The 57,671-nt window shown below is 36.0% G+C and carries 50 protein-coding genes and 3 pseudogenes (2 of these 53 only partly in view); 33 read left to right on the plus strand and 20 right to left on the minus strand.

Features of this window, described 5'->3' with window-relative positions:
- Both F6K27_RS05770 and F6K27_RS05775 read left to right on the plus strand, forming a co-directional pair.
- On the plus strand, positions 1-714 hold the 3' end of the coding sequence (locus tag F6K27_RS05770; protein ID WP_287284142.1) for a hypothetical protein. 1,101 nt of this gene lie to the left of the window's left edge; 714 of the gene's 1,815 nt are visible here — the last part of the coding sequence; its start codon lies off the left edge, out of view; the stop codon is at positions 712-714.
- Between the two features lie 1,009 nt (positions 715-1,723).
- Positions 1,724-3,835 carry a prolyl oligopeptidase family protein gene (locus F6K27_RS05775; RefSeq protein ID WP_287274783.1) on the plus strand — a complete coding sequence of 704 codons (2,112 nt, stop codon included), beginning with the start codon at positions 1,724-1,726 and terminating at the stop codon, positions 3,833-3,835.
- 535 nt (positions 3,836-4,370) lie between these two features.
- Here the strand turns inward: F6K27_RS05775 and F6K27_RS05780 are convergent.
- Complete coding sequence (locus F6K27_RS05780) at positions 4,371-4,814, minus strand: hypothetical protein (protein WP_287274781.1); 444 nt, start codon at positions 4,812-4,814, stop codon at positions 4,371-4,373.
- Positions 4,815-5,018: 204 nt separating this feature from the next.
- Between F6K27_RS05780 and egtD the strand changes: the two genes are divergently transcribed.
- The 8 genes from egtD (at position 5,019) to F6K27_RS05820 (ending at position 12,483) form a co-directional block, all read left to right on the plus strand.
- Complete coding sequence (egtD, locus tag F6K27_RS05785; RefSeq protein ID WP_287274779.1) at positions 5,019-6,017, plus strand: L-histidine N(alpha)-methyltransferase; 999 nt, start codon at positions 5,019-5,021, stop codon at positions 6,015-6,017.
- A gap of 367 nt (positions 6,018-6,384) precedes the next feature.
- The gene (ovoA, locus tag F6K27_RS05790; protein WP_287274776.1) at positions 6,385-7,728 is read left to right on the plus strand and encodes a 5-histidylcysteine sulfoxide synthase; all 1,344 of its coding nucleotides are present in this window, start codon (positions 6,385-6,387) and stop codon (positions 7,726-7,728) included.
- A gap of 92 nt (positions 7,729-7,820) precedes the next feature.
- The gene (locus F6K27_RS05795) at positions 7,821-8,060 is read left to right on the plus strand and encodes a hypothetical protein (protein WP_287240745.1); all 240 of its coding nucleotides are present in this window, start codon (positions 7,821-7,823) and stop codon (positions 8,058-8,060) included.
- A 98-nt stretch (positions 8,061-8,158) separates the two neighbouring features.
- A complete protein-coding gene (locus F6K27_RS05800) occupies positions 8,159-8,524 on the plus strand; it encodes a DUF427 domain-containing protein (protein WP_287240747.1) in 366 nt (121 codons plus the stop codon).
- Positions 8,525-8,652: 128 nt separating this feature from the next.
- The gene (locus F6K27_RS05805) at positions 8,653-9,495 is read left to right on the plus strand and encodes a bifunctional 2-polyprenyl-6-hydroxyphenol methylase/3-demethylubiquinol 3-O-methyltransferase UbiG (protein WP_287274774.1); all 843 of its coding nucleotides are present in this window, start codon (positions 8,653-8,655) and stop codon (positions 9,493-9,495) included.
- Positions 9,496-9,516: 21 nt separating this feature from the next.
- Positions 9,517-10,872, plus strand: coding sequence for a hypothetical protein (locus tag F6K27_RS05810; protein ID WP_287274773.1), 1,356 nt, complete (start codon positions 9,517-9,519; stop codon positions 10,870-10,872).
- Positions 10,873-11,062: 190 nt separating this feature from the next.
- Complete coding sequence (locus F6K27_RS05815) at positions 11,063-12,007, plus strand: class I SAM-dependent methyltransferase (protein WP_287274771.1); 945 nt, start codon at positions 11,063-11,065, stop codon at positions 12,005-12,007.
- Between the two features lie 245 nt (positions 12,008-12,252).
- Positions 12,253-12,483: a hypothetical protein gene (locus F6K27_RS05820; protein ID WP_287274769.1), complete on the plus strand. Its 231-nt coding sequence runs from the start codon at positions 12,253-12,255 to the stop codon at positions 12,481-12,483.
- A gap of 364 nt (positions 12,484-12,847) precedes the next feature.
- On the opposite strand, the gene F6K27_RS05825 is transcribed toward F6K27_RS05820, so the two are convergent.
- The 3 genes from F6K27_RS05825 to F6K27_RS05835 all read right to left on the minus strand — a co-directional run bounded on the left by F6K27_RS05825 (position 12,848) and on the right by F6K27_RS05835 (position 16,182).
- Positions 12,848-14,149, minus strand: a complete 1,302-nt coding sequence (locus F6K27_RS05825; protein ID WP_287274767.1) for an APC family permease — start codon at positions 14,147-14,149, stop codon at positions 12,848-12,850.
- Between the two features lie 367 nt (positions 14,150-14,516).
- Entirely contained in the window at positions 14,517-14,651 is a 135-nt protein-coding gene (locus F6K27_RS05830; protein WP_287274765.1) for a hypothetical protein, read from the minus strand.
- 97 nt (positions 14,652-14,748) lie between these two features.
- The gene (locus F6K27_RS05835; RefSeq protein ID WP_287274764.1) at positions 14,749-16,182 is read right to left on the minus strand and encodes a TldD/PmbA family protein; all 1,434 of its coding nucleotides are present in this window, start codon (positions 16,180-16,182) and stop codon (positions 14,749-14,751) included.
- Between the two features lie 1,091 nt (positions 16,183-17,273).
- Here F6K27_RS05835 and F6K27_RS05840 point away from each other — a divergent pair.
- From F6K27_RS05840 to F6K27_RS05870, 7 genes and pseudogenes are all read left to right on the plus strand, one after another.
- A complete protein-coding gene (locus tag F6K27_RS05840) occupies positions 17,274-18,968 on the plus strand; it encodes a sensor histidine kinase KdpD (protein ID WP_287274762.1) in 1,695 nt (564 codons plus the stop codon).
- Positions 18,969-19,795: 827 nt separating this feature from the next.
- Positions 19,796-21,355, plus strand: a complete 1,560-nt coding sequence (locus F6K27_RS05845; RefSeq protein WP_287274760.1) for an MFS transporter — start codon at positions 19,796-19,798, stop codon at positions 21,353-21,355.
- A gap of 175 nt (positions 21,356-21,530) precedes the next feature.
- Positions 21,531-21,845, plus strand: a complete 315-nt coding sequence (locus F6K27_RS05850) for a hypothetical protein (RefSeq protein WP_287274758.1) — start codon at positions 21,531-21,533, stop codon at positions 21,843-21,845.
- Between the two features lie 435 nt (positions 21,846-22,280).
- Positions 22,281-22,466, plus strand: a pseudogene (locus tag F6K27_RS05855) (helix-turn-helix domain-containing protein); the annotation flags it as partial.
- A gap of 65 nt (positions 22,467-22,531) precedes the next feature.
- Complete coding sequence (locus F6K27_RS05860) at positions 22,532-23,014, plus strand: transposase (protein ID WP_287274866.1); 483 nt, start codon at positions 22,532-22,534, stop codon at positions 23,012-23,014.
- Positions 22,995-23,174 (plus strand): transposase, encoded by a 180-nt coding sequence (locus tag F6K27_RS05865; protein ID WP_287274869.1) that lies wholly within the window; start codon positions 22,995-22,997, stop codon positions 23,172-23,174. Before F6K27_RS05860 ends, F6K27_RS05865 begins: the two co-directional genes overlap by 20 nt.
- Complete coding sequence (locus tag F6K27_RS05870; protein ID WP_205127631.1) at positions 23,093-23,629, plus strand: zinc ribbon domain-containing protein; 537 nt, start codon at positions 23,093-23,095, stop codon at positions 23,627-23,629. Before F6K27_RS05865 ends, F6K27_RS05870 begins: the two co-directional genes overlap by 82 nt.
- On the opposite strand, the gene F6K27_RS05875 is transcribed toward F6K27_RS05870, so the two are convergent.
- The 5 genes from F6K27_RS05875 to F6K27_RS05895 form a co-directional block, all read right to left on the minus strand.
- A complete protein-coding gene (locus F6K27_RS05875) occupies positions 23,585-24,154 on the minus strand; it encodes an ADP-ribosyltransferase (RefSeq protein ID WP_161564375.1) in 570 nt (189 codons plus the stop codon). The genes F6K27_RS05870 and F6K27_RS05875 overlap by 45 nt on opposite strands.
- Positions 24,155-25,163: 1,009 nt before the next feature.
- Entirely contained in the window at positions 25,164-25,322 is a 159-nt protein-coding gene (locus F6K27_RS05880) for a hypothetical protein (RefSeq protein ID WP_287274756.1), read from the minus strand.
- 1,270 nt (positions 25,323-26,592) lie between these two features.
- Entirely contained in the window at positions 26,593-26,997 is a 405-nt protein-coding gene (mutT, locus tag F6K27_RS05885) for an 8-oxo-dGTP diphosphatase MutT (RefSeq protein ID WP_287274454.1), read from the minus strand.
- 72 nt (positions 26,998-27,069) lie between these two features.
- On the minus strand, positions 27,070-27,411 hold the full coding sequence (locus tag F6K27_RS05890) for a DUF760 domain-containing protein (RefSeq protein ID WP_124144411.1): 342 nt from the start codon (positions 27,409-27,411) through the stop codon (positions 27,070-27,072).
- A 1,339-nt stretch (positions 27,412-28,750) separates the two neighbouring features.
- Positions 28,751-29,707 (minus strand): RNA polymerase sigma factor, RpoD/SigA family, encoded by a 957-nt coding sequence (locus tag F6K27_RS05895; protein ID WP_287274455.1) that lies wholly within the window; start codon positions 29,705-29,707, stop codon positions 28,751-28,753.
- Between the two features lie 764 nt (positions 29,708-30,471).
- On the opposite strand from F6K27_RS05895, the pseudogene F6K27_RS05900 reads away from it, so the two are divergent.
- From F6K27_RS05900 to purB, 3 genes and pseudogenes are all read left to right on the plus strand, one after another.
- A pseudogene (locus F6K27_RS05900) lies at positions 30,472-31,195 on the plus strand (peptidase).
- Positions 31,196-31,232: 37 nt separating this feature from the next.
- Positions 31,233-31,454 (plus strand): hypothetical protein, encoded by a 222-nt coding sequence (locus F6K27_RS05905; protein ID WP_287242890.1) that lies wholly within the window; start codon positions 31,233-31,235, stop codon positions 31,452-31,454.
- A gap of 475 nt (positions 31,455-31,929) precedes the next feature.
- Positions 31,930-33,225: an adenylosuccinate lyase gene (purB, locus tag F6K27_RS05910; protein ID WP_287274456.1), complete on the plus strand. Its 1,296-nt coding sequence runs from the start codon at positions 31,930-31,932 to the stop codon at positions 33,223-33,225.
- 357 nt (positions 33,226-33,582) lie between these two features.
- On the opposite strand, the gene F6K27_RS05915 is transcribed toward purB, so the two are convergent.
- Positions 33,583-33,759 (minus strand): hypothetical protein, encoded by a 177-nt coding sequence (locus F6K27_RS05915; RefSeq protein ID WP_287274458.1) that lies wholly within the window; start codon positions 33,757-33,759, stop codon positions 33,583-33,585.
- Here F6K27_RS05915 and F6K27_RS05920 point away from each other — a divergent pair.
- The 8 genes and pseudogenes from F6K27_RS05920 to F6K27_RS05955 form a co-directional block, all read left to right on the plus strand.
- A pseudogene (locus F6K27_RS05920) lies at positions 33,751-34,026 on the plus strand (M15 family metallopeptidase); the annotation flags it as partial. The gene F6K27_RS05915 and the pseudogene F6K27_RS05920 overlap by 9 nt on opposite strands.
- A gap of 28 nt (positions 34,027-34,054) precedes the next feature.
- On the plus strand, positions 34,055-34,285 hold the full coding sequence (locus F6K27_RS05925; protein ID WP_275670335.1) for a S8 family serine peptidase: 231 nt from the start codon (positions 34,055-34,057) through the stop codon (positions 34,283-34,285).
- 3 nt (positions 34,286-34,288) lie between these two features.
- Positions 34,289-34,489: a hypothetical protein gene (locus F6K27_RS05930; RefSeq protein ID WP_124144415.1), complete on the plus strand. Its 201-nt coding sequence runs from the start codon at positions 34,289-34,291 to the stop codon at positions 34,487-34,489.
- A gap of 707 nt (positions 34,490-35,196) precedes the next feature.
- On the plus strand, positions 35,197-36,297 hold the full coding sequence (locus F6K27_RS05935; RefSeq protein WP_287274460.1) for a chlorophyll a/b binding light-harvesting protein: 1,101 nt from the start codon (positions 35,197-35,199) through the stop codon (positions 36,295-36,297).
- A gap of 52 nt (positions 36,298-36,349) precedes the next feature.
- Positions 36,350-37,381: a chlorophyll a/b binding light-harvesting protein gene (locus tag F6K27_RS05940; RefSeq protein WP_287274461.1), complete on the plus strand. Its 1,032-nt coding sequence runs from the start codon at positions 36,350-36,352 to the stop codon at positions 37,379-37,381.
- 2 nt (positions 37,382-37,383) lie between these two features.
- A complete protein-coding gene (locus F6K27_RS05945; RefSeq protein WP_287274463.1) occupies positions 37,384-38,949 on the plus strand; it encodes a chlorophyll a/b binding light-harvesting protein in 1,566 nt (521 codons plus the stop codon).
- A gap of 922 nt (positions 38,950-39,871) precedes the next feature.
- The gene (locus F6K27_RS05950; RefSeq protein WP_287274464.1) at positions 39,872-40,585 is read left to right on the plus strand and encodes a phycobilisome rod-core linker polypeptide; all 714 of its coding nucleotides are present in this window, start codon (positions 39,872-39,874) and stop codon (positions 40,583-40,585) included.
- A 255-nt stretch (positions 40,586-40,840) separates the two neighbouring features.
- Complete coding sequence (locus tag F6K27_RS05955) at positions 40,841-41,035, plus strand: hypothetical protein (RefSeq protein ID WP_124144420.1); 195 nt, start codon at positions 40,841-40,843, stop codon at positions 41,033-41,035.
- 91 nt (positions 41,036-41,126) lie between these two features.
- Here the strand turns inward: F6K27_RS05955 and F6K27_RS05960 are convergent, their stop codons facing one another.
- Positions 41,127-42,800, minus strand: coding sequence for an iron uptake porin (locus tag F6K27_RS05960; RefSeq protein ID WP_287274466.1), 1,674 nt, complete (start codon positions 42,798-42,800; stop codon positions 41,127-41,129).
- A 237-nt stretch (positions 42,801-43,037) separates the two neighbouring features.
- A complete protein-coding gene (locus tag F6K27_RS05965; protein ID WP_287274468.1) occupies positions 43,038-43,202 on the minus strand; it encodes a hypothetical protein in 165 nt (54 codons plus the stop codon).
- Positions 43,203-43,385: 183 nt separating this feature from the next.
- Here F6K27_RS05965 and F6K27_RS05970 point away from each other — a divergent pair, with 183 nt between their 5' ends.
- Positions 43,386-44,057, plus strand: coding sequence for a chromate transporter (locus F6K27_RS05970; RefSeq protein WP_287274469.1), 672 nt, complete (start codon positions 43,386-43,388; stop codon positions 44,055-44,057).
- Between the two features lie 164 nt (positions 44,058-44,221).
- On the opposite strand, the gene F6K27_RS05975 is transcribed toward F6K27_RS05970, so the two are convergent.
- The 3 genes from F6K27_RS05975 to F6K27_RS05985 form a co-directional block, all read right to left on the minus strand.
- Entirely contained in the window at positions 44,222-44,425 is a 204-nt protein-coding gene (locus tag F6K27_RS05975) for a hypothetical protein (protein ID WP_287274471.1), read from the minus strand.
- On the minus strand, positions 44,406-45,203 hold the full coding sequence (locus F6K27_RS05980) for an ABC transporter permease (RefSeq protein WP_287274572.1): 798 nt from the start codon (positions 45,201-45,203) through the stop codon (positions 44,406-44,408). The genes F6K27_RS05975 and F6K27_RS05980 overlap by 20 nt, the downstream gene beginning before the upstream one ends.
- 439 nt (positions 45,204-45,642) lie before the next feature.
- Positions 45,643-47,130 (minus strand): TldD/PmbA family protein, encoded by a 1,488-nt coding sequence (locus F6K27_RS05985; RefSeq protein ID WP_287274485.1) that lies wholly within the window; start codon positions 47,128-47,130, stop codon positions 45,643-45,645.
- Positions 47,131-47,513: 383 nt separating this feature from the next.
- On the opposite strand from F6K27_RS05985, the gene F6K27_RS05990 reads away from it, so the two are divergent.
- The gene (locus F6K27_RS05990; protein ID WP_287274487.1) at positions 47,514-48,986 is read left to right on the plus strand and encodes an AMIN domain-containing protein; all 1,473 of its coding nucleotides are present in this window, start codon (positions 47,514-47,516) and stop codon (positions 48,984-48,986) included.
- Between the two features lie 47 nt (positions 48,987-49,033).
- On the opposite strand, the gene F6K27_RS05995 is transcribed toward F6K27_RS05990, so the two are convergent.
- Entirely contained in the window at positions 49,034-49,543 is a 510-nt protein-coding gene (locus F6K27_RS05995) for a DUF3172 domain-containing protein (protein ID WP_124144427.1), read from the minus strand.
- 512 nt (positions 49,544-50,055) lie between these two features.
- Between F6K27_RS05995 and clpS the strand changes: the two genes are divergently transcribed.
- Together clpS and F6K27_RS06005 are read left to right on the plus strand one after the other, a co-directional pair.
- A complete protein-coding gene (gene clpS / locus F6K27_RS06000; RefSeq protein WP_124144428.1) occupies positions 50,056-50,343 on the plus strand; it encodes an ATP-dependent Clp protease adapter ClpS in 288 nt (95 codons plus the stop codon).
- 70 nt (positions 50,344-50,413) lie between these two features.
- Positions 50,414-51,442 carry a CPBP family intramembrane glutamic endopeptidase gene (locus tag F6K27_RS06005; protein ID WP_287274489.1) on the plus strand — a complete coding sequence of 343 codons (1,029 nt, stop codon included), beginning with the start codon at positions 50,414-50,416 and terminating at the stop codon, positions 51,440-51,442.
- A gap of 229 nt (positions 51,443-51,671) precedes the next feature.
- Here the strand turns inward: F6K27_RS06005 and F6K27_RS06010 are convergent, their stop codons facing one another.
- Together F6K27_RS06010 and F6K27_RS06015 are read right to left on the minus strand one after the other, a co-directional pair.
- The gene (locus tag F6K27_RS06010) at positions 51,672-53,051 is read right to left on the minus strand and encodes a cytochrome P450 (protein ID WP_287274491.1); all 1,380 of its coding nucleotides are present in this window, start codon (positions 53,049-53,051) and stop codon (positions 51,672-51,674) included.
- A gap of 961 nt (positions 53,052-54,012) precedes the next feature.
- Entirely contained in the window at positions 54,013-54,957 is a 945-nt protein-coding gene (locus F6K27_RS06015) for a putative 2-dehydropantoate 2-reductase (protein WP_287274493.1), read from the minus strand.
- Positions 54,958-55,347: 390 nt separating this feature from the next.
- Between F6K27_RS06015 and F6K27_RS33555 the strand changes: the two genes are divergently transcribed.
- Positions 55,348-55,461, plus strand: a complete 114-nt coding sequence (locus tag F6K27_RS33555) for a KGK domain-containing protein (RefSeq protein ID WP_353735942.1) — start codon at positions 55,348-55,350, stop codon at positions 55,459-55,461.
- Between the two features lie 812 nt (positions 55,462-56,273).
- Here the strand turns inward: F6K27_RS33555 and F6K27_RS06020 are convergent.
- A complete protein-coding gene (locus tag F6K27_RS06020; protein ID WP_287274495.1) occupies positions 56,274-56,714 on the minus strand; it encodes a thioesterase family protein in 441 nt (146 codons plus the stop codon).
- A gap of 852 nt (positions 56,715-57,566) precedes the next feature.
- Positions 57,567-57,671, minus strand: the final stretch of a protein-coding gene (locus F6K27_RS06025; RefSeq protein WP_287274497.1) for a tellurite resistance TerB family protein. The gene runs 342 nt beyond the window's last position; 105 of the gene's 447 nt are visible here — the last part of the coding sequence; its start codon lies off the right edge, out of view; its stop codon occupies positions 57,567-57,569.

Genomic DNA, 57,671 nt, shown 5'->3' on the forward strand with positions numbered 1-57,671 from the left:
AAATTTGAAGGTGATGCTCGTGAATTAGTCAAAGCAGAATGTCAAAAAAGGTGGGGAAAATATTTACAACAGAGAGTATACACATTATCAACAGTGGAAACTACAAAAGTAATTCAAGGCAAAAAAACAGGACAAAAGCATGCCTTAGATTGTTATGTAGAATTGCTTGATAATAATAGAGTAATAGCTAGAACTTTTGGTGAAGCTAAAAATTATAAATTGATTATTGAACACTTGGATGATTTTAGTCGATGGTTAGATGATTTAGGATTTAATCCATACCCTTCAGAAAATACTCCTCCGGACTTAGCTTTTATGATTGCTCCTTCATGTCCAGAACGTCTTAAAAGAAAGCTAGAGTTACAAAATATTGAATTTATTCAAGTAGATAAGGTTATTGATAAAAAATCAAGTAAATTACCAAATTCAACAAGTTCAACTATAGAGAAAATTATTGAAACAAAATCAACTTCATCCTCACATTCGACAAGCTCAACTGCTGTTAATATCAATACAGCGAACGAAGCAAAATTAATAATTGCTTTTAGAGGAACAAGTATTAAGAACAAAACTATTCAAAAGCTGCTAAATAATAGAAAAAGTAATCCTTACAAAGACTTAAATAATCTGGTATCCGATCTTAAGTTTAGCGATAATGTAAAAGCTAAACTTCAAATTAAACTCGATAATGAAGAAATTAGTTTTTCTGATTGAAGTAACAAAAGTCAAAGAGATACTTGCCATGGAATAAATCATTTATATCTCTCCACCCTTCCACTACTAAAAATTTTCTAGGCACCTCTATAAATTATCCGAAAAAATCAACAATATTGAGATTTTGCTAGTGTGACAATGACCAAAGTCAAAGAGATACTTGCCATAGAGTAAATCATTTATATCTCTCCACCCTTCCACCACTGAAAATTTTCTAGGCAACTCTATAAATTATCCGAAAAAATCAACAATATTGAGATTTTGCTAGTGTGACAATGACCAAAGTCAAAGAGATACTTGCCATAGAGTAAATCATTTATATCTCTCCACCCTTCCACCACTGAAAATTTTCTAGGCAACTCTATAAATTATCCGAAAAAATCAACAATATATATATGGAGTAAATCATTTATATCTCTCCACCCTTCCACCACTAAAAATTTTCTAGGCAACTCTATAAATTATCCGAAAAAATCAACAATATTGAGATTTTGCTAGTGTGACAATGACCAAAGTCAAAGAGATACTTGCCATAGAGTAAATCATTAGTCAAAGAGATACTTGCCATAGAGTAAATCATTTATATCTCTCCACCCTTCCACTACTGAAAATGTTCTAGGCACCTCTATAACTTATCCAAAAAATTCAACAATATTGACCAAAGTCAAAGAGATATTTGTCATAGAGTAAATCATTTATATCCCTCCACCCTTGCACCACTGAAAATGTTCTAGGCAACTCTAGAACTTATCCGAAAAATTCAACAATATTGAGATTTTCCTAATGTGACAATGACAAAAGTCAAAGAGATATTTCCCATAGAGTAAATCATTTATATCTCTCCACCCTTCCACCACTGAAAATTTTCTAGGCAACTCTATAAATTATCCGAAAAAATCAACAATATTGAGATTTTCCTGATGTGACAATGACAAAAGTTAGACGTTCTTTACTTGATAAAAATCCAATCAACTTCTAAGATTAAATCAACCATTCACAAATCAAAAATATGAAATATCCAAAAGAACCTCTAACATATCCCATCACCCACAAAACAGACATAGTAGAAAATTATCATGGTGTAGAAGTGGCAGATCCCTATCGATGGTTAGAAGACCCTAATTCAGAAGAAACTCAAGAGTGGGTAAAGGCGCAGAATGAAATTACTTTTAATTATCTCGCAGAAATTTCCGAAGGAGAAAACATCAAAAAACGACTGACTAAAATCTGGGATTATGAAAAATATAGCGTTCCTTTCAAACAAGGCGATCGCTACTTTTATTACAAAAATGATGGTTTACAAAATCAAAGTATTTTATACACTTTGCCTACTCTTGATGCCGAACCAAAAGTTTTGATAGACCCTAATAAATTATCAGAAGATGGAACAGTCGCTCTTTCGGGAATTGCTATTAGTAAAGACGGCAAATTAATCGCTTATGGTATTTCTAATTCTGGTTCAGACTGGCAAGAATGGCGGATTAAAAATATTGAGACAGGAGAAGATTTACCAGATGTTTTGCAATGGATAAAATTTAATGTACCAGCTTGGAAAAATGATAATCAAGGTTTGTTTTATAGTCGCTACGAACAACCACAAGCAGGAGAATTAGAAGAAACTAATTATTTACAAAAAATTTACTACCATAGTTTAGGTACTCCTCAAAGTGATGATGTACTAATTTATGAAAAACCAGAGCGAAAAGAATGGAGTTTTAATTGCTATGTCACGGAAGATAGTAAATATTTAGTTATTACAGTTTGGCAAAGTACAGACCGCAAAAATTTGGTTTTTTATCAAGATTTAACTATAGAAGATGCGCCGATAGTAGAACTAATTAGTGAGTTTGAAGCCGAATATCGTCTAATTGATAATGATGATAATATCTTTTGGTTTGTCACAGATTTTGATGCTCCGAAAAGACGAGTTATTGCCATTGATATTAATAATTCTCCATCTCCTTCTTTAGTCACAGGAGAAAATAAGGATAAATGGCAAGAAATTATTCCTGAAACAACAGATACATTGAGAGGGGTAGGCACACTTAATAATCAGTTTGTTGCTTTCTATTTAAAAGATGCTCATACTCAGGTAAAAATATTTAATCTTGATGGTTCCCCAGTCAGAAATGTAGACTTACCCGGAATTGGTTCTGTGGGTGGTTTTTATGGTAAACGTCATGACACAACCACATTTTATAGTTATGTTAGTTTCACAACTCCATCAACTATTTATCAGTACGATATGGTAAGTGATGAAAGTAAAATTTATCGCCAACCAACTGTAGATTTTAATCCTGATGAATTTGAAACCAAGCAAATTTTTTATAGTAGTAAGGATGGTACAAGTATCCCCATGTTTATTACTCATAAAAAAGGTGTAAAGCTAGATGGCAATAGCCCAACTATTCTTTATGGATATGGAGGATTTAATATTTCTCTGACTCCCAACTTTTCTATTAGTAGATTAGTTTGGTTAGAGATGGGTGGGGTATATGCAGTTGCCAATATTCGTGGTGGTGGAGAATATGGTGAAGAGTGGCATAAAGCAGGGATAAAACAACAGAAACAAAATGTATTTGATGACTTTATTAGTGCTGCTGAATGGTTGATTGAAAATAAGTGGACTTCATCGAAAAAATTAGCTATTACTGGTGCAAGTAATGGTGGTTTATTGGTAGGTGCTTGTATGATTCAAAGACCAGAATTATTTGGTGCAGCTCTACCTGCAGTAGGAGTAATGGATATGTTACGTTTCCATAAATTTACTATTGGTTGGGCATGGGTTGCTGATTTTGGTTCTCCAGATAATCCAGAAGAATTTAAAGCTTTATATGCTTATTCTCCTCTACATAATTTAAAGCCTGAAAAATCTTATCCTGCAACTTTAGTTACTACTGCTGACCATGACGACCGAGTTGTTCCAGCTCATAGTTTTAAGTTTATTTCTGCTTTACAAGCAGCCCATATTGGAGATAATCCAGTATTAATTAGAATAGAAACTAAAGCAGGTCATGGAGCAGGAAAACCTACTACGAAAATAATTGAAGAAATTACAGACGAATTTGCTTTTTTGCTGAGAAATTTTGAGATTGAATTGCCAAAAAATTTTGGTAATTAAGGTTTGCTGAAAAAGTCTGATGAGTAAAGGTAGGAGATAAGCATTCAGCATTCAGCGGTCAGCTATTAGCTTTACTACCTTTAGTGGACAATTTAAGCTCTTTGTTCTTGTGCTTCAGTTCTTTGTTCAAAAATGCAGTAGAAGTTAAGCAAATATTTGGTTCATTCATTTTTATTGCGCTCGATCTGACTGCTAATAGGTGAATGCTTACGGTAGGAGTAATTTCAGTTATTCAATTATCAGTTACAGCGGATTCTACTTTGGTGAGATACACCCATCTTGCATTCATTTAATTGTTAATATCTGTACTTCATGTACTTGGAATCTGCTGTATCAGAAGTTTATCTTTGTTTTATACCCTTGAAAGGGGAGGCTTGAGACCTTATTTTTTTGTCAGGAGTAAGGAGAATAATAGAGGAGGTAGAAGAAAAAATTGTCTCTTTATTTTTCTGGGTTTAGTTTTTCCTGGATATGGATATTTTAACAGAACCAAAATCAGATTTCTACATCTATAAAAGTTATGAAAAATATCTAATTAAACTCCACAAATACCCCTTTCTTGGTTCCACTGGTTGTCAACTGATACTGATACTTCTGAACCAGGTTTGACATTACCTCCTGATGTATCGATAAGAACTACATCTGCTGCTCCTAAATAACCACCTCGGTAAATTGGTTGACCTTGCTCATTTACAGTATCGTAGGTTAATTCCGAGACTACAGGGGGTAAATCTAGAGAACGATCAAACCTGACTTGAGTAAATAATCCATCTACATAGGTTGCTGTATAAGGGTAGCCACCATGATCCAATCCATCACAGTATAAGACCATTGCTGCGTGGGCGAAAGGTACTGGTAGAAAAATTGTGCCGACAAATAGTAGGACAAATGTTGCTACTAATGTAGCTACTAATTTAGATATTTGTTGTGGGAACTTATGCCACACACTGCTGAAAAACTTAGTCATAAGATTGTTCATGTTTTTTCCTCGTTGAAAGATTCAATAAATAGTGAATGTTATGACAATATCAAAAAATTACTCTTCGTCAACAAAATAATTTATTACTCCAAGTAATGTTTATACTAAAATTTTTCCAGAAGAATTTTATGATGACAAATTTTTGTCCAGAATTTGTTAACAAAAAACTCTTGATTATCCAACCTATTATGTAGGAGTTAAACAATGTCCTTACAACCTTTGACCATTATCAATGACAACTATCAAGCAGTGAAAAATGATGGACAAGATGTGATTGCCGGATTGAAAAAAAGTCCCAAGAGTTTGCCACCCAAATATTTTTATGACGATCGCGGTTCAGAACTATTTGAAGAAATTTGTCAGTTACCTGAATATTATCCGACTCGTACAGAAGCTTCTATTCTAGAGGAATATGCAGATGAAATTGCTCAACTAACTGGATGTTGTGAATTAGTAGAATTAGGCAGTGGTAGTTCGACCAAAACTCGCTTGTTGTTGGATGCTTATCAAAAAATAGGTGGTTCTTTTAGATATGTACCTACTGATGTAAGTGGGGGAATACTCAAAACTAGCGTACTAGAGCTACAAGAAAAATATCCAAATTTCTCCATTGAGGGATTTATTGGCACTTATGATGAAACTTTAGCTCATCTAAAGTCAAACCCTACACCAACCTTTTTTGAAGGAACTTCCCTAAACAGAACAATTTGTTTTCTGGGAAGTTCTGCCGGCAATTTTCCACCACAAGAATTCGACCGTTTTTTGAAGCAAGTTACTGATGCTTTAAAACCAGGAAATTATTTTTTACTTGGCATTGATTTACAAAAACCCAAAGAAATTTTAGAACCAGCTTATAACGATAGTAAAGGAGTTACAGCTGCTTTTAATTTGAATATGTTATCCCATTTGAATTGGCGTTTCCAAGGCAATTTTGACCTCGATTTATTTACTCATAAAGCTATTTATAATCAAGAAAAATCGCAAATAGAAATGCGTCTTTATTGTCAAGAAAATGTCACATTCTCTTTGGAAATTCTAGATGTAAAGGTTGATTTTGAGAAAGGGGAAAGTATTCTGACTGAAGTTTCTCGCAAGTTTGATTTAGCAGTTATTCAAACAGAGCTGGAAACAAAAGGACTTAAAGTTAAGAAAATGTGGACAGACCCTAAAAGATGGTTTGGATTAATTCTTTGTCAAGCTTAATTTGAAGGAAGAAGGAAGAAGGAAGAAGGAAGAAAAAAAATATGGTAAACATTTCCTATGGAATGTTGCCCAAAGAGAGGTCATGTCTCAGCAATTAGTGGGAAAAAACTGTAGGGTTTTGGTTTCCAAATTCCTACGGTAAAATATTAAAACCTATAGCGTTTTCAAATGAAGTGTAAATCTAGATTGAGGTTTTTTATCATAAAAATAATCCTGTCTTGAGTGCCTACTAATCCTTGTGGAAAGCTACTACTTAATGTTGTTTTCCTTTACTTTCTTTATTACTTATTCACAAAAAAACTGAATCCTAAATCTTAAACACCTTGCAAAAGTAAACAATTAAAATTATTTTCCCGTTAATAACACTATGAACCAGATAAAATCTACTACTCCACCAAAACTTGATAATAGTAATACTAACAATAAACTACGCCAAGATATCCTTGATTACTTTAACAATGCTTGGCAACTTGAAGATATTTTGATGAACAGTCTAGTTGGTGAAGAAACATTTTATTCCAATCCCGACCCTTTGAGAAATCCTTTAATTTTTTATCTCGGACATTCAGCAGTTTTCTACATCAATAAATTAATTCGTGTGGAATTATTAGAAAAACGCCTCAACCCTAACTACGAAATATTATTTGAGCTAGGAGTAGATCCAGAAATACCAGAAGAGTTAGACCAAGCGATCGCCCATATCAACTGGCCTAAACTTGAAGATGTTTGGCAGTATCGAGAAAAAGTCTATCAAATCATTTTGGACCTAATTGAGAAAACCCCTCTAAATCTCCCTATCCATCAAAATCATCCTCTGTGGGCATTGATGATGGGTATCGAACATCAACGCATTCATATCGAAACTTCATCCATGTTGTTTCGGCAACTACCTGTAGAAAAAGTAAAACGTCCTAGTAATTGGGAATATGCTCCTACAAATGCTAGGCCAATTAATAATGAAATGGTTGAAGTTTCTGGTGGGGTAGTAAAAATAGGTAAACCAGAAGATAATCCTACTTTTGGTTGGGATATAGAATATGGCGATCGCCAAGTTGAAGTCTCGTCTTTTGTTGCTAGTAAATATTTAATTACTAACGCAGATTTTCTAGAATTTGTCAAGTCTGGTGGTTACGAAAATCAAGATTTTTGGACTCAAGAAAGTTGGCATTGGAAAACTGAAAATAACATCAAACATCCTAAATTTTGGATAGCTGAAAATGGTGGTTATAAATATCGAGCTATGTTTGATGAAATAGATTTACCCTTAGATTGGCCTGTAGAAGTTAATCATTATGAAGCAATGGCATATTGTTGTTGGAAAGGTGAAAATACTCGGTTAATGAGTGAAGCTGAATATAATTTAGCAACTTATGGAAATGGTAAAGAAGTAGAGGTAGATAATTATAATCTAAATTTTAAATTTGGTTCTCCTACTCCTGTTGGTTTATTAGAAACTGCAAAAAATGAATCGGGATTATATGATTTGCGGGGTAATGTTTGGGAATGGTTAACTGATAATTTGAATCCTCTTTCAGGATTTAAAACTCATCAACTCTATGAAGATTATTCGGCTCCATTTTTTGATAGTCAACATAATATGATGTTAGGGGGATGTTGGATAACTAATGGAACAGAAGCTTTGAAATATTATCGTAATTGGTTCCGTCCAAACTTTTATCAACACGCTGGTTTTAGGATTGTTCAAGGGTAGTAATAACAGGTAAATAAGCTCTAAATATTCTTGAATAAAACATTCCTCTGGTCTTGGTAAAAATTTGGCATAATTATAGACTAACAGAAGTTATGACTCAGAAAAAGTTTTACCTACTAACTGACTCAAGCATTATTTTTTCTTATCTGGTATCTAAATGGATTGAAGCTTTTGAAAAAATGCCAGAATTTCAAGGAATATTAGTTAAAGAGGAAGTTCAATCAAACAAAGTAATTACAGAAAGAAAAAACTTTCATCAAAAATACTTTGGTCAAAAAAAATTGACTGAAGTTATCTCTGGAAAAGTTAGAAAATTTAGGAAGAGCAATTGATAATTTTAGTAGTTTAGAAGATTTGTCTAATTTGCACCAAGAATCAGAACAGTAGTAGGTGGTAAATTGACGTTAAAATATTATAGTAAAAGGCTATTTTGTCTGGGAAAAGAGTCTTAGAAACGAGTCATACTCCTACCTATTATTTTTCCCCCGAAGATATTAAATTAGAACATCTAATTGAAACACCAAAGAAAGGTTTTTGTGAGTGGAAAGGTATTTATCAATATTACGATGTTTGTATTGGTGAAAAGTATATAAAAAATGCCGCTTGGCGATGTGTTGAACCTACGGCAAATTTTGTAGCTATTCAAGAATACTATAGTTTTGTGGCTGCTTTAATGGATGCTTGTTATGTTAATGATGAGTTAGCTACGCCTCAAGCAGGAGATTTTTATGCAGGATGGATTACTGCTGATATTGTCGGGCCATTTAAAGGCGAACCAGGTACAAGATGGTGGTAAATAATTAAATAATGAAAATATAAGTAATTGAAAATTAAGACAGTTCTCAAAAAGCAAGCATATGATAATTATTATTTGTTATATAATACTTATAATGACCTTTTTATAACTACAAAATTCAAAATAATATGAAATTAACAAATGATAATTATAATCCTTCAAAATCTTATTATCAAGCAGAAAAGTTAGACCTAGATTCATGGTTTCAGGTGACTCAAATAGATTATGAAAAATTAATTGAAGAATATTCATTTAATAATCTATTTAAAGGATTTGCTAAAAATAAACTCAAGCTTCTAGATATAGGATGTGGTACTGCTAAATTTCCTAGTTTGTTAGACAAGAAACTTGAGGGCGATATTCATATATCAGCAGATTTACTTGACATTTCAGAATACTGTCTACAGGTAGCGCAAAAACAATTTGATAGTTGTCAGCATTTTAGTATAAATAAAACCTACTTATCTGGGACAGAAAATCTTCAACAATTAGTTGAAAAAACTAATAGCTACGATATTATATGGGCAATTCATTCTCTTTGCACTGTCGATCCAAATAGAATGGCAGATGTATATCTTTATTGTTTAGATTTATTAGGTGATAATGGTAAGTTTTTAATTTATCAACTTGCTGAAAAATCTTCTTACAACAATTTATATAGTTTTTATCTGAGCCATTATGCAGAACGAAAAAATACCACATATTTTCTAACATCTGAAGACCACAAACAAATTTTGGATACGTTAGGAATAAATTATGAAAATATTAGATTCCGTTTTTCCCACAGGATAAATTTTGAAAGTAAGAATATACTAGAAATATATTTGAAAAAATGTGTTTTTGATAATACATTAGATGTATTGAATTTTTTTCAACCTATATTACAAGAGTCTTTTGATCGAGAAACTAATCAATACCAATTTGAGCAGATAGTTGATTTGCTTATCATTGACGAAGTTAGCAATATTTAGCAAGATAAGGAGATAAATTCCGTGAAAATAGAAGTGATTAAAATATCTGATTTTACAATTCACGAACATCATCTAAATGTTATCTATAGTGCCGATAAATTTCAATTCTCAACAAAAGTTTTTTATCAGGATGTATCTTTCTCTGCCTTGCAACAAAAATACTCTCAAGAACTTATCGAAAAAATAGCAAGTTATATTGCTTTATTTGAAGGGATGAAGTTATGTTCGTTATTTCCGAAATATTACGATATTTCTAGAATAGCTACACATTTAGAAAAACCTGTTTTAGAATTTTTTGTCAAAATTTATCAAGGGGTATTTGGTCAGCATTGGTATGAAAATAATATTACAGATTATCAGCAACCAGAATTTATTTATGCACAAGATTTAGGAGAGGCTAATCCTGTATCAATATTAGGAGATAATCGTACTATTCTGACAGGTTGTGGCGGTGGTAAAGATAGTATTGTTGCTATGAAAATGTTAGAAGAAGCAAATATTCCTTTTGCCTCTATGCAATATTCTCATAGTATTTATGGAAAAGCAGATTTACAACATAATTTAATTGCTGGAGTAGTAGCAGAGGTGAATCCAGTTAAAAGTCATAAAATTTCTATTTTTGATGATTTTGTTGACTTTCCTCTTTTTCAATTATATTTCCCAGAAAATTCAGGAATTATCGCTCCAGAAACTCCAGTATCTGTCTTTGAATCATTATTTTTAATGTTGGATAAAGGATACAATTACTTATGTTTAGCTCACGAAAAAAGTGCTAATACGGGAAATATGTTTTGGGAAGAAATAGGCAGAGAAGTTAACCATCAATGGGGAAAAGGTCTAGAAGCAGAAAAACTTTTAGACCAATTTATTCGGGATAATCTCTTATCTAATTTTAAATACTTTAGTATCCTACAACCTATTTACGACCTTCGTATTTTTCAAAACTTGAGTAAATATCCTGAAGTTATTCCGAAAATTCATTCCTGTAATATTAAAAAACCTTGGTGTAAAAAATGCCCGAAATGTGCCTATGTTTGGTTAGGGTTAATGGCTTTTTGTCAGACAGATATTGTTGATGAAGTTTTTCAGGTAAATTTATTTGATGATGAAGATTTACTGCCGATTTTTCAAGCAATGATAGGTTTATCAACCCATACTCCCTTTGAATGTATTGGCGAAATTGATGAAAGTCGTTTGATGATGAAAAAATGTCTGGAAAAAGGTTTATCTGGTAAAGCATTAAATATGTTTGCTGAAGAAGTTTTATCGGATACTAGAATTGACTGGGAAAAAATAGAATATAAATATAATTCTGTGTATGAAAAAGAACACGCAATCCCGGACTGGTTATTTGAAAAGACTAAAGAAAAATTGTAAATTTAATTGAGAGTAGGGAGTAGGGAGTAGGGAGTAGGGATAGGGTTCGACCGAATAAAATCTCCTCAGTCTTTTCCTATAATCCTTACAAACATTTTATTACTTAATAACTGAAGTCTTGAGGAAATATCGCGTGATTTTTGGGAATTGATATAATCAGTAATCAAAGGTAGAGGAAAAAATAGAAAAAATGATGATGGATAGTTTACAAAAATCAGTGATCGCTAACTTTATCTCAGACCCAAAACTCAAGCTCGTCAAACTTAATGAGCAAGAATATATGGAGGGACTAATTGCTTATCGCAGTCAGCAAAATGAACAAGAAATAATCCTTGAAGCTACATTTCAGGCCATAGAAAAATATAAGTCTTCAGAAGAAAGTTACACTATTTTGAGTATAGGTTGTGGCAGTGGAATTTTTGAGAAACCTTTTTTGACAAAGCTGCTTGAGTTGAACAAATCTATTCATTTTGTTGGAGTAGACCCAAACAAAGTAGAATGTGCAAAAACACAAGAATGGTGTCAGGAACTTAGCAGATTTAAACCAGAGAAATTTAGATTTAAAATTCATCCGGTTAAATTGGAAAAATTTGAATCATCCCAAAGTTTTGACATCATTCTATTAATTTATTCATTTTACTATTTTTCAGAAATTGAATCCTCTTTTGAGAAAATTCACGAACTTCTGAGAGAAGAAGGGATAGCAATTATTGTAATAGCCATAAAAACAGAAATAAGCGAACCTTATTACTATGTAAATCAGCGACTTGATCAAAGATCAATGCTTTTTAGCGACGATTTACATCAATTATTTTCTGAACACAATATTTCTGTTCATCAAGAAATTATAGAATCTCCATTGAATATTACAGAATGTTTTCAGAATGATTCTCATTTGGGTAAACATTTACTAGATTTTATAGTTGGTGCTAATACGACATATTTTTCTCCTTCGCAATTACAAGTATTGCTGGATTATTTGAGCAGCAATTCCCAAAAATTGGAGGGGGGAGAAATTATGATTCCAACTTCTGTAAGCTTTTATTATTTTCAAAAGCAGAAGGAAGAGGGAAGAAGGAAGAAGGAAGAAGGTTTTAGTTATCTAGGAGAGAAGGAAGAAGGAGGAAGGTTTTAGTGTAAGCATTCAGCAATTAGCGGTCAGCTTTCAGGAATTAGTAGTTTAAGGATTTGAGTAATATTGAGTCGTGAGCAAGTAGCTAATTTATTTCAGACTTTTAATTCTATTAAATCTTTCAAATCTGATTTCTCTTTCAAGGGAAATTAAGTTAATATAAGAAAACTTAAAAAACTATAGAAGCCTAAATTATTGTTGTCGAGCAAGATTTTATAAGTAATTTTCAAGAGAAATGGAGTAAATTTATGTTTGTCAAAGGAATCAAAAAAGGTAAAATTATTGAGTTATTAGAGGAGGTAGATTTTCCTGATAATCAAGAGGTTTTAGTAGAAATTAAAAAGGTAGGTGATTTTTGGTCAGCTTTACAAGATTTTAGGAAAAGGGTAGATTTAGAAAGTATTGATGACGATTCTTTTGAGAATTTACGGGATAAGTCACCGGGGAGAATGGTTCAACAATTAATAATTAATTATTAATTATTAATTATTAATTATTAGGGTTTGCTGATTAAATATCAAATTATTGACTGATATTGGTTTGAGCAATTTTAGCTCTGGAGGGGGTGCAAGGTTTTAGGTGGTAATGGTTCAAAAATTCAGGATTTTGGTCAAGAGTTGGGCAGAACTATCTTGGGAAAATTCTTACTCCTACCTCCTCGCTCATTCCCATTTCTCCCCTCCACCGGAGGGGTTAGGGGTGGGTTGTCTCCTGTCTCCTACCTTCACCCATAAGACTTTTTCAGCAAACCTTAATTAACAATTACCTCTCCTTGAAAAGAAGAGGATTGACTAAAAAGAAAATATTTTCTTTTTTCACCTTTAAAGGAGAGGAAAATTAAATCTATTCGTTAATTAATCTATGAATTAAACTATGCCAAATTAAACCAACAATAATTAACCCTAAACCAACTAACCAAATTTGCTGGTCTACCCAAAAAGCTAAAAACAAACAAGCAGCTAAACCGACCCAACCTAACCACTTAGGATAAAGTCTTTCTTCTGGAGAAAGTTTCAGAGCAGCAAAATTAGTAATAGCATAATAAATCAAAACATTAAAAGCACTAAAAGACCAAGTAGTCTTCACATCACCAATTAAAACCAAAAAAGCGATCGCTACTCCCACTACTATCACAGCTATATAAGGAGTAGTTTGCTCATTATTCAATCTAGCAAAAACTCTCGGTACATCTCGCCGACGCCCCATTGCCAACAAAACCCTGGACAAACCCAAAATTAAATTTAACAATACTCCTAACATTGCCGTCACAGCACCAATAGCAATTAACTTCGGAATTACAGGAACACCTAAACCTCCTACTTTAGCAATAACCTCTAAAGGAGCAGCTAGACTAACATCTGCTTGAGACAATTTATTAATCACTTCCTGACCAACTACCACAGTTACTACAGCGATCGATATATATAACAGACAGGTAACTATCATAGTTAAAGCGATCGCTCTCGGAATAGTACGTCGTGGTTCCTTAACCTCCTCCCCCAAAGTTGCAATACGACCGTAACCAGTATAAGCAACAAACATTAAAGCAGCAGCTTGAAGTAAAGATGCTATAGGTTTATCCCCAGGAAAAAAAGGCGTTAAATTTTCCCCAGCAGACCATACTACTTGAGGCACCCCTGCCAAGATAAACAAAACCAGAGAAAATAACGTAATCGAAACAATAATAATATTAGTAAAATTAGAACGACGAATTCCACTTAACACAACTATTGTTAATACAACCACAGCAGTTAAAGCAGTCAACACCAACCAAGTCTGATTATTGATACCAAAAGCATTCAACAAATAACCAGCAAAACCCAAAGCAGCAGTAGCAGCAGAAGCACTTTTCGCCAACAGAAACATCCATCCAGCAATAAAACCCAACCAATGATTCAGATATTTATAACCATATTCATAAGTACCGCCACTCACAGGATGGTTTGCTGCTAACTGAGCGCTATTAAAACCATTGCAGATAGCAACAACAGCACCTATTGCCACCGCAATAATTACCGATGGACCCGCAATACCAGCAGCAATACCAATACTGACAAATACTCCCGTACCCACAATTGAACCTAAACCCATGAGGGTAGCGCCGAACACACCAATTTCTCGTCGAAGTAAAGGCGGAGATGTCATGAGATTTTTATCCTTAGTATAGTAATATGATTTTAGTTGTGAGATATTGGATACTTTTAGAGAACAGAGAACAGAGAACAGGGAACAGGGAACAGGGAACAGGGAACAGGGAAGAAGAAAAAAATAAAATATATCAATAAGATAACTGCTATATTCCTTCCTTTAAAGGAACACCTCAATTCTCACATCTGATTCGGTGATTGCTATATTTTTGTTTTTTATATAGCAGAAGGAAAAATCTGGCGTTGTCTGAATTTTAAGCATTTGATATGTCCGCCCCCTTTGCTTCGATTGCTATAGAATCCTTATGGTATCTTTGCACGGGGTACGGGTTTTTGGCAAAGGAGTCATTTCAGTAGGGGTTATATCAAATCCTTTCGGGTTCGGTATAAAAAAATGTTCCATCTGAGCGCCATTGCCACATCTTTCTCGATATCCCCACCTCTCCATCTCCCCATCTCCCCACACTCCCCACACTCCCCACACTCCCCACACTTCCCACCCTCTTTCTTCCTTCTTCCTTCTTCCTTCTTCCTTCTTCCTTCTTCCTTCTTCCTTCTTCCTTCTTCCTTCTTCCTTCAGACTTCAGACTTCAGACTTCAGACTTCAGAAGCATCTCCACCAACAACAACATTCCTAATACGCAAACTCGGACCGCCACAACCAACAGGTAAACCATCTTGCCCACCCTTACCACAACCCCCTGACTCATCCCAATAAAAATCATCGCCGATCGCCTCAATATCAGCCAAAGTCTCAAACACATTTCCAGAAAGAGTCACATCCCGCACGGGTTCAGCTAACTTACCATTTCTAATCATCCAAGCTTCTCCAGCACTGAAAGTAAACATTTCCCCATTAGTCATTCCACCCAACCAGTTGCGAGCATAAACTCCCTCCTTAATATCAGTAAATAAATCTGAAGTAGGAGTATTTCCTGGTGCTATCCAAGTATTAGTCATCCTGACTATAGGTGGATAATGATAATCAAGACAACGTGCATTACCCGTAGGTGCTTCTCCCAATTTTCCCGCAGTCTCCCGCGAGTGTAAACGTCCTACCAAAACACCATCTTGAATCAACTGGGTAGTAGTTGCTGGAGTACCTTCATCATCATATATATAACTACCCCGATGTACTTCTTCTTCTACATTATTATTTAGCAAAGGCGACACCTTAGCACCATCAAATATTTGTAAATTTTCAGGACCAAACCTCCGACCAATTGTCATCACTTCCAATAAATCGGGATTTTCATAGACCATATCTGCTTCCGAGAGATGACCAAAAGCTTCGTGAACAAATAGACCTGTGAGAATTGGGTCAATAACTACAGTGTAAGTATTACCTTGAACAATAGGCAAAGCTAGAGAATTCACAGCTCTTTCCGCAGCACTACGAACATAATTATCTAAATTAGTTAAATCTTCATAAGCTTTGCGGGAACCAGTAGTTTCCCTACCTGTTTGTACGGTTTCCCCATCCCTGGCGGTGGCAGCAAAACGTATTTCCATATCTACCCAAGATTGTTCTAGCATAGTGCCTTCGGAAGTAGCGAGAATTACTTTTTGGGTACTATCCCCATAACGAACAGATACGGTGGCAATTCGACCATCAACACTCCGCAATATTTGGCCATAATGTTCGCATAGTTCTTTTTTGTTGGCCAAAGATATATGGCGTGGATCTGTACCTGTGAGATGAACTGCATGAGTTGCTTGAATTATGGGGATGGGAGCTAGAATTGTTTCTTCTTCTCCAATCAATTTGGCCACAGCGATCGCTTCTTCTATTCTGTCTTTCAAGGTTGAGAGTTGATTAAAGCTGGCAAAACCCCAACCTCCTCGGTAACAAGCTCGAACTTGACCACCTATGGAAAGACCTTCGCTTAGGGTTTCTATTTTGTTGCCTCGCAAGAGAATATCTGTTCCTTGAGATTCTTCTAGGCGAATGGCCAGATAATCCACTTGAGAACTATAATTAGCGAGCAAGTCGGATAACATATTTTTTGCGTCAGTCAGTAATACAGGCATTAGAGGTTTTGATAAGTTAAAAAAGATTGTACAGGTGTTTATAAGTCAAAAGTTACAAGTTAAAAGTCAAAAGTCAAAAGTTACAAGTTACAAGTTACAAGTTACAAGTAATCTCTAACTTACTTTCAGCATTTAGTATTGTCTGTGCCCTAATTGCGTAGTGCTATATGATATCTATTGCTAAATATAAGGACTAAAAACTTTGACACTAACTATAGCAATCCTAAATAGGTCGTGACAAATCAAAAAGTAAATAAAAAAACTAAAACTCTTACCTGTTTCCTGTTCCCAGTTAAGTGTTCCCTAAAAAGCAGTAAGATTTTTGACACGAATAAAATAGGATTGCTATATAGTAATTTAAAATAATTATTTCACATCATCAGAAGCGAAATTATTTGTGAAATCTTTCAACTGAATTGGTATTAGTTAAAGTTTTTTATCAAGTCAACAATCAAATTATTGACTTTTGTCATAATAAGCGGACATTGCGGTTATTTAGTTCGGTTCTACCAACATCAGTAACGGATAAATACCGATACCCTAAGTATTAATGATTTACTTATTTTTTGGACAACTAATCGGGGAATGCTTCAATCTATAGCAATTCGCAAAAAGAGTGAGGTACAAAATTCCTTGGTTTTAGGCATTAGGGAGTAGGGAGTAGTAATTCTGGTTCTGTAGGGATCGATAAAAAAGAAAAACAACTGTACCTCATTAGCTTGGGAAAGACTATAACTAAGGAAGAGGAGCAATTTTCCCATTAATTAAATATGATCCAATTTTTTCTTCTTGTGCGGAAAACTTAATACACAAAATTTAAGATATAAGACAAGAAAAAAATATTGAAAGTTTTGCATTTTATTTTACTATTTTTTTTAGCAAAGCTAGTTAAAGTTTCTGTAGAAGTTTAAATTTATCTTTTTATTTTGGGTTTAATACCCCACCGTCAACGGGGGTGTTTACAATTGGTTGGAGGTTGTAGACGCGGAGCGGCTTGTCGAAGACTATCCCCATCCATTTTTTCTTCCTTCTTCCTTCTTCCTTCTTCAACAGTTAATAAATTAAGATTATTTATTTATATTATGAAAAAAATGGACAACTATAACTATATATTACCAACTATAAGTGACATTTTTGCCCTAGAAATGTCAAGTGATGATTTGCCTAAAAAAACAATGGAACTGGCAAAAGAAAATTCTCCTCCTTCTATGAGACAGAGAAATCAAAATTTGTATTTAAAGGCTCAAAAGGAATGGTATAGTGCGATCGCTACTGTTAATCAATTATTGGAAAATTCATCAAAAAAGTCTGGTTCTCAAGATTTTCAAAATCAAGAGATGACAAAAACTATTTATTCATTAAATGAGAGAGATTTTATCGACAATTCAAAAAAATCTACTCCTAATTCGTTATTCTCTGATATCAAATCATATCGTGGATTAGTATTATCTAGTCCTACTCCTATCTTAACAAATCCTGCTTTAACTAAGAATTTTTATACTTCAGTTTTTACCAGTAAAATACAGGAAAATTCAGACTGGTTATCCATTTTTAGAAGACAAAGTTTGCCTCTATTACCAGCAGCAGATAGTATTAATTCCTTATCTACTGTTATACCAATACTACCTTTATCAACTAAAGACCCAATAACAAATGAGCAGTTTTGTTTGGTTTTAACTGCTGAGTTTAGTTTAGTTATGGTCTTAGGAAAAAGCATAAATAATACACCAGCTTTTCTATTTTCTTTTGACCCAGAAGTAGTTGAAAGAGCATGGATTATCTTACGTCAACGAATAGTATTACCTACCCATTTTCATTCTCAAAATGTCGATAAACATCAAAAAATAATCGATCAATATTCTCAATATTTAGCAATTTTAGACGGTGTTTTTGATAAATTTACACCCCGCGAACCAGACTATAAAATAGTTATGAAATTTAGTCGTTTATTATTAGATAATTTACCAACTGTAGATAGTAAAAATAAAATATTAGAACTCAATACTGATGACCAAAGTCAAAAAGACCGGGAAATTACTGTATCGCTAAAATCTCCCATTGAAAATTTCAAATCTCCTGATGTAGAATTGTTACAAGCGATCGCCCATGAAGTCAAAACTCCTTTAGCCACAATTCAGACTTTAACTCGCCTATTATTAAAACGCCCTCATCTAAATCAAGAAGTAATAAAAAAGCGTTTACAAATGATTGATGCTGAATGTACTTCCCAAATAAACCGCTTTAATCTAATTTTTAGAGCGACAGAATTAGAAACTCAGCAACTCTTAAAAGAAAAACATTCATACCTACAATTAACAACTATTCCTCTAGCTCAAGTCTTTGAAAATAGTATACCTCATTGGCAACAAAAGGCAACTCAAAGAAATCACACTCTAAAAGTTATTTTACCTCCTAATATGCCAACGGTTGTTAGTGACCCTGTTATGCTTGACCAAGTATTAGGAAATTTGATTGAAAACTTTTCGCGAAATTTACCTCCTGGCAGTCTTATTCAGGTAGAGGTAATGTTAGCTGGAAGTCAGTTAAAATTACAGCTTAAATCTGATTCTAATATGGGTGGAAAAAGTCACTCACCTTTTACAAGTTGCACAAAAACACCCTTTAAATCTATCGGTCCTTTATTAATGTTTCAACCAGAAACAGGTAATCTTAGTTTAAATTTAAAGGTGACTAAAAATCTTTTTCAAGCAATGGGAGGAAAATTAGTAGTGCGACAACGACCAACTAAAGGAGAAATAATGACTATTTTCTTACCAGTTCAATAATTTATAGCTAATCTTTAGAAGGAGAAATAATGACTATTTTCTTGCCAGTTCAATAATTTATAGCTAATCTTTAGTAAGCATTCAGCAGGAAGAGTTGACCACGAATAACTAAATGCTTAGAATCTTTTTTGTTAATAAAGTATAACACGCTCGCTCTTACAGAGTACTTCCCCTTTGTATGTCGGCGATAGCTATTAAGAGGGTTATATCAAATCCGCTCGGGTTCGGTATAAAAAATGTTCCATCTTCAGCTATTGCCAAATATGAAGCTTATTTCCCCAAACTCCCCAAACTCCCCACAAATTACACCAATGCTACCGGATTTGATATTATGCGCCAGCAAAACTACCGTTTCTTCCCTTGAAAAGGGAAGCTTTAAACATGAATTATTTAATTGTTAATTATTCAGTAATTGGTATAGCAATCCGCGCTTATGTTGTCAGATTTTCTCAATGCAGGGTTTGGTCTCCAAATCCCTTGGCGCTTTGGTTTAGAGACCAAACCCCTACAATTTTTTCTCACGAATGATTTCATATTGCTATATAAGATTTATATATATTTCTAAACATATATTTGTTTTAGTAAAGAAATGTTTTTAAGCCATTGCATTTCCAAGAAATTTAAGGTAATAAACTAATAATCAATTAGGAGCTAAGTAGGAAGGGCTGAATAAAGTTGAGACTTATAACCATCAGTCTCTTGAGAGATATTAAAGTTTTACAAGCAGTCACAGTTCGGAGTTTTCATACAGAAATAACCTGACTTATTTAACATAACCTACTATCTCCTTTCTATTCTATTAGACCATAATTATTGGTAAATTATTGATGAGTAAAATAGCTAATTGGAATCCAGAAAATACAGATTTTTGGCAACAACAAGGATCGAAAATAGCAAATCGTAATCTTTGGTCTTCTATCCCTTGTTTATTATGTGCTTTTGCTATATGGCTCTATTGGAGCATTATTACCGTACAAATGAAGAACTTAGGTTTTCCATTTGAGACAGCTCAACTTTTTAACTTGAGTGCAGTTGCTGGACTTACTGGTGCAACTTTACGCATTCCAAATTCCTTCTTAATTGCTATATCCGGGGGAAGAAATGTAATCGTTATCACCACAACATTACTAATTATTCCCTCATTAGGTACAGGGATAGCTCTACAAAATCCCAATACTCCCTACAGTCTATTCATTATCTTAGCTGCTTTGTCAGGTTTTGGAGGTGGAAATTTTGCTTCCTCCATGTCTAACATTAGCTTCTTCTTTCCCAAGAAAAATCAAGGAGCAGCTTTAGGTTTAAATGCTGGTTTGGGAAATGTCGGTGTTAGCGTCATGCAGGTTTTATTGCCTTTTGTGATGACTTTTCCTTTATTCGGACCTTTAAGCGGACAGGGAATTCCTTTACCTACAGATATAGGAGATAAAGCTGCCGGGACATTAGTTTGGATACAAAATTGTGGACTGGTTTGGGTTCCTATTTTGGTCATCCTAGCGATTAATGCTTGGTTTAACATGAATAATTTAATAACAGCTAGTCCCGATGTTGGTTCAACAATAAAAGACACTTTGATAGCTTTATTAAAATCTCTTGCCCTAATTTTCTGTGCTTTTGTTAGTGCAGCGATCGGGTTATATATGCTTCTGGTAGTTAATATCAATATGTGGATTGTTTTACCAATCACAATTGCCTTGACTGTGGTAATTATGGGTATGGTGCAAAAGCCTTTCCAAATTTCCCTCAGTCCCCAATACCGAATTTTTAAGAATAAGCATAATTGGATTATGACTTGGTTATATACCATGACATTCGGTTCATTTATTGGTTATTCAGCAGCCTTTCCTTTATTAATTAGAGTTGTATTTGGAGAGTTACCAGATGGTACAGTAAATCCCAATGCGATTAATCCTTTTGCTTATGCTTGGTTAGGTCCTTTAGTAGGTTCATTGATTCGACCTTTAGGTGGTTGGTTGTCTGACAAACTAGGAGGTGCAAATGTTACTCATTGGGATACAATTGTGATGATTGGTTCAGCTTTGGGAGTAGCTTATTATGTTAAACAAGCAAGTGTTTCTCAAACTCCTGAAATTTATTTCATGCCATTTCTGCTCCTTTTTCTCATTCTTTTCATTACTACTGGTATAGGTAATGGTTCAACTTTTCGGATGATTCCTATTATTTTTGAACCTAATCAAGCCGGACCAGTTTTAGGCTGGACTTCAGCCGTTGCTGCTTATGGTGCGTTTATTATTCCTAAAGTTTTTGGTGGTCAAATCAAAGCTGGTCATCCTGAATATGCACTGTATGGTTTTGCAATTTATTACCTCAGTTGTTTAATTGTTAATTGGTGGTTTTATGCCAGAAAAAATGCTGAAATTAGTTGCTAATTGAGGTTAATTGATAATTTAAAATATGGAGAAATTAATCAGGCAAATACCTGTAACTCATCTGGAAGATACTCTAAGTAAAATCTGCAAATTGACGGATTTTCATTATGGTTAAATTTGGTTACCTAACCGGGAAAATAATTTATTAGAACTTAGCCCTTATCACCATATTGTTGTGGGTAATTACCAAGATAATTTAGAAAAATTTCACCTCTGTAGTCAAGACTTTATCATATCTGAAGGTGAAGGATTACCTGGACGAGTTTGGTTATACAAACAGCCGGAATGGATACTAAATGTCTCGGTTGAATCGGAAGGATATTTTTTGAGAAATCAAATTGCTAAAGCTTTTGGAGTTAGAACTGGCTTTGCTGTTCCTATGATAATCGAGGAAAAAGTATTAATGATTCTTGCTTTTTTTGCTTGTGATATTCGCTCTTATTCATCTGATATTTTAGCACTAGCAATGGATGCAACAATACACTTCTAAACTTTTCTTGGAGTAATTGATACAGCAGATTCCAAGTAGATGAAGTACAGATATTAACAATTAAATGTTTCTAGTGCGGGCATCTTGCTCGCTAAGGTAAGGAACTCATCTTAGGAACTGATATGAATCCAGTAATTTTCCCAACTATATGAGAAAATCATAGATAAAAATCAGATTAATATGACTACTAAAAATCCATATATGAATCTAAGTTGCTAGTAATGTTTATCCTAAATTTATTTATGGGGTTTAGACAGTAAGAAAAAATAACTTTTACCAAAAAATTGGGTTTAACGCCTCGCCCTAGAAGGGCGACTTTTTAGTGGTTTTTTTTTAATAAATATGTTATCGTGCTGTTTAGTTTAGATAGGAATTATGAAAGCTAGATTTAAGTATCGTATCTATCCAACACCGGGACAAAAATACTGATTAGCAAAGCTATTTGGTTGTGTCCGTGTGGTTTGGAATGATAGCCTAGCTGTTGTCAAGAAAAATATAGATCGGGAGAAAAGAAACCCACGAATTCTCAACTACAAAAACAGTTTATCACTCAATCGAAAAATACTGAAGACAGAGAATGGTTATCAGAAGTTTCTGCTATACCATTGCAGCAATCTTTAAATGATTAAAACCAGGCTTATCAAAATTTTTTCAAATCGACAAAAGGTCAACAGAAAGGTAGACCTATAAAACCTCCTAAATTTAAAAGTAGAAAGTCAAAGCAAACTGCTAGGTTTACAAAAGGAGGATTTAAAGTTGGTCAACATAAAGTTTATTTGGCTAAGATTGGAAAGCTGAAAATAGTCTGGTCAAGAGAGTTACCCGCTGCCCCATCATCAGTAACAGTAATCAAAGATTCAGCTCATAGATATTTCTTGAGTTTTGTAGTAGAAATACAACCAGAAACTTTACCTAAAACTGATAATTCAGTAGGTATAGATTTAGGCATTTCAACCTTTGCTACATTTAGTGACGGTACAAAAGTTGATGATCCTAAGCCACTTAAGAAAAGAATTAAGAAGCATCGAAAGTTAAGTAAGTCATTATCTCATAAAACTAAGGGGTCTAGAAGGTATGAGAAAGCGAGAGTAAGAGTTGCCAAATTTTCCTACAGAATGCTACGCAAACATGCCAAACTAAAAGATACGCTTGACAGATTTTCTGCATAAATTATCTACTAAAATAATTCGTGAAAACCAAACAGTTGTTTTAGAAGATTTAAACGTTTCTGGTATGGTGAAAAAGCGGTGCGACCCCGCGACGACGACAGCTCGCTTGCGGAACGCGCACCAAGAGACCGTAAATTATCCAGAGCCATATCAGATTTAGGTTGGAGACAATTTAGGACACTGTTAGAAGGAAAAACTGAAAAATACGGTCGTGATTTTAGAGTAATTAGCAAGTGGGAACCAACATCACAAAAGTGTTCATGTTGTGGATTCAAGGGTGGAAAGTTAGACCTTTCAGTAAGGGAGTGGGAATGTCTCAACTGTGGTACAAAACACGACCGTGATGAAAATGCAGCAATAAATATATTGGTCGCGGGCGGGCAGTCCGAGACAAAAAACGGACGCGGAGGCAAGCGTAACCTACCCCCATCCCCTCCCGGGAGGGGAGCAAGAGGGGTGGGTGCAGCAGCCTGTGTTAGCGGAGCTTTGCGCCAGCAAAACGTCAACCCGCCGAGGAGCTACGGCTCGGTAGGAATCCCCCTGCCTTTAGGCCGGGGAGGATGTCAAAGGTTAATTATGCTCAAAATTATTCCCTTCAATGGAAATTTCTTCTAGGTCAACATAATTTACTTTCCCTAATTTAACTTCCTTGGGCACATTAGTTACCTCATATTTAGTACCTTTGGGAACTAAAACTTCGCTTTCACTATACATTGCAGAAAAATCACTAATAGACACTCCCGAATGATTATGCTTTACCCGAATCACTACTTGGTAACAATGACCGGAATAAGTCTCAGCAATCTTTGGATCGCAAGTAAAACTGGTGACTGAATCTAAAGTATAATCTCCGTGGGGTTTTAATTGTTTAATAAAAGATTTTATTGATTTTTCACTAAAAGACATACCCCGATAAATATCACCATCATAAGCGGGCATTTTGTGCATAAAATTGTTAAGAATTTTAACATTCCCTTCGTTTTTTCCTTCTTTATCTGCCCGTCTAATTTTACGAAAATCTGAAGTAGTAAATCTTTCAAGTGCGGATAATGATTTTGCTGCTTCAATAGAACTCATTCCGCTTAATTTAGCAACCTGAGCAACGAGTTTGTTGTTTTCGCAAAGTACAACATTGTTCATAAAGTTCATCTCAACTCGATACTTTTTATTATCTCCTAAAATTACTCAAAAAGTAACCCATTCATTTAGATGATTTTTGCCTCATCCATATGGGTGAGTTTGAAGCTTAAAATTGATCCTGATCTAATATTGCCAGCAATTTCTCAATAATTCTTCAAGAAAATTCAATAAGTATAAATAACTAATAAGTCCTAATAAAATACTATAAATTCTAATTTAATTAGTAAATTAGTAAGAAATAATCTATCAATACTTTCCCGATCAACTTGTAAAAGTACAAACTTTAGCAATAACTACCTGGACTTAAATCTTAGCAAGACCTTCCTAAAATATGAAGATAAATTACGGTATTTTTGAGTGTAGGTTATGACCATGTTATATCATGTCAGCTCGGGTAGCGCGATAGAACTCCGTTCCGCGCTGCGAACATAAAATTCTTAGGTGGCGCGATGGTATAGCGCTGCGCGCAGGCAACAGCTCATTTGGGAACAGCTCCGGAAGGGGGAATAAAAAGCTGATAATATAAGAATTTTAGCTATTGGACAACTCCTGCAATTTGTAAATATGCCAGCGAACATTGCTATAGGTGTAAATTCAAGAGGGAACACTGGAAACGGAGCGAAAATGTGAGATATTTCTTCAATATTTAGGGGAGAATATTTTTATGATACTTAATCATCCGGATATGATGTTATACCAAGTGTGATAAATGTTTGCTACATTATTTTTATACCTAATTAAATGGATTTGATATCAAAGATAGCTCGAAAAACTATAACGTTGGAGTTTTTTTGATGGCTCTATTCTATTGCTAGAGTCTGGCAAAAGCCTTAATTTACCGTCGGTACAATAATTCCATTCCCCAAGGCGATCGCTTTTGTGGGTCGGTTAAACATCTCAAAACTATTGTACAATAGATAAATAAGAACCCCGTTGAAAAACTATAACGTTGGAGTTTTTTTTGATTTATCTATTTATTTTATTGCTAGAGTCTGGCAAAAGCCTTAATTTACCGTCGGTACAATAATTCCATTCCCCAAGGCGATCGCTTTTGTGGGTCGGTTAAACATCTCAAAACTATTGTACAATAGATAAATAAGAACCCCGTTGAAAAACTATAACGTTGGAGTTTTTTTGATGGCTCTATTCTATTGCTAGAGTCTGGCAAAAGCCTTAATTTACCGTCGGTGCAATAATTCCATTCCCCAAGATGATCGCTTTTGTGGGTAAGAATTCCGTCGAAAAACTATAACGTTGGAGTTTTTTTTGATTTATAGCAATGTGCGCTGGTATATTTACATACTACATACAAATCTATAATAGTATTGCAGCGACTGTATGACCTATATTTTTCATAAATTACGCGCTCGAACTCCGTGACGCTGTCGCGATCGCGTCTTTGTCAAAATGTTCAGGATGCCTGTTCAGGTATTTACAATTTACAGTTAATAATTGGCAAAAGCTTGGCCAAAAATTTTGTTTGCGCAGCATTCCGCAGGAAAAGAACCTTAGAAAATGCCACAGCCAAGGTCAATCTTTGTTTTGTGAGACTGCTGCTTAAGAGATTGGCGATCGCCTGATTATTGAAAAAAAAGATACCATCAGGGTTCTATATAACCGGATTTTATATTACAGCAGTTTTCGAGTTGATCAGGTACAAGGTACAAGGTACAAAGTTCTATGCTTTTAGGGAATAGAGAACAGGGAACAGCAGTGCAACCCCGCGTCAGCGACAGACGCAAGCGGTCGGAATCCGTCTTTTGCTCGCGCAAAGCTCCGCTTTATATGTTGCAGAGCAAAAGGTAAACTACAGACAAAATATAAGTATCTTTGAAGTTTAATAATTACAGACTTAATAACTGTATTCTATGTTAATGAAAACTGCTATAAAATGACGGTTATTTAAGTTTTTATGGATAGATATAGAATCAGAAATACTGGGCGATCGCTCTGTTAAAATTATAGCGTTAGCGGAGCTTTGCGTCAGCAATCGCTCTATTTGCAATGCGCCATATATAGTGTCTTTCCCTAAGTCCTGACTATTTATCAACTCAAACATCAATTATTATCCAAATATCTAGTATCAGAGCTCAAATATCCTAGGCGTTGGTGATGCGTGGTTATGATTGTGCTTGAATGGCAATTGTCTAACTATTAACTGAAAAACATTTTATATTTGGCTAAATTTAGGTTTCATAGCTTGATTCACCAACGCCATATCCTACAATTAAAATGACGGTTATTTAAGTTTTTATGGATAGATATAGAATCAAAAATAGTAGGTGATCGCTGCAAAAATCATAGCGTTAGCGGAGCTTTGCGTCAGCAATCGCTCTATTTACCATGCGCTATATATAGTGTATTTGCGTAAGTCCTGATGTATTTAATTTAATTGCTGTAAATATGTCGGCGACAGTCGAAACAGACGGTAGAGTATGTCAATTAATGTGGATTTTTTTCAGAGCAGTAATAATCTGACTATTTGCTTGGGGAAATGTAAATTGCTCGATATTATCTAAAGTTACCCACTTAAACTCATCACATTCTATAGTTTTTGCTGTTCCCCGCAAATAGCGACAATGATAGACATGAAGTGTTACTTTAACTTCAGAATAACTATGTTCTATAGTAATTAAATGTTCTTCTACTGCAATCTCAATTCCTAACTCCTCTAAGATTTCTCTTTTAATACAATCTTCTATTGTTTCCCCTGCTTCTATTTTGCCACCTGGAAATTCCCATAAACCGCCAAATGCACCCCCAGGTAGTCGTTTATCAATTAAAATTTGTCCTGCTTCATTCCAGATGACAGCAACACCAATTAACTTATGAGGCAATATCATATTTTAATCTTTTCTATTTCAAACAAAAATCCTCTGGTTAATTAACCAAGAGGACGATCAAAACTTAATTAATTAACCTTCATTATTGCTGATTTGATTTCCTGGCAAAGATTTTTCAAATGTCATTCTCTGTTCAGCATTTCTGAGAAAATAACCACTGATCATTGCTGAAGCTAATAACTTACCTAAATTTTCTCTACTGGTTGTTACACTTACATTAAATTGTTCTGAGGGTAGATTGCCTAAAAGTCCAACAATGTTTCTTTCCATCACTTGAAAAACTTCTTGAGAATTTGGCTTTGATAATTGAGAAACTGTGTCTGAACTCATAGATTGGACATATTCCCAGAGTAAATTACTTCCTTCTGAACTTTCTTCAAAAAACTCTCGGGTTTGATTTCTTCTATTGGTCACTTTACTAACTCCGTTTCAGAAACTTTGTTTATATCGACAAATCAAATGTGGTTGATTGACTTAACCACATAATATATTGGGGTTGTTAATATTCTTACTTCCTATAAACTAATGTAACAGCATAATTGTCACATCAAAGTAGATATAACCGAAATTATTACTTCAGGTATTTCCAATGTCCATTATTTAAAAGCTAGCTTAAAATGTGCGTAGAAATTATGGCAGCTAGAATATTAACCATTGGTTGGGACAAAATTTGCATATCATTTTAATAGGATCTATAAGTATATATTATGAATAATACATTTTGAAGCTTTAAATGTCAATATAACTCAAGTCCGACAGCATCGGTATGATCGAGTGCAAGCAATAACAAATTCAAAAAAGGTAGTGACATCTTAATTGGTAATTGATTCCGACAATAAAAAACCATCAATTCCATAAATTATAAAAATTCAACACTTTTTCCTCTTTTTAATCCTGTTTTTCTTTCCCTGTTTCCTGTTCCCTATGTTGTGACTGTAGAAATATTTTATGAACTATAAGGAAGAAAGAAAAAGTAGAGATTTACCCAGTTTTTATACAAACGATATCAATGGACATGATATGATCGATAAATTGATTTAGAAGCTGAGAAAGCTAAAGCAGAGAAAAAGTATTTTATTTCCTCTGCCTCTTGTTCTATTTCTTTACAGGGTTATTGACATCCTCACTCGTTAAATCGCTCGATTATAACGAGGAATTCCCAAACCTCATGATTTAGGTTTACTGCTTGAGTGGCACTTATCTAGATTGTTTCCAACCCCCGACAGTGCGCCTACACAGTCAATTTGTTGAACCACTATCTGTAAAGGCGGCAGTAACACCTCAATGACAAATCACTTTTGCAACTGACACATGACGCATTATTTCGTGATTATAACATAATTCGGTAGTGGTGTACAAGTAGCAATCTTCTTAAAAAAATTAAGTGGGCAAGCAAATACTATTCCGATAAAACGATTGAATTAGATATATTTTCTCTTGCCTTTTGCCAGATGAGTGGTGTTAAGTTAGACTCTTGCAAATCAAGGTCAGTATCTGTTTTTATTTTGGTCACGATTCACCTTCCGGTAAATCTAAGATTATACCGAGAGTCCTCTCGCTCCATTTTAGATAGGTTTTGATAAACTCCCGACGCTACACTTGAGCAACAACGCGGGATTATTCAACCCGCAGAAGAGTTGCAGCTTGTATAGAGGTAATGTCTTCCCCCTATGCCCATTAGTATTCCATATTATGGCTCTCCCATAGGGCCTTGAATCAAATATTATAGGGTGGGGACTTTCCGCCAGAAAAGTTAACTAGCTAAATAATCATTCATATCTTGTTTTCTTTTACGAAGTTTACTTAGAGCTTCTCTTTCTATTTGTCGTACTCTTTCACGACTAATATTTAGGCGATCGCCAATTTTTGAGAGAGTCATACTTTGTCCATCCTCTAAGCCAAATCTTAAGGCCAAAACTTGCTTTTGTTGGGGAGTCAGGTCAGTCATAATTGATTCTAAATCACTACGCATGGAAGATTGGAGAGCATAATCTTCTGGAGAAGCTCCTGTATCTTCAAGTAGGTCTCCTAACTCCGTATCTTGATTGTCCCCTACTCGTAAATCTAGTGACAGAGGTAAGCGAGCGCGTTCCAAACATTCACGAATTTGTTTTGGAGTGAAACCTAGTTCTTCTGCTAGTTCATGGGTAGTGGCAGAGCGTCCTAACTCTTGAGTTAGTTGGCGTTGGGCTTTTTTGATCTTATTCAGCTTTTCTGTAATGTGAATCGGCAAACGAATTGTACGACCTTTTTCTGCTATGGCCCTAGTTATGGCCTGGCGAATCCACCAATAAGCATAAGTGGAAAATCTATAACCCTTGGTAGGGTCAAATTTTTCTACCCCTCTCTGCATACCGATAGTGCCTTCCTGTATTAAGTCAAGCAAATCTACATTTCGTTTGATATACTTTTTAGCAACAGATACTACCAATCGTAGATTGGCCTCGACCATTTTTCGTTTTGCTCTTTCACCTTCGCGAATAATTCGTTGCAATTCATAAGTCGATAATCTTGTTGCCTCAGCCCATTCTGCTATTGTCGGTTTGCGGCCTAAACTTTCGGTGAGGGTCTTATTTACTTCATGCAAAGCTGTGAAGCGTTGTACTTGTTTTCCATAAAGAATTTCTTCTTCATGGGTTAATAGGGGGACACGGCCAATTTCTCTGAGGTAAGTGCGTACAGAATCGGTGTCTGAGGTTTTTGTCTTCATAACTCTTCTCCCGCTAGATATCTCTACTGATAGGGTTTTGAGCGCCCTGTTTTGAGTTAGCAAGAAAAGCGGGCGGGTATTGCGCTTTCCTTGGATTTTTTTTAAGAAGTTTGTTCTATGGCCATTTGATATAATTAATTTGGCCTACAGAAATTCTAAATTATAAATTTGATATTTCTGAGATTTTAGATCTGGTCAAAAAACCAAATTATCTTTTATCTTTTGAATCTATTTGTAAGAATTTGTGGACAATAAAAGAAGTTTTACTATTTTTTGAGAATTTAGATTAGATTTTGACTAAGATTCAAGTGCTTTAGTACAGAATCCAGATTGGATTGGCCTAAAGTACAGCTTTTTCGTTTCTTATCTATTCAGATAATTATGATGGCCTTTACACTACTCAATACTATGTTAAGAATGTTAACATTTATTACGTCTTATGGCTATACCTATAAGGATGATTTTTCAGATGAATGAGTTTAATTACCTAAATTAGTTAAATTATCTATAAGAGGGTACTCATAAATTCTTAAAAAAATTGCATCCTGCACAACAAAATCACAAAAATTTTGCAAAAATACTTAAACAAGGTCAAAAAAAGAGTATATGAAGTATATTTACTTGACTTTTGACTTTCAATTTTAAACTTTTGACTATCTTGAGTATGTCTTTAATTCTGTTTGCATAACATTTCGCAGCGAAATGTTTGCTCAGAATTACTTACTCGTTTTTGGCTTCCGCGAAGCGGTTGAGTTACTTAATATATGACTTATTGCCTTGGTATTATTACTGAATCTGGTATTGTAATGGCCTCTGACTCTCGTACTAATGCGGGAGTAGACTATATTTCCACTTACCTGAAGCTATTTGATTTTTCTCTGACTGGAGAGCGGGTTATCCTCATCAGCACTTCTGGAAATTTGTCAATTACTCAAGGAGTAATCACTGAACTAAAAAAAAGACTTCAAGATTTCTGAGGATACTAATCTTCATACTATTCCTACCCTTTACGAAATTGCTCGCTATATTGGGAGTAAAATTCGACAGATTCAAGAAAAAGACCGCTCTTGGCTACAAAAGGATCGAATTGACACTGGATGCAGTATATTACTAGGGGGTCAAATTAAAGGACAAGATCCTGAATTATTTTTGATTTATTCTCAAGGGAATTGTATTTCTGCTACAAAAGAAACACCTTTTCTACAAATAGGTGAGACTAAGTATGGCAAACCAATTTTAGACCGTGCTTTAAGTTTTTATACTTTTTTAGAAGCTGCTGCTAAATGTGCTTTAGTTTCTCTAGATTCTACAATGAAATCTAATCTTTCTGTGGGACCTCCGATTAATTTGGTGATGTATGAAAAGGATAGTTTTCAAATTCGGCATCGCCTGCAAATGCGTCTGGGCGATCCTTATTTAGCTAAAGTGCGAAAGTTATGGGAGGAGTTTATCAAACAAGTTCTTGATGAAATGCCAGATTTAAACTGATTACATGATTCTCAAGAATCTCAGGAAGATATTTTGATTGATTGAACAACACAAGAGAGTGGAGGAGTGGGGGAGTGGGGGCGAACGGCCGTTTGCCCGTAGGAGTACAGGAGTCAGGGAGTGGGGGAGTGGGGGAGAAATAAACATCAGAATTACCACTTACACAGTACAACGTATTTCCGGAATGCTCCGCAAACGAGAACATCTCAAAAAAAATCTGCTGAAAGCTGTTTGCGCAGCATTCCGCAGGAAAAGCTGAACGCTGAGGTGCTTCTTTAATAATTTAAATGCTACCTAAGTTAAGCATTAATTCATGGTAATTGGTATAAATTAATCGAATTAAGCGATCGCGCAAGTAGAACAGAATTCTATCCCTCTAATATAGTTTCACCCCCATCGCGGAGTGTCTTTTTGGACGATAAATCTTGATCGTTGGTAAAAAAATTTAGATGCGTTGTAATACTACAAGAACTTGGTTAGGACATTTTTCAATCCTAAAATCCTTTTACAGTTTGTGATTCCCTATTCCCTGATCCCTACTCCCTAGCGCGTAGGGCTATAATTTTTCAGTTTTCCCCATTTGTGGTTGTCAATAGTATAGTTAGAAAGAATTGGTTAGGACATAGACTAATGACGAATCTTAGACTAGAAAATTTTTTTCCAACTGTCCCCTGTTCCCTGTTCCCTGTTCCCTGCTATACAATGTAACGGTTGTTTTAATTTTATTATAGAGTGTGATTGAACGTTACACCTTGCCCGAAATGGGTGAACTTTGGACTGAGAATGCCAAGCTAAAAACTTGGTTACAAGTAGAAATAGCTGTCTGTGAAGCTCAGGCAGAACTTGGGTATATACCTGCTGAGGCAGTAGAAGAAATCAAGGCCAAGGCTAATTTTGACCCAAAGCGGGTTCTCGAAATTGAGGCAGAAGTCCGCCATGATGTGATTGCTTTCTTGACAAATGTGAATGAGTATGTTGGTGATGTTGGGCGGTATATTCACTTAGGGTTGACAAGTTCTGACGTTTTGGATACTGCATTAGCATTACAGATGGTTGCGAGTCTGGATCTGTTGTTGTCATGTGTTGAAGAGTTGGGACAAGCAATTCGCTATCAGGCACAACAGCATCGGGAAACTGTGATGGTAGGTCGTTCCCATGGTATTCATGCGGAACCTATAACTTTTGGTTTTAAGTTGGCAGGATGGTTGGCAGAAGTTTGTCGCAACCGCCAGAGATTGGTAAAAATGCGTGATAATATTGCTGTGGGTAAGATTTCTGGAGCAGTGGGAACCTATGCAAATATTGACCCACGAGTTGAGGCGATCGCCTGCCAAAAACTCGGACTTCAACCGGATACTGCATCTACTCAGGTAATTTCACGCGATCGCCATGCTGAGTATGTGCAAATTTTAGCGTTGCTCACTGCTTCTATAGAACGTTTTGCTGTAGAAGTTCGTAACCTTCAACGTACCGATGTTTTAGAGGTTGAGGAATATTTTTCTAAGCGTCAAAAAGGCTCGAGCGCCATGCCCCACAAACGCAACCCCATTCGTTCGGAAAGGTTAACGGGAATGGCGAGAATTGTGCGGGGTCATGCCGTTGCCGCTTTGGAAAATGTTGCTCTCTGGCACGAACGAGATATTTCCCATAGTTCTGTTGAAAGAGTGATTTTGCCGGATGCTTGCATTTTAACTCATTTTATGCTCAAAGAAACTACTAATTTAGTCAAAAATTTGTTAGTTTACCCAGAAAACATGAAGCGAAATATGAATGTTTATGGAGGGGTAATTTTTAGTCAGCGAGTGCTTTTGGCATTAGTAGAAAAAGGCATGATTCGAGAGGATGCTTATCAAATTGTTCAGTCTTGCGCCCATCAAGCTTGGAATCAACCAAATGGTAATTTTCAGGATTTAATTTGCAAAAATGAAGAAATTAAAAGTAAGTTATCTGAGGCAGAAATTGCAGCTTGTTTTGACCCGAAACATCATTTAAAACATTTGGATGATGTGTATCAAAGATTAGGTATTTGAAGTTCAATTTTGAGTATGTAGAGATTTTTTTCCTTGATAGTGACTTTCAAATGTTGAGCGATCGAGATAAAATACACCAAGAAAATACTTGGCTGTTTTTACAAGTTAGGTTGAATTATTGAAGCTATAACTTACTTATTTATTCATACCAAATTTAACGCTATAATTTGGTAAAATTGTTTTTGGTTCTGAATTAATCAGTAATTCCAATTAAGAATTTCGGTAGCTCCTAAACTGAAGTTTCTATAAGAAAAAATCTCAATTTGTAGTTCCGCTAACTGCACCCAATTAAAGTAAGACCGGGTTGAGCGGAACTATGAGTTTGGTGATAATTAGTAAAAATTAATCACGCGCTAATCACGAAACTAATGCTCCAACAGCAACTGGTGGTGCTACTACTGCAACTATTGGAGCGATCGCTAATGCTTTACCAAGCTTACCTATTAGTAGACTAATAAGCTTAAAAATGTAGGTTGGGTTGAGCGGTAGCAAAACCCAACAAAAAGTTACTGGTTTTGAGTTTGTCTGAATCATGAGATTATTTTAGATATTCGCTATGCCACTACAAATAATTTCCTCAACCAAAAATTATACCCTGTAGCAAAATGTGCTTGAAGAAAAGAAGTAGCAGAAAAATTATCACAAGTCCAGGCAGATTTAAAAATAATAGGATTAGGTTTAAAAGTTTATGATTGCTATCGACCTCTATCAGTGACAAAAAAGATGTGGGAAGTTTTGCCAGATTCTTGTTATTTTGCTAATCCTGAGAAAGGTTCTCGACATAATCGTGGTGCTGCAGTTGTCGTCTGCTTCTACTTGTTCCTCAATGATGCAAGTTGACCAGTTTCATAACGTGATGGCAGGTACGAGTATGGCAACGCCGTTTATTACTGGGTTGGTAGCGTTACTGTTGGAAAAGGAGCCGCAGTTAACCCCTGAAGAAATTAAGCAACGTTTGCATTCAAGTAGTTTTATTCCTGGAAAACCTGTTGGCAGTTTCGACCCAAAATGGGGTTTTGGTTTGATCGATGCTGAAAAATTATTGACGTTGGTGAATTAGTGTATGATATTAATCTTAATTATTTTAGGAGTCAACTCACCCCTCGCCCCTCCCCCTCCCAGGAGGGAAATTCAGGAGTCAGGAGTCAGGAGGCATCGAAGGAAGAGAATTGAGAAAGATTTAGCAATGACTAAAGATATAGCAGTATGCGCTAGTATATTCACAAATTGCAGGAACTACCCAATAGATAAAAGTCTGATATAACTCCTAAGAAATAGCCTAGCTATTTGCTGATAGTATTTCTCACAAACATCGATCGTGCTTGTTATTACTAATGATATTAAATCCGGTTGAATACTTATCATATATTTGGGAGTGGGGAGTAGGAGAGTAGGGGCGAATGGCATTAGCGAACGCTCTCAGTAGATTTAGTATCCGTGCAGAGGATCGGTTTTTCCCAGGCTGCTATTAAACAAATGGACATGATATAAGTCCTAAAATATGTTTAAGAACTTATTAAGAATCTATATCAATAAAATTAAGGTTATGTTAGGTGATTTTTTGAATAAATTATAAATAATATCACCCATAAAAAAAAGGATTGTGCATGATGAACATTTCTTGCTACTAGGACTACTAAACTAATTGTTTCTTATATATCTCCTAGATTTTCCTGCTATTTCTTACTTGCTCTCCAACCCCAACTCAATTGATGTAACAGATACCCCTTAATAAAACTTCATATTTTATTGTTGATAAAAAATATTAATTGTGTTCAAATAAAATTATTGATAATAAAGCTCAATTATAGTAGTCCTATTTCCGCTATGTAGAAAATATCCAACAGAGCAAAGGTATAAGGAATAATCATCATCAAAATTTTTATTCTACTTTGGGATTTTTACAAATTATTTAGGACTGCTATAGAGCCTTCTTTAACTGATCTTCATCAGACTGAGGACCAAATCTCTATGCAAACACTTGGCAATGAAGAAAGCAGCACCATGTCTACAACTAACGACAGTGGAGTTTTCTGGACACCTGTTTGGCGATCGCTAGGCTGGTATGTTGAGGCCACTGAAGAAGAAGGTGCAGCTTTATTAGGAGGTAATATCAGGTTCAAAGACCTCTCTGGGCAATTACTAGGTGCCCATGTAGCCCATGCTGGTTTAATCATGCTGTGGGCAGGTGCCATGACACTGTTTGAGCTATCTCAGTTTGACCCCAGCGTACCAATGTACGAGCAAAAACTAATATTACTACCTCATCTAGCAACATTAGGTATTGGTATCGAAGCAGGGGTACAAACAATCGACACCTATCCCTACTATGTCATCGGTATGCTGCATCTCATCAGTTCTGCTGTTTTGGGAGCAGGAGGTATCTACCATGCAGTTTTAGGGCCGAAACAGCTTGATGAGAAAGGTTTTGGCTACGACTGGGAAGATGGCAACAAGATGACTACTATTTTGGGTATTCATCTAGTGCTGTTGGGGGTTGGAGCATCACTATTAGTCATTAAAGCAGTGATTTTAGGTGGTATTTACGACCCACTAATAGAACAAGTAAGGTTAATACAGCCTAATCTCGATCCCGTGAGAATTTTCGGTTATCTGTTTGGCTTTAGTCCTAATGGTTGGACAATTACTGGCATGGCTAGCGTAGATAATCTCGAAGATGTAATAGGCGGTCATGTTTGGGTCAGCCTACTCTGTATTGGAGGAGGTCTCTTTCACATTATTTCCAAACCTACAGGTTGGGCAAAAAAAATACTAATCTGGTCGGGAGAAGCTTACTTGTCCTACAGTTTAGGGGCACTTGCGATCGCAGGATTTAGCGTAGCTGTCTTTGTCTCCACTAACGAAATTGTTTATCCTAGCGTGTTTTACGGTCCTATTGGCAGCGACTCTGTGCGTTCTGCTCTTGCTAGCGTTCATGCTGGATTAGGTTTTTTAGCTTTGGTCGGACACTTATGGCACGCTTATCGAGCGCGAGCTGCTACTCGTAAAGTATTTTATGGAACCTTCTTTGACTTTATGGCTAAGAATGTCACACCTATTACACCTGCATGAACATGAAGTCAAAATCTAAGTTCAATCACTAATAAGAAGGAGAACAACAGCAATGACTGTAGTAACTGATGAGAATCTGCAAATCCCTTGGCGGGCAGGTAATGCTCGGCTTGTTGATCTATCCGGCAAGCTATTGGGCGCTCATGTAGCCCATGCCGGTCTAATTGTACTCTGGGCTGGAGCTATTACTTTGTTTGAAGTTGCCAACTTTGAACCCTCCCTACCGATGTACGAGCAGGGCTTAATTGTACTACCTAATCTAGCCCGCTTGGGAATTGGGGTTGGTGAAGGAGGTGCCGTTGTGGATACTTACCCCTACTTCGTGATTGGGGCACTGCATTTGATTAGTTCAGCATTTTTGGGAGCAGGTGGAATGTTCCATGCTCTCAGAGGTCCTGCCAAGCTAGAGGGTACATTTTCCTTCTTTGGCTATAGCTGGGATAATCCAGGTAAAATGACAACTATCCTGGGTATACATCTAATGCTATTGGGAATCGGAGCCTTCTTACTTGTGGCAAAGGCGATGGCATTTGGAGGATTATACGATCCAGTAGTTCAAAATGTAAGAGTCATATCAGATCCCACTCTAAATCCGATTACCATTTTCGGCTACTTATTTGGTACAGAAGGGAAATTCTGGCTTGCTGGTGTCAACTCTCTAGAGGATGTAGTAGGCGGTCATATATGGATTGGTGCTATCTGCATTTTGGGTGGTATCTGGCATATTCGCACCGTACCCTTTACCTGGGCTAAAGGCTTATTTGTCTGGTCTGGAGAAGCATATTTGTCTTACAGTATTGGCGCAGTTAGCTTAATGGCATTTATAGCAACATTGTTTGTGTCTGTTAACTCTCTAGTATTTCCCACAGAATTTTTCGGACCAACTTTGACTCTGGTGTTCGATCGCTTTCCTGTGTTTGTTAGCTCTGATGGGGCCTTGACTGCAAGAGTATGGTTAGCTAATGCCCACTTCTGGTTAGGATTTTTCTTCCTGCAAGGACATTTATTCCACGCCCTACGTGCAGCAGGCTATAGCTTCATCGAAGGCAGAGTAGTCACATTTACAAGAGGTCAAGTAAGCTAGTTATGACTGTCACTAAATCAAATCCATTAAGGTTTTTAGGCTTTTCGACAGATGATAATATTGATGTTACGAACTATGTTGGAGATTCCCAAGAACCCTATTCCTGGTGGGCTGGTAATTTTCGCTTTGTTAACCTGTCTGGAAAGTTATTGGGAGCGCACATTGCTCATGCAGGGTTGATTGTACTCTGGGCTGGAGCAATGACTCTGTTTGAGCTATCACAATTCGACCCTAGCCTTCCCATGTACGACCAAGGGCTGATTTTGCTGCCCCATTTGGCGACTCTGGGTATAGGGGTTGGAGCCAATGGTGAAATTATTGATACTTATCCCTACTTGGCTATTGGTGTTGTCCATCTGGTTAGTTCAGCAATTCTAGGCGCTGGTGGGATTTACCATGCCGTGCTTGGACCTGACAAACTTGATGAAAAAGGGTTTGGCTACAACTGGGAAGATGGCAAAAAAATGACTACTATCCTTGGTATTCATCTTCTGCTATTAGGGATGGGAGCATTTTTGCTAGTAGTCAAAGCTATGTATTTTGATGGTTTGTATGACCCGGCAGTAGCTGATGTGAGACTGATTACTCAACCTACTCTCAACCCACAGACTATCTTCGGTTACCTAGTAGGTATTACTCCTGACGGTTGGACTCTGAAGGGTATGGCTGCTGTCAACTCTCTAGAAGATGTGGTGGGCGGTCATATATGGATTGGTAGCATCTGTATTCTAGGTGGTATCTGGCATATTACTACTGCTCCTACTAAATGGGCTAAGGGCTTATTTGTCTGGTCGGGAGAAGCATATCTTGCTTATAGTCAGGCAGCTCTGGCTTATATGGGCTTTTTCGCAGCCTACTTTGTCTGGGTGAATGATACAGTCTATCCTTCAGTATTTTATGGTCCTGTAGGTGTGACTAATGTTGATGGTACAATCACTCCTCGTACCTGGCTGATGTTGTTCCAACTCATCTTTGCCTGTCTACTGTGGGCTGGCCACTTCTGGCATGGTCTCAGAGCTAGAGCGATCGCTAGTGGATTTGTCTTCAGTAATCTGAAATTCAATCCTGGTGCCCTCTATGGAGACACTCAGTTTAATAACGAATCTCTAGTTACTGGTATTGTACAGCCTTTCCAGAACAATCCTCAATTGGGTAATTTGGCAACCCCAATTAATTCCAGTCAGCTTACCATAACTTGGGTTAAGAACTTGCCAATTTACCGCAATGGTTTATCTCCTATTGCACGGGGTCTAGAAATTGGCATGGCTCATGGCTACCTATTATTAGGGCCTTTTCTCAAGCTCGGACCATTGCGTAACACCGACCAAGCTCTTCTGGCTGGAGGTGGTAGTGCATCTGGCTTAGTAGTGATTTTAAGTATCTGTCTGTTTGTTTATGGGGCGGTAGTGTTTCAAGGTTCTAGAGAACCAAGAGGCGTTTTACCGGAGAACCTACAAACTTATCAGGAATGGAGTTTGTTTACCTCTGGTTTTCTCATTGGAGGACTAGGCGGTGTAGTTTTTGCCTGCTTTATCCTTATAGAAATCGGGCGAGCGGGAATTTTGTAACTTTGTTTGCTTGAGCAGGGGAAGAAGGGCAGAAGTTAATATTCCTAATTTTTATCAGGAAAGGCAGAAGGCAGGAGGCAGTAGGCAGAAGGGAATTCTGACTCGCCTGTTACCTTTAGGGAACAAGGGTATAAAAACCCCATCCAATTGTTCCTTCTGCCCTCTGCTCTCAGCATAGCTGCCTTAGTTCATCGGAGATTTACTATGTTTCCTGCTCTATAAAACTGACACAAAGCGTCACATAACGTGACAAATTGATGTTTACTTCCTGCTTCTTGTGAGGCCGTCGGCGGTTACTCATCCACAGGCATTGACGGTCAAGCCAACCGCATCTGTTGAGTCTATACCTACATTTAAGTCTTTGTCAATCAACATCAGAAAAAATCCTCAAACCCTGACTGCGCCCTTCCTAGTAGGGAGCGGGATTTCTTCTGAGGTCTATGTCTATATAGATAGACTGCCAGAAATGTTTAAGTCGCGATTAGTGCAGAAGATACAAAGCGTCACCATCGTTACTACTTGCGTGTGAGAACTAGCGTATTATTTCGGTAAATTGCGCAAATTGTTAACTAAGTCGAAACTCTCCTGCTTCAGTTAACAGCTCAAATATGTTTTGACAACTCTATGACCTAGAAGTTGTTTGTAAATAATTATTTTGTAAATAATTATAAAGTTTTTTTACTCCTCACTAATTATAAATCTCCGATAATTAATCTCAAACCCTTGTACTACTTGGGCAAAAACTTCACTTCTGGAGATGTATATTGAGTATTTCAGAGTACAAAGTTTGGAATAAATAACTAAATTAAAGGTGTTCCTTTACCTTACAAAAATTTACAAACAGTCTCTTTGGAATTTTTAGGTAATTCACTCTATGATATAGTCGAATCTTATAATTTTTAGTTTTTACAGGATTTTATCAATGACAATTCCTTTAATGTACTACCCACTCTCTAGTCAAAACCATCGTGTTCAAAGATTTGATGTCCCTGGAGATGAATATCCTATACAATACACTTTAGAGAACCTGCCTACTGCTACAGAGATGGATGAGATTATCTGGGCAGCCTATAGGCAAATTTTCAATGAGCAGCAAATTATCGCAGCTCATCGACAGGTTGCTCTGGAGTCTCAACTGCGCAATGGTCAGATCACAATGAAAGATTTCATTCAAGGTTTGTTACTTTCTGAGTCATTCCGGCGACTGATCTATGATGGCAATAGTAACTATCGTTGTGTTGAGCTTTGTATTCAAAGGGTTTTAGGACGCCCTGTCTATAACAATCAAGAGAAACTTGCCTGGTCTATTGTATTGGCAACAAAAGGACTTCAGGGTTTTGTCAATGACCTGTTAAATAGCGAAGAATATGACAAGCACTTTGGCTATAACTCTGTTCCCTACCAACGTTGCCGAATTTTACCTCAACGCACTCAGGGAGAGCTGCCTTTTGCTCGGATGGCTCGTTATGACAGCTATTACCTAAAGCAGTTATATAAAACAGGGCAACTCAGAAAATATCCTCAAGGTGTGGTAGACCCCAGCGCTAATGTTTATCGCAAAGCTCTATTATTTGTGGGAATACTCTCTATAGCAGTGTTATTAGTGACTCTGACTCTAGTACTTTCGCCCAAATAATATCAATAATCGGGACTTACGCAAAAGATGAAATCATACACCATCTGTAGTGAAAAATTGTACTTAACCTCTACTATATGTGGTATTTATGCGTAAGTCCTGTAATAAATGTAACATTATGACAAACATCACAAAAACTTACATATCTACTTCACTCGATCAACACCAAAAAATCACGGTTGGTTGTACCATTAATCACTACCAAATCAGGAAAAAGAGTGGATGATTAAAATATAGAATTTAAGATTAATCTTAATGCTTCAAATTAACTTACTTCCCGGTGCAATCAACGAAATTATGGCTTCTGCTGCCAAAAGTGGCTTTCTCACAAAATTAGACTGCTATGGCCTCATGGCTGCTGTATTAGACGATTCTCTAAGCACAGAAGATCGTTCTACTGTTAAGCGACTTTCATATTTTGTACTCAGAGGATGGGTACGAGTAGAGTAGACATAGAGTTGGCGATCGATACTTTGTTTAAATGTTATGCCTCAACAAATTCATCAGGAAATGCTTACCTTCTTCCTTCTTCCTTCTTTTCCTAAAACAAAAAAATCATCCGAATAATTCCCACAGTAATAGTTTCATTATCCTCGTCATGTTCGGGATTAATAACTACTAAAACTCCCGGATTAATTGAAATATTGTCATTAATTTGATAACGATAAAAACCCTCCAAATGCCAAGCTGTATCATCATCATCTGGACCATTATCAGTATCAGTTACTTTAGGTGGATTTCCAATTACAAAACCAAGCAAACTTCCCTGTTTACCTAAGTCAGTAAATCCGAAAGTAACCGCCCAATTAAAAATAGTTGCTTCATCTCCTTCCTTAACCATACCAACAGATTTTTCAGCATCAGCAAAACTCCATCCAGTCCAACCGGAAACTGTAAAATTATTCAAAGCACGCCAACTTCCTTGAATACCTAAATGATCTGCGGAAGTGGGAACTAAATTACCAAAAGGTGCATTTGCTCTTCTACTACCTGTTGCTGCTGAGACAAATAACTTCCTTTTTGGATAGTAAGAACGGACATAAGTAACGCCAAAACGGAGGCGATCGCTTGGTCGAATATCTAGTTGTGCTAAACCTGCATTACTACCATTAAAAAATCCATTACTTTCGCTTGGGTTTTCCGGGTCTCTTGCTAAATATCCTAATGATAAAGTTACGGATTTATTAATATTATAAACAACTGTTACTCCAGCACCTCGTGCCCCTTGGGCATAGATAGGATTGAAGCGTCCAAACCTAGAAATTGCCCCTGATATTCTATTTGCAAAAAGTCTGTTGAAGTTATCAGAAACATTCATATTATACCTACCGCCAATAGCGTCAATATGAACTCTAAATTTTTTCCCAATGGGAAAACGATAGAATAATTTCCCAATATCAACAGTATTATTAGTATTTCTTTGAAATGCTAAACGAGTCATATTTATTCCAGTTATTGGCACTCCATAGGCAACAGTATCCAGAGCATCCAAACGAGTTCTAAATAAGTCTCGTCCTGTAAAGCTAGTATTAAAATTCAAACTTACTCGATTATTTAAAACAGTATTATCTTCTAAACTACCACCCCCAGCTTTCTCTTCTCCAAAGACATTACTAATAGCAAATACAATTTCTCCACCTAGTTTAGTTGTGCTAGAAAACTGATTTGCTTCTAGTTCTGTAGTCCGTGCTTCTAGAGCATCTATTCTGCCTTGAATTTCTGCAAGTTCGACAGCAAAATCTTCTTGTAAACGTTGTAAAACTGCTAAATCATCTTTAGTTACTAAGTCTGCTGTAGAGGCAGCAATTAATTCGGTAATTCTGTCTAAACAAGCATTTAAACCTGCGGCAAATTCATAGCGAGTCATAGGACGATTACCACGATAACTACTATCGGGATAACCAACAATACAACCGTAACGTTCTACTAAAGATTGTAATGCTTGAAATGCCCAATCTGTGGGTTGAACATCTGATAATTGAGATACAGAAGTAACTTGACCCATTGAGTCTGTATTTTGCTCAAGTTGATTTGGTTTAACGATAATTGCATCTTTAGCAACCGGAGTTATATTTGGTTTTGATGATTCTTTTTCTAATGTTTTTATTTCAGAATTTATTTGTGTATATTTAATTTCATTTGCTTGAGTTACAGCACAAAATATTACGGTGTTACAGAATATTAAGAAAAGACAATTAAATAAAATTTTTGACATATTTAACTCCTTTTTAACTCCTTAAAAAAATTAAATTTATTACTAATAAAATTCTCAAATATATACCACATAGGGATTTCTATTTCGACGCTTACGGAAATGGAGAGTATGATTACCAAACCCCTAGATAAAACTGTGTTTTAATTTTTATTCTGTTAAAATAGAAGTAATTATTCATTACTAATTGCTGATAGCTGACTGCTAATAGCTGTTTGCGCAACATTCCGCAGGAAATGCTTACCCATAATAAAATTCATCATCGGGCAAACTTCCAGCAAAAAGTTTAGGATTTTGCTCCAATAAACGAGAATACCAAAACTCTAAATCCTCTTTTGCATCCTTAGCACTGACCATTTCTAATGGCGTATATCCCAGAGATTTTTTAATAACAGGAGCTTTCAAACCTAGATATTTTGCTCCCAAAGCAGCAGCATCATCAGGATTTTTTTGAGACCAATTTACCGCTTCAACTAATCCATTTTGAACAGTCTGAATTATATCGGGATATTGATCGATTTTGTGATACCAGCATCAATCTTGGGATTAAATAACATAATTGTTATTCTTCTTGGGGGATTTTTGGGTATGTTTTGGCTTCATTTTTATCGGGAATTTACCACTGAAACTCCGGCAAATAGACCTTCGGAAAATTCTAGAATTAGATTACCAAAAACACTGATAATCTTATTGATACTCCTGGGAGTATTTTTATTAATTGATATCCTGACAACATCCGAGATTTCTCTATGGAAACTTAGTAGTTTTTGCCTCAAGGTAGGCAGTTTATTATATGGCAGTGGTTATGTATTAATTGCCTTCCTACAAGATTTAGTAGATCAGTTTCATTGGTTAACTCAACAACAATTGTTGGATGCTATTGCTATCGGACAAATCACACCAGGACCTTTGATTTCTAGCGTCACTTTTATCGGTTATTTATTATTAGGATTACCAGGAGCAATAGTGGGGACAATTTCAATTTTATTACCTGCATTTTTGTTTAGTGCTGCACTCAATTCTTTGGTGCCACAAATGCGTAATTTTCGGTGGACTTGTGAATTACTTGATGCGATTAATGTTACTTCTATTGCTTTGATGGCATCTGCTTTTCTGACATTATCTAGATCGACACTTATTAATTGGCAAACTTTGTTGATTGCTCTATTTGCTTGTCTGATAAATTTTCGTTGGAAACTAAATATTATTTTGATGATTTTTTTAGGTGCTATTTCTGGTTGGATACTGTTCAGATTTTAATTGTTAAAAAGCGTTCAGCAATTCAGCAATCAGCGGTCAGCTTTGTCCTAAGGGGATTAAACCCAAGCTTTTCCGTTCAGGAATGCTCCGCAAACAGATACCATTATCTATGCACACATTTTTAGACTTATAGCTGATAGCTAATAGCTTATAGCTAGTTAACTTTAAATAGGTAGTACCGAAAATCTATGAAAATAAAGCAAGAATAATAAAGAAAACTCTAAATAAAATTGCCACAAAGAATTCTCTTTAGAAATACTGAAATTATCTTTACTTTTGTTTCTTCCTTCTTCCTTCTTCCTTCTTTCTTCCCTCCTGACTCCTGTCTCCTGTCTCCTGACTCCTTCTTTACTTATTTTTTTCACCATGATGCCAAGGTTCTAAAAATCTGCGCATGGGGCGAATAACTAAATATTCAGATATCAAAATTAATACCACCGTCACAACCACCCATGCCATTACTTCCGCTGTATCAAGATTAATTCTAGCTAGATTCATTTCTGCACCAATACCTGTTTCTGATGATAATAACTCAGACATTATTGCTACTCGCCAAGCTAATCCTAATCCAGATGCTATTGAAGGAAATAAACTTGATAATAAATGTGGATAATATAAGTCTAATAATAAATTTTTGATAGGAATTTTCAAAGTAAAAGCCATTTCTATTAGCTGTAAATTGATATTTCTCACACCTTCCACAGCACCAATAAAAATAATTGGTAAAGTAGCAACAGCAACGGTAAATATTGAAGTAGAATTACCAGTGCCAAACCAAAGTAATGCAATAACAATCCAAGCAATAGGTGGTACTCCTTGCAAAGCAGTAATCAGAGGTCTGACCGCTCGACTAATCAAAGGTTTTATACCAGCTATTATTCCGAGGAAACTGCCACTTAATGTTGCTATTGTGAAACCACTAATTGCATTTAAATTAGTAGTTAAAATAGCCAAAGTTAATTTATTTGCCGTTGCCAAATTTTTCAGAGCAACTAGAGTTTCTAGGGGAGAAGGTAGAATAATTGAACTATAGTGCATTGCTAGTATTTGCCATATAGTTAGAAATCCTAGAAAACCGATTAATTCAGGTAAAATAACTTGAATTAGTTTGAATATATTTTTATCAAATTTATCAGATTGAATCATCAACTTGACTATGTTATTTTCAACTTGAATATAATCTTGACAGGATTTATCGCAGAAGGAAGAAGGAAGTCAGAGTAATATAATATCATGTCCGCTGGTATCGTTTGTGTAAACCCAAGGGTGAATATTTACAGGAAATTTAGGTTTTTTCAAGCTTTTAAGCCTTCTTCCTTCTTCCCTCTTCCTTCTTCCTTACCTTCGCGTTTACAATACCGATGCTACCGGACATGATATAATTCGTTTGATCATCATACAATGCGTAGGGGCGAATGGCCATTTGCGCTCCGCAAAGCTCCGAATGGCGCCCCTACAATATAGACTCTTAATCTTAAACAATGCTGAATAACACTGATGCGATCATATTTGAGATCAAACCCTTGTAGGAATGTTCCATGGAACGCCCCTACATTCTTTTTCGGAAGGAAAGCAAGTTAAAAACCTACGAAGCACTTCCAATTACAATATCGCGCACCCGCACAGGTACACAACTATGAGTCATTTGAGCTAGCTGCATCGGTTCCCCTTTCCCACAAATATTAGTACCGCACTGCTCCCATTCTGCAGCACTTCCCACCGCATCAACACTATTCCAAAAATCTGTAGTCATCGAATGATAAGTCACATCTTTCAACATTCCCACAACTTTGCCTTTTTTCACCTGCCAAAAAGCATCTCCACCAAATTGAAAATTCCGTCGCTGTTGGTCAATAGAAAAACTACCAACACCATCAATTAAAATCCCATCTTCAGTATCCGCAATCATTTCGTCTAAAGTAGCAGTATGACTACCACCATCTGCACCCGCTTCTAACCCCAAATTCGGAATGCGCACCATCGGTACACTCGACCAACTGTCAGCAAAAGCACAACCATTACTACTACCACGTCCAAGTCGATAAGCTGTTTCTCGGTCTGTGAGATAATCAACCAATACCCCATCCTTAACAACATACCATTCTTGTGACTTCACACCCTCATCATCATATCCCATGGTGCTACGACCCCCTGGTTGAGTGCGATCGCATTTAAAATTCACCCAGGGAGCAGCATATTGAAGTTTACCCATTTTATCGGTAGTGGCAAAACTGGTACCAGCAAAATTAGATTCATAACCATAAACCCTATCTAATTCGGTGGGGTGTCCAACAGATTCGTGGATGGTTAAAAATAGATTCGTTGGCTTTAAAATTAGAGTGGAGCGAATATCCGCAGGTCCTTTGGGAGCATAAACTTTTTCAATTGCTTCTTCAGCAACCCGTTCTACTTGACTCAATAGATCGGTGGGGTTAATATGCTCATAACCAATATTCAAAGGAGGTCGTTCGTAACTGCGACTTTGAGCATCATTATTGGCAATAGCTGTACAAGTAAACCCAGGATAACTGCGGTAAATTGTTTGCTCAATTAAGGAATCATTAGTAGAAGCAAATATTTTCTCTTCTTTAGTAAAGCGGAGAAAAGAAGCAGCTTTTTTCACTCCTCGCTCCTCATAACTCAATAATTTCTCATTCAAATTTAGAAGTAATTCTGCCTTTTCGCCAATAGGTACTGCAAAAGGATCAATTTCAATCGGAGTAACATAACTATCGCGGTAGCTTTCCACAGGTACTAACTTTACTGGTGTCTGTTGACAGAGACGACTACCCTTAGCAATATCTACTGCTAGAGCAACAACTCTAGCTACCTCTTCTACACTTTGGCGATGACTGGCAGCAAAACCCCATGCACCATTGAGCAAAACTCTCACCCCAAAACCAGAATTGACCTTATCTTCTAATCTGTTGAGAGAGCGATCGCGAGCTGTTAAATTTTGGGAGCGATAAATACATAAACGAATATCTCCATATTCACATCCGGACTGACGAATTAAGTCTATTGCGAAGGTAGCTAATTCTGTAGTTTGAATCTTTGCTGGTGCTTGTACCATTCTATGTTAATCTGAATTTTATCTAATTTATTTTATATAATGCACCATTTTTGTCCAAAATTTTAGTTTGTAGTTGGGCTTTAGCCCAAGCAATACTTATTACCATTTCTCACGCAAGAATGCTATATCTGATTGGGTGAGAAAGTATGGGAGGTGTAGGGAGAGGAAAAGAAAGAAAAATCTATACTAACCAACTAAATAATTGTCAAAAACAAACTTTTAATCTTGGTAACTATTTAACTGTTGAAGTGTAGCATTAATGCATGGTAATTGGTATCATATGAGGGCTAAAGCCCAACTACGAGCGTGATTATAACTTTTCTACCGAACATCATATTCATCAAAAATGGTTGTAGATTTGAGAGAATCCTGAGGAATTAGCTATGCCCAATCAATATTCATCTCCAAAAAATCTGTTAAAATCAAAGTTTTTATTAAAATTTATTGGATTAGTAGGAACACTGGTAATTAATTGGAGTTTTACTCGGCCAGTTTTTGCCGCCTTCTTAACAAACTGGTTTTTTGACCCAGACAATAATCAACTTCAGTTTACTCTCCCATCAGGTACCGCTCCTAGTTTTTCTTTGGAAAATCAACCAGCTCGTCTAATTGTATACATTCCTAATACTGAGGTTAGTGTAGATGTGACTGAGTTATATCCGGCAGGTTTGGTGCGCCGAGTTAGTCTTTCTCAAGAGCAACCAGAACAAGCAAAAGTTATTATAGATTTTGCTCCTGAAGTGGTTATTTCTACCAAACAAGTACAATTAGAACAGGTAGAACCACAGGAAAATAGTTGGCAGTTAAGTTTGCTTGTGACTGAGGGGGAATTTTCGGGGACACCAGAAGCAATAATTTCAGATCGACAGCCAACTGAGCCAGAAATTACTGAAGTTGAAAATTATCAAACTACCAACCAACAGCTAACTGAGCCAGAAACTACTGAATTAGAAAATTCTCAAATTACCGAAGAAGAAGAAAATAATCAAACTTCTACTCAACCAAAGCAAGATAGTGTCGGTTTGTTAGACACTGCTCCTGAAGAGGAATCTCCTTTACCGAACCCAGGCCCTTCTGCGGAGCCTTCCGTACCATTTCTGGTTATTCCCACTGACAGGCCAGGTAGATTTAGATCTCCAATAGTAGATGCTTTTGATAATGAAAAGCCGGAAACCGAAAATTCTCAGGTTGTAGAAACACCCACACTTCAGACTAGAGAGGAAGAAGAGACCGCTATTTCACTTCCTCCAGAGTACAGAGAAAAACCGAAATACAATACAACAGAATCAGTAGGTGTAATTACTTTTGGAGAACCTTTGCCTGGTTCATCGGGGCAAAAACAATCTGAAGATGATTTTGCCGTATTAATTGAGGAAGGAGAAGTTATAAGTTTAATTTATCCCTCTCAAGAAGTTACATTACCACGAGATATTGAAATACAGGAAGTTTTGCTGCTCAAAGAGGCGATCGTTGACGAATCTGGTAGAGTTATAGTACCAGCTAGAACACCTGTAGTTGGTGGTTTTGATACTACCACTCATGGAAGTAAATTTATTGCCAGGGCTATATATTTAGATGAGCGCTTAATTCCTTTTTCTGCTGAATCAGAATTACTTCGAGGCCATCGTAATATAAATGAAAAAGTTTTGGCTGCCAGTAGCGCTGGTGGGGGGTTAGGATTATTACTACTGACGGGTTCAGGTTTTGGTTTTCTGGCAGGAGCTGCTCTTGGTGCTGGTAGTGTTGTTCTTACTTCTCCTCGTTCTGTGACCCTAGAAGGCAATAATATCATAGAAGTTCGTGTAGTTGAGGATTTACCTAGTGCTAGGTTTTACGAAGATATTAGCAATTTTTAGAGGTAGAGATATTTTCTACTCCCTACTCCCTGGTATAGTTAAATCAACTAGAAGTTATTTTCAGGTGCATTCCCCCCAGGTCCTAACTGACCGGGCAAGAAAAGGTTTTGAGCACTATCGTTTTGATAGATACAATTAATCTCTGGATCGTCATTAATATTTCCTGTATAACCAAAGGTATTCATCCGATTTTTACAATCACGTACTTGCTCATTGTTGACTAAGTTTCTTTTCTCTAGAATTGACCAGTTATTTCTGCGGATGACACATCCTGGTTTTATATTTGGTTGAGATACATATACATTAAAAGGATTGAGAGTCAAGAAAACTCTCATATTCATTACCATAGCACTAGCTCCAAACTGTACACAAAGTTCTGGATTTGGTACACTGCGGTCGATAAATTCACGAGAGGCCACATTTTGGGGAGTAAAGTTAGCGGTAGAGCTAAAGGCAATGCCAATGCCAATACCTAAAACAAATACTCCTCCTAAAATTGCTATAGTGGCATAGTTGAATCTAGATGGTTGGGTGGTAGTTTGAGGTCTACGTTTCATATAAATAAAAGTTAAGTTATGGAGCTTAGGCTATAAACTAATAGTGGACGAGCTAAATTTAGATTTTTACTTTCCTAGTTTGACAAGCAAGTATGTATAATTTTACCAGGTAGATTATTTGTCCTTAAGTAAGCATAAATAACCATCAGTAAATTACCTAATTTGGAAATTTTTTGATTAATACTATCATAATTCTCAAATTAGAACGATTAAGTCAAAATTTAAAAGTCAAAAGTCAGATAACCCCCTAGTTGAGCAATGTTAAGTTTTATGTTATAATATTTCCAATATATGCTCATAATTTTTGAGTGTAGGCCAAAATATATATCAAATAATATTTAGCTATATGTTTGTTTTCGGGTAAGTTCTAATGAGTTAGCATTCCTGAAAGGTAAAATATTTGGCAAATATTATTGAACAGAGTTAAGTATTTCTACTTTATGTCTAGCCTAAGCATTGGTCTAGACTAATGTGTCTATGTCGTATTAGAATTTTTTAATCAGGATAGAGTAGTGTCTGTCGAGACTATAGAAAAGCGTTCCACTTCCACAGTCCGTAAACCTGCACCACGTTATCGTGTTTTACTCCATAACGATGATTTTAATAGTATGGAGTATGTAGTGCAAGCATTGATGAAGACAGTGCCGAGTCTAACTCAACCCCAAGCTGTCGATATTATGATGGAAGCTCACAGTAATGGTATTGCATTGGTGATTACCTGCGCTTTAGAACACGCTGAGTTTTATTGCGAAAATTTAAAAAATCAGGGACTAACTAGCACTATAGAACCTGATGAGTGATTTAATTGTAATATAGAAGCCGAGTTTCTACCTTGAGAAGCTCGGTTTCTCATTTGTATAGGTGTTGGTAGTGCCTAATTTATCATTTGGCAAAATTGCAAAGTTTTCGGTTCCTATCAGAATAGGAATTTTTATTTTAACATTATTTCTGGGTTGGATACCACTAGCAGCACCAATATATTTTTTTGGGCGAGATGCAAATTTAGCGAGTATATTGGCGATCGCTCTATTATATATAGAGTTTATTATTTTAGTCCAGTTTTGGGGAAAGAAAGTTTATCAACAACCACACCTACTACGTCACTACGGTTTAGAAATAAGTAGGGTCAACTTTCAGAATTTTTTTCAAGGTTTAGGAATAGGTTTAGTTAGTCTGTTTGGTTTTTTTATTTTAGAAGCGCTTCTGGGATGGGTAATATGGCAGTCACCTTCAGCAAAGTTACCTCAATTTATTCTGGAAGGTTTATTGGTATCTGTGGGTATTGGTTTTGCTGAGGAGTTACTATTTCGAGGGTGGTTATTGGATGAGTTGGAGCGAGACTACAAACCAAAAGTAGCTTTGTGGGTAAGTAGTATTGTGTATGCCTTACTACACTTTATTAAACCAGTTGAGGAAATTTTGCGGATTTGGTTTCAGTTTCCTGGTTTGGTGTTGTTAGGTTTAATCTTTGTTTGGGCAAAACGTGGATCAGTTGAAGAAGGAAGAAGGAAGAAGGAAGAAGGAAGAAGGCATCCCCCCTTGCCCCCCTTTGAAAGGAAGAAGGAAGAAGGCATCCCCCCTTGCCCCCCTTTGAAAGGAAGAAGGAAGAAGTGGATGGTGACTCAAAACCCAACTAATTATCAACACCGTGTAGATAGCGGGGTATTAAACCCAAAAGAAAAAGATAAATTGACTTATTATCAACAACAATTATTGGGTTTGCCTATTGGTATTCATGCTGGTTTTGTTTGGGGTTATTACATTATTAATGTGGGTGGTTTAGTTAAGTATTCTAGTGTAGTTGGAGAGTGGATAGTTGGGATAAATGGTAATCCTTTAGCAGGTGTAATGGGGTGGTTTTTTTTAGGAGCGATCGCTTTGTTTATTCAGCGAAAGTGAATTGGTATAACCTAGAGGTAGTTATAGTCATTTAACTTTAGATTGAGACAAAGCTTTCTTGCTATGAGGGAGTTTCAGACGAAAAAACGTCTCATTTTTAAGTTAAACTACTATATATCATGTCTGGATAATAGCGTTCTGATTCAATATCAAATTGCTAATAGCTATAATGCTTATAGAACAAGTTTTTTGGGGAATTTATAATTTATAAAGCGACAAGTCTAATATTTTATACAGTTGCAACAGAGGGAGGTTTTGTTTGTGACAGTATGCGTTTAGCTTTCATCAGCATTTTTACTCCTCCCTTGGGTCCTAAAGTTACTCCTCGACGTTGGGGTTTTACAGGTTGATTTTCTGCTAATTCCATCTCGAAATTAGATAATAGAGTTGCCAATACCAAGCGCATCTCAAAATCTGCTAGTGCCATTCCCAAACAGCGACGACTGCCACCTCCAAATGGCAAATATTCATAGGGAGAAAACTTCTTCTCCAAAAATCGCTCTGGCTTAAACTTTTTCGGTTCTGGGTACAAATCTTCTCGTTGGTGAGTCAAATAAATAGAACCACGAATTGTTGTATCTGCTTCCAAGTGATAACCCTGCAACTCAACAGGTTGTTTTGTCCGACGAGGAAATGTCATAACTACTACTGGATATATTCGTAAGGTTTCCTGACAAACTGCTGTGAGATAGGGTAAACGGAATATTGTCATGGGTTCAGCATCTATTTCCAGAGTTGTCAACTCTTCGATCAACTTTTGATACACTTGTGGTTGTTTATGAACCCAATAAACTGCCCAAGCTAGAGCTGTTGCAGTGGTTTCGTGACCAGCCAATAACAATGTCATCAACTCATCCCGAATTTCTTGGTCTGTCATACCTTGACCTTCTTCATCTTGTGCTAATAGCATTAAGGTCAAGATATCAGTACGATTTGGATCTAGTTGAGAGCGGCGAGTGGCAATTTCTGTATATAGGAGTTCATTAAGTTTTTGTTGTTGACGCTGATACTTACCCCAAGGACTCCAAGGGCCTAAATCCTTTTGCAACCAGGGAAAAAATAATAAACTAGCTCGGAGTGGAGAAGCTGTGAGTTCAAGAAAATCTGTCAACATTGACCTAATTTGTGATAAGCGGGGGCTATCATATAGACCAAAAACAGTTTGGAGTATCACCTGCATCGTAATTTCTTGCATCAGTTTACGGGCAATAAATGTTTTACTCACTGTTAAGTTGCTGGCTACTTCTTTGGTGATGTTACAGATTAAATCACCATAGTTCCGCATTCTGTTGCCATGAAAGGGAGGCATTAATAATTTGCGTTCTCGACGGTGGCGATCACCTTCTAAGCAAGAAATTGAGTATTCCCCAAACACTGATTGTAAAAGTTTATTAGCAGGAACTTCATACTCATTATTATCCTTTGTCAATACCTCCTGCAAAGCTTGCGGACTGCTGAGGATCACAGCTTTCTCAGCAGGAGCAGGAGTTATCATGGTAAAAATATCTCCATACTTCTTGGCATAAAATTCAAGAGTATTGAGTGGAGCGAGAACCAATTGCAGTCTCTGAAAAAGCGGTGGTGTTTTTGGTCCTTTGATTAATTTCATATTAGTTACTTGTGAATTTTTGTACTGTTTAATATTATAACTTAACAAGAGCATTTTATCGGTTTTTTGTCTCAAATTCAATGCCCTAGTGTTAGACAAATTTTTATGTTGGCGACTGCCGTTTGCGTAGCATTCTGTAGGAAAATAATTAATAATTAATTATTACTTATCTTTGGCCAAGTTCTTTACATTGAAAAAGTTTGATCGACCAAGAGAAGAAAAAATTTTCATTATTAGTCAATCCTCTTCTTTTCAAGTAGAGGTAATTATTAATTATTAATTATTAATAATTATATCATGTCCGGTAGCATCGGTATTGTATAGCAAGGGTAGGGAACACTTAACTGGGAACAGGGAACAGTCAGGAATACTTAAGAGCAAGAAAAAAACTTAAATTTCCTGTAGATATTCACCTTTGGGTTTACACAAACGCGCCCCAGTGGACATGATATTAATTGTTGAATCCTATCTCCTCGCTCATTCCCATTTCTCCCCTCCTGGGAGGGGTTAGGGGTGGGTTGTCTCCTGTCTCCTTTCTTCCCCTCCTGTCTCCTTTCTTCCCCTCCTGTCTCCTTTCTTCCCCTCCTGTCTCCTTTCTTCCCCTCCTGGGAGGGGTTAGGGGTGGGTTGTCTCCTACCCCTACTAAAAGACTTTTGAGCGCAAACCCTAATTATTGCTCTGCTGATTAAATCTCAAAGCATTGATATATAAAGATATTAGCCTTTTTTAGCTGGAAATACCTGGTTTTGATCCCTTCACGCTCATGCATGAAGCGCATTTTGGGGTGACTATGGCAGAAAAATCACTCTTGCTATAATGAACAACCACCTTATCTATAACTCCCTCGTTCCTCCTGACTCTTAACTACTCCCTACTCCCTACTCCCTACCTCAACAAAAAGACTTTCCATAAGCAAACCCTAATTAGTATTAGAAGGTAGAGAGTTGAAGCGTCATAAAATTCAAATATCTTGTCTATTTCTGGCATCTAAAAATTTTAATTGTTGATACAACATCCCAATTTTATCTAGCTGAATACCTGCTGCACCTGTCATTCGTAAAGGGTTGCCAATAATACTTTCTATTTCTAAAGGTTGTCGTCGCTCATAATCAATTTTCATGCTAGTTAAATAAGGGTTTAACTTGTCAGTATGGTCTAACATATTTTGAATATAACTATTTGGAATTTCGCACTTACAACTTTTTGCACCTTCCAATACTTCTTGCATTATTTCTGTGATTAAGTTTCTAGTATTAGTATCTCCCATCATTTCATCAGTTCGAGCATCTAGAATTACTGACAAGCTGTTATAAGGAATATTCCAAACTAATTTTTTCCATCTTTCTTGGAATAAATCTTCACTCAAATTAACTTGTATTCCAGCACTTTCAAAATCCTGGGAAATTTCACGCATTTTATTTGTAATACCAGCAGATTGATAATTTGTGGCATATTTTCCGATTCTAATCAAACCATAATCTACATGACGAATATGACCGTAACCTATTTTATTAGAAGCAAGATTACATACTCCTCCAATTACTCTTTCTTTACCAACAGCTTTAGCTATTTCAGGTTCTGCACCCAATCCATTTTGTAAGAGTAAGACAACGTTATTTTCTTTGCATAAAGGTGAGAGTAATTCTGGTAATAAATGGTTTTGTGTTGTTTTTAATGCGACGATAATTACATCACATTTTGGTATTTTATTAGTATTGTTATAGGCATTAATTTGAGGGAGGTTAAAGTCGCCATCTTTGGATTCTATGATTAAGCCATTTTTGAGAACGTGCTGATAATCACTACGCAGTAAAAAATGAACTTCTAATCCTGATTTTTGTAGTTTTGCACCGTAAAAACCTCCTAGTGCGCCACTGCCAATAATAGCGTAAGTATTTTTTGACATTTTATTGTTCTTAAATTAGACTCTGTTTCTATTTTATTGAATCAGGTAGAATAAAGCTGTTTAAATCAATTTTTAACTGGTAAAAATATTGTGTTATTATCAAGTCGATGAAAGTCTCCTTCAATATTATGGATAATACTTTTCAAGCTCTAGAATGCGATACTGATATTTTGATAAAACGATGGAGGAGTCAGGAGTCAACCCACCCCTCGCCCCTCCCCCTCCCAGGAGGGGAAGTCAGGAGTTAGGAGGAAAAAAGAAGGAAGTTTTTTATCAGTAATTAAGCGGACATGATATAAGTCAATTGCCTCTTGGTTTTTTCAAGAAAAGCTAGAAATTATTGAAAATGAAGTAAGAATTATCTTCGGAGATATAAAGTTAATTTTCCCAATAGAAGGTATTGAGTGTAAGATATTAAAACTTGGCTCTAAAACTTGGAAACCTGGTAAGCTGAGAATTCAAGTAATACTCAAAAATGCTAGTATTCAAACTATGGAATTTTAATTTTGTTATGACGAACCACCACAACAAGAATCACCATTAGACGATATTCGACAAAGAGAAGATTATCAACAACTTTTAAATAATCAATAAACTTATTACTGGCAAACTGGAAAACTAAAAAAATGAAAACTAAAAAAATATTCAGTGTGACACTACTAATTATACTGTAAGTATTATTTTGAGACTATAAGTATTATTTTAAATTTATTTATACAGCAGATTTCACCTAAGTTAAGTACACCAGTAGCGGAAAAAATACCCGCACCACAAAAGTTTTATTTAAACTCTATTATTAAGGGCGAAGTCTTAATTTTTTTTACTTCATATACTTGCATTTTGCTGTATTAAACTCAACTCTATCATTATTTTATCTGTTCAAATTTTTCAACTTTAATTTTGCTACATGAATAGTCTTTCCATTATCCAGTTTAAAATTTTTCCTAAAGCAAATCCTCCTGCCAATGCTAAGAAAATATAATACAGTAGATTCCACTTTAATCAGATACACCCGTCGCTGGCAAGATGCCCGCACTAGAAACATTTAATTGTTAATCTCTGTACTTCTTATGGGAGGAATCTGCTGTAATTTATATTTATAACTCCAGCTTAAGTTTCTAGAATGTTCTAAATAAAGAAAGATAGAAAAAAATAGCAGGCAAAAACAGTACTAAAACTAAAGTTATAGTGTTTATAAAAGTTATAGCAGTCGAAGGAAAGGTTAGGAGAAATAAAAAACTTAAAACTCAGACAAAGGAATATTTTTCCTTCTTCCCTCTTCCTTCTGCTATATACCAATTCCTAAAAATAATGCTCTACTTATATTCATTGTTAATTTTTGAATAACTAGGAAAACTCAATAACCATTTCCTCATTTCATCAGATAATTTTTGCCTACTTCTACTTTGAGGATGAATACAAACGTGCTTCGTAATAGCTCTGGCCACCCACTTATCCTCTGTTTCTTTTAAAAATACTTGATAGGAAATCTCAAACTCATCATCTCTCCAACTTTTAGGAATTAATTCAATAGTTAACTCATCCCCACAAAACATCGGGCGACGAAAATCAACATTAGCATAAATAATTGGAATAGCTATTTCTTGATTACTAAAAAAAACTTTCAGATTAATACCAAATTCTACTAAAGATGCTTCATAAGTTTCATGGCACATTGCTAAAACATTAGCAAAATAAACTACTCCAGCAGCATCGGTATCTTGAAAATGAACTATTCTTGTATAGTAAAAAGACATTTATAGATATAGGTTTAATAGTAATACCATTTCTCTATGAATTTGCGCTGAATAAAAGATGATAATTATCAGAATAATAAGGTCAGGACAAAAATTATTAAGTGCATCGTTACAAAGAAATGATATTAGATTGAATAAAGTTTTAGGTAATAGGTATTAGGTTCAATTGAAGATTAAACTTTAACCAGTTATAGAAACCGTAAAGACAGTCATATTTTCTACACTTATAACCTGACACCTACCAGGAAGGGTAGGGAGGATAAATCATATATTTAGGAATTAGGCATTTTTGAGTTCTAAACACTACATATCTGTAACGTTATAGTTTTTCTCGTTATATATAGTCTGTTTACCTAAATTCGGAACTATAACGTTATAGTTTTTCTCGTTATATATAGTTTGTTTACCTAAATTCCGAGTCGCCTACCACCTAGAACTAAAGTCCCGGTAGACAGGATAAATCATATATTTAGGAATTAGGCATTTTTGAGTTCTAGAGACGACATATCTGTAACGTTATAGTTTTTGCTCACTATATATAGTCTGTTTACCTAAATACCGATCGCCTGACACCTACCACTCAAGGAAGGGTAGGGAAAATAAATCATATATTTAAGAATTAGGGATTTTTGAGTTCTAAACACTACATATTTGTAACGTTATAGTTTTTGCTCACTATATATAGTAGTCGAAGCAAAGGGTGCGGACATATCAAAAGCTTAAAACTCAGACAACGCAAAATTTTTCAGTCCTTCGTTCCTTCCTTCTTCCTTTTCTGAACAATGAACAATCACTACAATAAAATTGAGTATTGTTCATTGAACATTCATCAGGACTAATTTTGTAATTAAATTAACCCTTATTTTTAATCATTATTACATCAATAATCTTAGTAGCTACTGCTTCGGAAATTTCCAAAGCATTATATAACTCATTCAAAAGTTGTTCCTCCTCTTC

This window comes from Okeania sp. SIO2F5 (genome assembly GCF_010692685.1).
In the GTDB taxonomy this organism is placed as follows: Bacteria; Cyanobacteriota; Cyanobacteriia; order Cyanobacteriales; family Microcoleaceae; genus Okeania; species Okeania hirsuta.

Coding starts and splice junctions, on each gene's coding strand:
- F6K27_RS05995 (WP_124144427.1), bottom strand. CDS start 49,543: ATGAAACGTAGACCTCAAACTACCACCCAACCATCTAGATTCAACTAT.
- F6K27_RS05815 (WP_287274771.1), top strand. CDS start 11,063: ATGATGATGGATAGTTTACAAAAATCAGTGATCGCTAACTTTATCTCA.
- F6K27_RS05950 (WP_287274464.1), top strand. CDS start 39,872: ATGACAATTCCTTTAATGTACTACCCACTCTCTAGTCAAAACCATCGT.
- F6K27_RS06010 (WP_287274491.1), bottom strand. CDS start 53,051: ATGAAATTAATCAAAGGACCAAAAACACCACCGCTTTTTCAGAGACTG.
- F6K27_RS05845 (WP_287274760.1), top strand. CDS start 19,796: ATGAGTAAAATAGCTAATTGGAATCCAGAAAATACAGATTTTTGGCAA.
- F6K27_RS05825 (WP_287274767.1), bottom strand. CDS start 14,149: ATGACATCTCCGCCTTTACTTCGACGAGAAATTGGTGTGTTCGGCGCT.
- F6K27_RS05945 (WP_287274463.1), top strand. CDS start 37,384: ATGACTGTCACTAAATCAAATCCATTAAGGTTTTTAGGCTTTTCGACA.
- F6K27_RS06015 (WP_287274493.1), bottom strand. CDS start 54,957: ATGTCAAAAAATACTTACGCTATTATTGGCAGTGGCGCACTAGGAGGT.
- F6K27_RS05990 (WP_287274487.1), top strand. CDS start 47,514: ATGCCCAATCAATATTCATCTCCAAAAAATCTGTTAAAATCAAAGTTT.
- F6K27_RS05805 (WP_287274774.1), top strand. CDS start 8,653: ATGAAATTAACAAATGATAATTATAATCCTTCAAAATCTTATTATCAA.
- F6K27_RS05820 (WP_287274769.1), top strand. CDS start 12,253: ATGTTTGTCAAAGGAATCAAAAAAGGTAAAATTATTGAGTTATTAGAG.
- F6K27_RS06020 (WP_287274495.1), bottom strand. CDS start 56,714: ATGTCTTTTTACTATACAAGAATAGTTCATTTTCAAGATACCGATGCT.
- F6K27_RS05975 (WP_287274471.1), bottom strand. CDS start 44,425: ATGGTGAAAAAAATAAGTAAAGAAGGAGTCAGGAGACAGGAGACAGGA.
- F6K27_RS05840 (WP_287274762.1), top strand. CDS start 17,274: ATGGACAACTATAACTATATATTACCAACTATAAGTGACATTTTTGCC.
- F6K27_RS05930 (WP_124144415.1), top strand. CDS start 34,289: ATGATATTAATCTTAATTATTTTAGGAGTCAACTCACCCCTCGCCCCT.
- F6K27_RS05940 (WP_287274461.1), top strand. CDS start 36,350: ATGACTGTAGTAACTGATGAGAATCTGCAAATCCCTTGGCGGGCAGGT.
- F6K27_RS05895 (WP_287274455.1), bottom strand. CDS start 29,707: ATGAAGACAAAAACCTCAGACACCGATTCTGTACGCACTTACCTCAGA.
- F6K27_RS05935 (WP_287274460.1), top strand. CDS start 35,197: ATGCAAACACTTGGCAATGAAGAAAGCAGCACCATGTCTACAACTAAC.
- egtD (WP_287274779.1), top strand. CDS start 5,019: ATGTCCTTACAACCTTTGACCATTATCAATGACAACTATCAAGCAGTG.
- mutT (WP_287274454.1), bottom strand. CDS start 26,997: ATGATATTGCCTCATAAGTTAATTGGTGTTGCTGTCATCTGGAATGAA.
- F6K27_RS05835 (WP_287274764.1), bottom strand. CDS start 16,182: ATGCCTGTATTACTGACTGACGCAAAAAATATGTTATCCGACTTGCTC.
- F6K27_RS05985 (WP_287274485.1), bottom strand. CDS start 47,130: ATGGTACAAGCACCAGCAAAGATTCAAACTACAGAATTAGCTACCTTC.
- F6K27_RS05775 (WP_287274783.1), top strand. CDS start 1,724: ATGAAATATCCAAAAGAACCTCTAACATATCCCATCACCCACAAAACA.
- F6K27_RS05875 (WP_161564375.1), bottom strand. CDS start 24,154: ATGAACAATGTTGTACTTTGCGAAAACAACAAACTCGTTGCTCAGGTT.
- F6K27_RS05960 (WP_287274466.1), bottom strand. CDS start 42,800: ATGTCAAAAATTTTATTTAATTGTCTTTTCTTAATATTCTGTAACACC.
- ovoA (WP_287274776.1), top strand. CDS start 6,385: ATGAACCAGATAAAATCTACTACTCCACCAAAACTTGATAATAGTAAT.
- F6K27_RS05970 (WP_287274469.1), top strand. CDS start 43,386: ATGTTTTGGCTTCATTTTTATCGGGAATTTACCACTGAAACTCCGGCA.
- F6K27_RS05925 (WP_275670335.1), top strand. CDS start 34,055: ATGCAAGTTGACCAGTTTCATAACGTGATGGCAGGTACGAGTATGGCA.
- F6K27_RS05915 (WP_287274458.1), bottom strand. CDS start 33,759: ATGATTCAGACAAACTCAAAACCAGTAACTTTTTGTTGGGTTTTGCTA.
- F6K27_RS05955 (WP_124144420.1), top strand. CDS start 40,841: ATGCTTCAAATTAACTTACTTCCCGGTGCAATCAACGAAATTATGGCT.
- F6K27_RS05780 (WP_287274781.1), bottom strand. CDS start 4,814: ATGAACAATCTTATGACTAAGTTTTTCAGCAGTGTGTGGCATAAGTTC.
- F6K27_RS05980 (WP_287274572.1), bottom strand. CDS start 45,203: ATGATTCAATCTGATAAATTTGATAAAAATATATTCAAACTAATTCAA.
- F6K27_RS05795 (WP_287240745.1), top strand. CDS start 7,821: ATGACTCAGAAAAAGTTTTACCTACTAACTGACTCAAGCATTATTTTT.